Origin of the sequence: Mobiluncus curtisii subsp. curtisii ATCC 35241 (genome assembly GCF_000146285.1) — a bacterium.
Classification (GTDB): Bacteria; Actinomycetota; Actinomycetes; order Actinomycetales; family Actinomycetaceae; genus Mobiluncus; species Mobiluncus curtisii.
Genome location: NZ_GL385912.1, coordinates 958,285 through 1,015,955 on the forward strand (window position 1 = coordinate 958,285; position 57,671 = coordinate 1,015,955).

General features: G+C 57.8%; 42 protein-coding genes and 1 tRNA gene (2 of these 43 only partly in view). 14 read left to right on the forward strand and 29 right to left on the reverse strand.

Annotated elements, in window-relative coordinates; all coding sequences use genetic code 11:
- The 5 genes in view from HMPREF0574_RS04230 to HMPREF0574_RS04250 are tightly spaced (at most 50 nt apart) and all read right to left on the reverse strand, a layout consistent with a single transcriptional unit that may run on beyond the window.
- Window positions 1–686: the 5' portion of a PP2C family protein-serine/threonine phosphatase gene (locus HMPREF0574_RS04230; RefSeq protein WP_004007461.1), read on the reverse strand. Its footprint begins 250 nt before the window's first position; only the first 686 of its 936 coding nucleotides appear in the window; it begins with the start codon at window positions 684–686; its stop codon lies off the left edge, out of view.
- Window positions 687–733: 47 nt separating this feature from the next.
- On the reverse strand, window positions 734–1,801 hold the full coding sequence (locus HMPREF0574_RS04235) for an enolase C-terminal domain-like protein (protein ID WP_004007462.1): 1,068 nt from the start codon (window positions 1,799–1,801) through the stop codon (window positions 734–736).
- Window positions 1,798–2,703, reverse strand: a complete 906-nt coding sequence (locus tag HMPREF0574_RS04240; protein WP_004007463.1) for a hypothetical protein — start codon at window positions 2,701–2,703, stop codon at window positions 1,798–1,800. The genes HMPREF0574_RS04235 and HMPREF0574_RS04240 overlap by 4 nt, the downstream gene beginning before the upstream one ends.
- Before the next feature lie 50 nt (window positions 2,704–2,753).
- Complete coding sequence (locus HMPREF0574_RS04245; protein ID WP_004007464.1) at window positions 2,754–3,806, reverse strand: 1,4-dihydroxy-2-naphthoyl-CoA synthase; 1,053 nt, start codon at window positions 3,804–3,806, stop codon at window positions 2,754–2,756.
- 44 nt (window positions 3,807–3,850) lie between these two features.
- Window positions 3,851–4,972 (reverse strand): DUF3048 domain-containing protein, encoded by a 1,122-nt coding sequence (locus HMPREF0574_RS04250; protein WP_004007465.1) that lies wholly within the window; start codon window positions 4,970–4,972, stop codon window positions 3,851–3,853.
- 25 nt (window positions 4,973–4,997) lie between these two features.
- On the opposite strand from HMPREF0574_RS04250, the gene HMPREF0574_RS04255 reads away from it, so the two are divergent.
- Window positions 4,998–6,590, forward strand: a complete 1,593-nt coding sequence (locus tag HMPREF0574_RS04255; RefSeq protein WP_004007466.1) for an AMP-binding protein — start codon at window positions 4,998–5,000, stop codon at window positions 6,588–6,590.
- A gap of 31 nt (window positions 6,591–6,621) precedes the next feature.
- Here the strand turns inward: HMPREF0574_RS04255 and HMPREF0574_RS04260 are convergent, their stop codons facing one another.
- Entirely contained in the window at window positions 6,622–7,014 is a 393-nt protein-coding gene (locus tag HMPREF0574_RS04260; RefSeq protein ID WP_236585817.1) for a hypothetical protein, read from the reverse strand.
- 155 nt (window positions 7,015–7,169) lie between these two features.
- Here HMPREF0574_RS04260 and HMPREF0574_RS04265 point away from each other — a divergent pair, with 155 nt between their 5' ends.
- Window positions 7,170–7,652, forward strand: coding sequence for a PLD nuclease N-terminal domain-containing protein (locus tag HMPREF0574_RS04265; protein WP_004007469.1), 483 nt, complete (start codon window positions 7,170–7,172; stop codon window positions 7,650–7,652).
- 146 nt (window positions 7,653–7,798) lie between these two features.
- Here the strand turns inward: HMPREF0574_RS04265 and HMPREF0574_RS04270 are convergent, their stop codons facing one another.
- The 4 genes from HMPREF0574_RS04270 to HMPREF0574_RS04285 all read right to left on the reverse strand — a co-directional run bounded on the left by HMPREF0574_RS04270 (window position 7,799) and on the right by HMPREF0574_RS04285 (window position 17,979).
- Complete coding sequence (locus HMPREF0574_RS04270; protein ID WP_004007470.1) at window positions 7,799–9,208, reverse strand: AI-2E family transporter; 1,410 nt, start codon at window positions 9,206–9,208, stop codon at window positions 7,799–7,801.
- A 139-nt stretch (window positions 9,209–9,347) separates the two neighbouring features.
- Entirely contained in the window at window positions 9,348–13,241 is a 3,894-nt protein-coding gene (locus HMPREF0574_RS04275; RefSeq protein WP_004007471.1) for a DNA-directed RNA polymerase subunit beta', read from the reverse strand.
- A gap of 30 nt (window positions 13,242–13,271) precedes the next feature.
- Window positions 13,272–16,778: a DNA-directed RNA polymerase subunit beta gene (rpoB, locus tag HMPREF0574_RS04280; RefSeq protein ID WP_004007472.1), complete on the reverse strand. Its 3,507-nt coding sequence runs from the start codon at window positions 16,776–16,778 to the stop codon at window positions 13,272–13,274.
- A 415-nt stretch (window positions 16,779–17,193) separates the two neighbouring features.
- Entirely contained in the window at window positions 17,194–17,979 is a 786-nt protein-coding gene (locus tag HMPREF0574_RS04285) for a DeoR/GlpR family DNA-binding transcription regulator (protein ID WP_004007473.1), read from the reverse strand.
- A 133-nt stretch (window positions 17,980–18,112) separates the two neighbouring features.
- Between HMPREF0574_RS04285 and HMPREF0574_RS04290 the strand changes: the two genes are divergently transcribed.
- From HMPREF0574_RS04290 to HMPREF0574_RS04305, 4 genes are read left to right on the forward strand one after another with little or no spacing between them, the layout of a single operon-like run.
- Window positions 18,113–18,994 carry an SIS domain-containing protein gene (locus HMPREF0574_RS04290; RefSeq protein WP_004007474.1) on the forward strand — a complete coding sequence of 294 codons (882 nt, stop codon included), beginning with the start codon at window positions 18,113–18,115 and terminating at the stop codon, window positions 18,992–18,994.
- A gap of 39 nt (window positions 18,995–19,033) precedes the next feature.
- A complete protein-coding gene (locus HMPREF0574_RS04295) occupies window positions 19,034–20,077 on the forward strand; it encodes an ROK family protein (protein WP_236585816.1) in 1,044 nt (347 codons plus the stop codon).
- A 20-nt stretch (window positions 20,078–20,097) separates the two neighbouring features.
- Window positions 20,098–21,087, forward strand: a complete 990-nt coding sequence (locus HMPREF0574_RS04300) for a 1-phosphofructokinase family hexose kinase (protein WP_004007476.1) — start codon at window positions 20,098–20,100, stop codon at window positions 21,085–21,087.
- On the forward strand, window positions 21,088–21,924 hold the full coding sequence (locus HMPREF0574_RS04305; protein WP_004007477.1) for a class II fructose-bisphosphate aldolase: 837 nt from the start codon (window positions 21,088–21,090) through the stop codon (window positions 21,922–21,924). It abuts the gene before it with no gap.
- 54 nt (window positions 21,925–21,978) lie between these two features.
- Here the strand turns inward: HMPREF0574_RS04305 and HMPREF0574_RS04310 are convergent, their stop codons facing one another.
- The 3 genes from HMPREF0574_RS04310 to HMPREF0574_RS04320 all read right to left on the reverse strand — a co-directional run bounded on the left by HMPREF0574_RS04310 (window position 21,979) and on the right by HMPREF0574_RS04320 (window position 26,015).
- Complete coding sequence (locus HMPREF0574_RS04310; RefSeq protein WP_004007478.1) at window positions 21,979–22,938, reverse strand: aldose 1-epimerase family protein; 960 nt, start codon at window positions 22,936–22,938, stop codon at window positions 21,979–21,981.
- A gap of 315 nt (window positions 22,939–23,253) precedes the next feature.
- Entirely contained in the window at window positions 23,254–24,927 is a 1,674-nt protein-coding gene (locus HMPREF0574_RS04315) for an FAD-dependent oxidoreductase (protein ID WP_004007480.1), read from the reverse strand.
- 173 nt (window positions 24,928–25,100) lie between these two features.
- Window positions 25,101–26,015, reverse strand: coding sequence for a 1,4-dihydroxy-2-naphthoate polyprenyltransferase (locus HMPREF0574_RS04320; RefSeq protein WP_004007481.1), 915 nt, complete (start codon window positions 26,013–26,015; stop codon window positions 25,101–25,103).
- 396 nt (window positions 26,016–26,411) lie between these two features.
- Between HMPREF0574_RS04320 and HMPREF0574_RS04325 the strand changes: the two genes are divergently transcribed.
- A complete protein-coding gene (locus HMPREF0574_RS04325; RefSeq protein WP_004007482.1) occupies window positions 26,412–27,929 on the forward strand; it encodes a DNA repair protein RadA in 1,518 nt (505 codons plus the stop codon).
- Between the two features lie 34 nt (window positions 27,930–27,963).
- On the opposite strand, the gene HMPREF0574_RS04330 is transcribed toward HMPREF0574_RS04325, so the two are convergent.
- From HMPREF0574_RS04330 to HMPREF0574_RS04385, 12 genes are all read right to left on the reverse strand, one after another.
- A complete protein-coding gene (locus HMPREF0574_RS04330) occupies window positions 27,964–28,926 on the reverse strand; it encodes a DapH/DapD/GlmU-related protein (RefSeq protein WP_004007483.1) in 963 nt (320 codons plus the stop codon).
- A gap of 107 nt (window positions 28,927–29,033) precedes the next feature.
- Window positions 29,034–30,338 carry a citrate synthase gene (locus tag HMPREF0574_RS04335; protein ID WP_004007484.1) on the reverse strand — a complete coding sequence of 435 codons (1,305 nt, stop codon included), beginning with the start codon at window positions 30,336–30,338 and terminating at the stop codon, window positions 29,034–29,036.
- Window positions 30,339–30,566: 228 nt separating this feature from the next.
- Window positions 30,567–30,890, reverse strand: coding sequence for a ferredoxin (fdxA, locus tag HMPREF0574_RS04340; protein WP_004007485.1), 324 nt, complete (start codon window positions 30,888–30,890; stop codon window positions 30,567–30,569).
- Between the two features lie 24 nt (window positions 30,891–30,914).
- Window positions 30,915–32,819 carry a VanW family protein gene (locus HMPREF0574_RS04345; RefSeq protein ID WP_236585815.1) on the reverse strand — a complete coding sequence of 635 codons (1,905 nt, stop codon included), beginning with the start codon at window positions 32,817–32,819 and terminating at the stop codon, window positions 30,915–30,917.
- A gap of 46 nt (window positions 32,820–32,865) precedes the next feature.
- Window positions 32,866–34,785: a translational GTPase TypA gene (typA, locus tag HMPREF0574_RS04350; protein WP_004007487.1), complete on the reverse strand. Its 1,920-nt coding sequence runs from the start codon at window positions 34,783–34,785 to the stop codon at window positions 32,866–32,868.
- Window positions 34,786–34,842: 57 nt separating this feature from the next.
- Complete coding sequence (locus tag HMPREF0574_RS04355; protein WP_004007488.1) at window positions 34,843–36,684, reverse strand: dipeptide ABC transporter ATP-binding protein; 1,842 nt, start codon at window positions 36,682–36,684, stop codon at window positions 34,843–34,845.
- A 2-nt stretch (window positions 36,685–36,686) separates the two neighbouring features.
- Window positions 36,687–37,655, reverse strand: coding sequence for an ABC transporter permease (locus tag HMPREF0574_RS04360; RefSeq protein WP_036324892.1), 969 nt, complete (start codon window positions 37,653–37,655; stop codon window positions 36,687–36,689).
- Between the two features lie 10 nt (window positions 37,656–37,665).
- On the reverse strand, window positions 37,666–38,592 hold the full coding sequence (locus tag HMPREF0574_RS04365; RefSeq protein ID WP_004008896.1) for an ABC transporter permease: 927 nt from the start codon (window positions 38,590–38,592) through the stop codon (window positions 37,666–37,668).
- A gap of 170 nt (window positions 38,593–38,762) precedes the next feature.
- Complete coding sequence (locus HMPREF0574_RS04370) at window positions 38,763–40,478, reverse strand: peptide ABC transporter substrate-binding protein (RefSeq protein ID WP_004007491.1); 1,716 nt, start codon at window positions 40,476–40,478, stop codon at window positions 38,763–38,765.
- 350 nt (window positions 40,479–40,828) lie between these two features.
- Window positions 40,829–41,122 carry a hypothetical protein gene (locus HMPREF0574_RS04375; protein ID WP_004007492.1) on the reverse strand — a complete coding sequence of 98 codons (294 nt, stop codon included), beginning with the start codon at window positions 41,120–41,122 and terminating at the stop codon, window positions 40,829–40,831.
- Window positions 41,115–41,366 carry a toxin gene (locus HMPREF0574_RS04380; protein WP_236585814.1) on the reverse strand — a complete coding sequence of 84 codons (252 nt, stop codon included), beginning with the start codon at window positions 41,364–41,366 and terminating at the stop codon, window positions 41,115–41,117. The genes HMPREF0574_RS04375 and HMPREF0574_RS04380 overlap by 8 nt, the downstream gene beginning before the upstream one ends.
- Before the next feature lie 463 nt (window positions 41,367–41,829).
- A tRNA-Ser gene (locus HMPREF0574_RS04385) sits at window positions 41,830–41,914 on the reverse strand.
- Between the two features lie 180 nt (window positions 41,915–42,094).
- Here HMPREF0574_RS04385 and HMPREF0574_RS04390 point away from each other — a divergent pair.
- The 3 genes from HMPREF0574_RS04390 (at window position 42,095) to HMPREF0574_RS04400 (ending at window position 45,669) form a co-directional block, all read left to right on the forward strand.
- A complete protein-coding gene (locus HMPREF0574_RS04390) occupies window positions 42,095–42,715 on the forward strand; it encodes a superoxide dismutase (RefSeq protein ID WP_004007494.1) in 621 nt (206 codons plus the stop codon).
- 304 nt (window positions 42,716–43,019) lie between these two features.
- On the forward strand, window positions 43,020–44,996 hold the full coding sequence (locus HMPREF0574_RS04395; RefSeq protein WP_036324894.1) for a cell wall-binding repeat-containing protein: 1,977 nt from the start codon (window positions 43,020–43,022) through the stop codon (window positions 44,994–44,996).
- A gap of 40 nt (window positions 44,997–45,036) precedes the next feature.
- Complete coding sequence (locus HMPREF0574_RS04400) at window positions 45,037–45,669, forward strand: hypothetical protein (protein ID WP_236585813.1); 633 nt, start codon at window positions 45,037–45,039, stop codon at window positions 45,667–45,669.
- A gap of 159 nt (window positions 45,670–45,828) precedes the next feature.
- Here HMPREF0574_RS04400 and HMPREF0574_RS04405 read toward each other — a convergent pair whose 3' ends face one another.
- The 3 genes from HMPREF0574_RS04405 to HMPREF0574_RS04415 all read right to left on the reverse strand — a co-directional run bounded on the left by HMPREF0574_RS04405 (window position 45,829) and on the right by HMPREF0574_RS04415 (window position 50,117).
- Window positions 45,829–47,358 (reverse strand): NAD(P)(+) transhydrogenase (Re/Si-specific) subunit beta, encoded by a 1,530-nt coding sequence (locus tag HMPREF0574_RS04405; protein WP_004007498.1) that lies wholly within the window; start codon window positions 47,356–47,358, stop codon window positions 45,829–45,831.
- Window positions 47,359–47,361: 3 nt separating this feature from the next.
- Window positions 47,362–48,894, reverse strand: coding sequence for a Re/Si-specific NAD(P)(+) transhydrogenase subunit alpha (locus tag HMPREF0574_RS04410; protein ID WP_004007499.1), 1,533 nt, complete (start codon window positions 48,892–48,894; stop codon window positions 47,362–47,364).
- Window positions 48,895–49,013: 119 nt separating this feature from the next.
- Window positions 49,014–50,117, reverse strand: a complete 1,104-nt coding sequence (locus HMPREF0574_RS04415; protein ID WP_169761436.1) for a beta-carotene 15,15'-monooxygenase — start codon at window positions 50,115–50,117, stop codon at window positions 49,014–49,016.
- A gap of 279 nt (window positions 50,118–50,396) precedes the next feature.
- Between HMPREF0574_RS04415 and HMPREF0574_RS04425 the strand changes: the two genes are divergently transcribed.
- Window positions 50,397–51,179 carry a DUF4234 domain-containing protein gene (locus HMPREF0574_RS04425; protein ID WP_004007501.1) on the forward strand — a complete coding sequence of 261 codons (783 nt, stop codon included), beginning with the start codon at window positions 50,397–50,399 and terminating at the stop codon, window positions 51,177–51,179.
- Window positions 51,180–51,182: 3 nt separating this feature from the next.
- On the opposite strand, the gene HMPREF0574_RS04430 is transcribed toward HMPREF0574_RS04425, so the two are convergent.
- Entirely contained in the window at window positions 51,183–54,437 is a 3,255-nt protein-coding gene (locus HMPREF0574_RS04430; RefSeq protein WP_004007502.1) for an MMPL family transporter, read from the reverse strand.
- Between the two features lie 116 nt (window positions 54,438–54,553).
- On the opposite strand from HMPREF0574_RS04430, the gene HMPREF0574_RS04435 reads away from it, so the two are divergent.
- The 3 genes from HMPREF0574_RS04435 to HMPREF0574_RS04445 all read left to right on the forward strand — a co-directional run.
- A complete protein-coding gene (locus HMPREF0574_RS04435) occupies window positions 54,554–56,380 on the forward strand; it encodes a cell wall-binding repeat-containing protein (RefSeq protein WP_236585811.1) in 1,827 nt (608 codons plus the stop codon).
- 94 nt (window positions 56,381–56,474) lie between these two features.
- Complete coding sequence (locus HMPREF0574_RS04440) at window positions 56,475–57,137, forward strand: VTT domain-containing protein (protein ID WP_013189036.1); 663 nt, start codon at window positions 56,475–56,477, stop codon at window positions 57,135–57,137.
- 14 nt (window positions 57,138–57,151) lie between these two features.
- A protein-coding gene (locus tag HMPREF0574_RS04445; RefSeq protein ID WP_004007505.1) for an FAD-binding and (Fe-S)-binding domain-containing protein crosses the window boundary here: on the forward strand, window positions 57,152–57,671 show its start. It continues 2,426 nt past the right edge of the window; the window shows 520 of its 2,946 coding nt (coding positions 1–520); it begins with the start codon at window positions 57,152–57,154; its stop codon lies beyond the right edge, outside the window.

Consider the following 57,671-nt stretch of genomic DNA (forward strand, 5'->3'; position numbering starts at 1 on the left):
TCAATCATGGAATGCAGCCCGTCGGAGCACACCAGGAAACGCCGGGGCGACGCTACCGGATAAGTCCAGGTATCAATCTGGGGTAACCCGGCTTGACCAGCGCCAATAGCGCGGGTGATGACGGAGCGGGTCGGCCAGACTCGGGCTTCTTCCACGGTCAGCATTCCCGCCTCGACCATCTCGGCGACTTGGGAATGATCCCGCGTCAGCCGGGTCAACAACCCCTCTCTCAACACGTAAGTTCGCGAGTCCCCCACATTGAGAACCAGGAACTGCGCCGGTTCTGACCCGTCCGTAGCGGGGGCTGACGCTGACCCGTCAGCCGCGGACTCCCCTAGTGGACCGAGCACCACCAGACCGGTGAGCGTGGTTCCCGGCGGCGAAATCGTGTAGTTAATGTTGGCTTCAACCAGCCCCATGACTTCCTCACAGGCTGCCTCCAGAGATTCCCGCACTACCCGCAGATTAACGTCCGTGCCGGTCAGAGGCTGAATGTGCCCCAGCAGCGTGGCAGAGGCTTGTTTCCCCCCGGCATGACCGCCCATCCCGTCTGCAACTAAAAAGAACGGTGGAGCCGCCAGGAAAGAGTCCTGGTTTTCAGCCCGTTTCAAGCCGATGTCGGTGGCGGCAGCCCAGCGCAGCGTCTCCCCGTGGGCGAGTGTCCAGGTACCGGTTTCAATCTCCATCGGTTTCGTCCTTCGCTCTCTCCTGATAGCTTCATTGCCGCTGCTAACTAAAGTCTAGCGAACCTGGCGGCTACCTGTTCAACTCGATTCCGCCACCACTGCTGCACTTCCGGGCTGACAGGTGGCAGATTTCCTTTCAGTTCCAGGGTTTCCACCGGATACAGGAATCCGTTTTCGATACGGGGATCCGCGGTGAGGATACTATCTGTGCACAAGCGGAGTGTTCCAAGTCCACAGGCGGCTTTCGTTTGTAGCTGGGTCGCGAGAGCCAGTCCGGCACTCAAGCCCACCCCGGTATCTAAAGCAGAGGACACCACCAAAAGGGGCGCGCTTGTGCCACCCGGAGCAGCTGCCCGCAGCCCATCTGCCACCAGAGCCGCGGCACGCGCCGGTCCCCCCAGGGGCATTGCTTTGATGACAGCAGCGGCCAGCCCACTGGCGAGGACCTCGGTGAGCTGCCCGCCCAGGCGAATAGTTTCGTCTGCTGCCACCGGAATCCCCGTCGCCCGCTGCAGTTCGACCAGTTCAGCCAGAGTCTGACAGGGCTGTTCGGCATACTGCAGACCGCCCGGACCGGCGGCTTCACCCAACCGCGGCAGCGCGGCTGTTGCCTCAGCCAGGCTCCACGCCGCGTTCGCATCTACCCGAATTTGCCCGGTCGCCCCCAACGCCGCACGCACGGCGCGAATCCGCGCAATATCGTCCTCCAGGCTGCTGCGCGGGTCGGCGACCTTCACTTTTGCTGTGCTACAGCCGGACTCCCGGACCAGCCGCGCCGCGGTGTCCGGGTCCACCACCGGCACCGTGACATTGAGGGGAACCGGAGAGAGGGGTGCGGGAAGTCCCCGTGCCGCTACCGCAAATGCTCCCGCGAACCAGGTGGCAGCGACTGGCGGAGGATAGTTCCGGAAGGGCGCCGCCTCAGCCAGACCGGCACTGCCTTGTAAAATCAGCCCTTCTCGCACGATGATATTGCGAAACTTGACGCGCATCGGCACGGCAAACACCCATGCCCGCTCGATTCCCTGCGCCGTAAACAGCTCGGCACCGTCCGGACCGGGTTCAAAAGGGGACAGGCGGGCGGAACTGCCAGAATCTTCAACGTGGCTGGTCACGACGACACCAATGCACCGGTCGCCCTCCCGGACTCCGGTAGGGTCAGCGAGGCGGCGACTTTTGCTCCCACGTCTGCCAGCGGTCCGAAATCCGAGCCAGCTGCCTGAAAAGCCAACACCCACAGGGTGTCCCCGATAGCCGCCGCCCAGCGCTGCTGTACTCCCCGACCGTCGGGCAAGCACGAATCAGCCCAAATGGCAGGGCTTTCTGCCAACTGCGAAGTTCCAACTTCCCGCGGCTGCCAACCGGCAGGAACTGCCAGGCGGCGCAGCCAATTCACGCTATTCTCTGGATTTGCCAAGGGCGCGGACATCAGCAGAATCCGTGAATGCGGCGCAAAATCATGGGGGGTATCCAACGCAAAACGGCTTTGCAGTTTCAGTCCGGAGACGCGCGCGGGCGCGCTTGGTTCCAGGTTCAACACCCAGGTTTCGGGGTAAGCCAGGGAAACCCCGTCAATCATTTGGGTGTCGAAATAATCAAACCCACGCCGGTTGACTGCCCGTTCCCGGCGCTGCTGCGCGGAGCGGGTGCGTTCCAGTGCCCCCAAAGCTCCATAGAGACGTTCCTCTTTCATCCACCGCGGCTGCAACAGACTCGGCACCGGGGCGGGAACCAACGCCCAAAACGCCACGCCCAGACCTATCAGCGCCAGCAAAGCCGCCAGGGGGATGCCCCACACTCGCCAAAATGACAGCCCGGTTGCATAGGTCACGCAGGCCTCGAAAAATGTCACCCCCAGGCACAGGATGGTCAGACCCGGAATCATGATGGTGACGATGCGGTTACCCAAATCAGTCTTTCCGAATCCGTCCCGCAGGAATTTGGCGTAGGGCGTCGCCCAGGTCATGACTACCAGCGCGATTCCCACCAGCGTGGCAACCAGGAACGTGAAATCCACTCTGACCTTCTTTCGGGGTTACATTTCGGGTTTGGTGCTACCGCATCCTCTTAGTAATAATACGGAAACTCGTCCCAGTTCGGGGCGCGCTTTTCGAGGAAAGCGTCGCGCCCCTCGCGGGCCTCCGCGGTCCCATATGCCAGCCGGGTTGCTTCCCCGGCAAACATTTGCATCCCGACCAGGCCGTCATCCACCGCGTTGAAAGCATATTTCAACATGCGAATCGCCTGCGGGGATTTCCCGGCAATGGTCAGTGCCCAGTCCCAGCCGACGCGTTCCAGGTCCTCGTGCACCACCGCGCGGTTCACCACCCCCCAAGCCTCGGCTTGCGCGGCGGAATAGGTCTCAGCCAGGAAGAATATCTCGCGGGCTTTCTTATCTCCGACTTGCCGAGCCAGCAGCCCCGAACCGTATCCGGCGTCGAAGGACCCGACGTTGGCATCGACCTGTTTGAACTGGGCATGTTCCCGGCTGGCGAGTGCCAAATCACACACCATCACCAGCGAGTGTCCCCCACCGGCAGCCCACCCGTTGACCAGCGCAATGACCGGTTTCGGGGTGGCACGAATGAGGCGCTGCACCTCCAGGATATGCAGTCGCCCGTAGCGTCCAGCCGCGTCTCTCGGGTCGGGGAGGTCCGCAGTTTCAGGAGTTTCCGGGTGTTTCAGGTCAGCAGTCCGGTCGGCAAGGTTTTGGGGTTCACCAGGGCGTTCGGTCGGGTTTGCCGCGCCCTGTGGCGGTTGCAACGACTCGCTGCGCGGTACGGTCACGTGATACTGGTAACCGTCAGCGCCGCGCACCCGCTGATCCCCGCCACTGCAAAACGCATAGCCGCCGTCACGCGCCGGCCCGTTGCCAGTCAGCAAAATCGCTGCCACGCTGGCAGTCATGCGGGCGTGATCCAGGCAGCGATACAGCTGGTCGACAGTTTGGGGACGAAAGGCGTTGCGCACTTCGGGGCGATTGAACGCGATGCGCACCACCGGCGCCGGGCTGCCGTCTGCCAGCACGCCCCGGTGATAGGTCACATCGCTGAGCCCCTCCAGGTCGACTGCCCGCCACCGTTTTGCCTCAAAAATATCTGCCACCGCATTATCTTCCACGCTTAGATTCTAACTGTTCACCAGCGTGTTACGGTCGGCTGGGGTTATTGGAAACTGAAGTTCGGATTGGGCAGCAGCTCAATCCAGGTGGTACCCCGGTTGAGCAGGACGGGCTCGCCGGCAGAGTCCGTCAACTGCAGTGGCGAGCCTTCGGAGTCTTTGGACCAAGTCACTTTGGCGACTGACCCGCCACTGGCGACGTAGGCGGTTCCGCTGCCGGTCAGCACCGTTTCTGGGACTGTAGCCCCCGCAGCGTCTTTCGCACCAGTGTCGATGATGCTGGTCAGCACCACCACCACGTTATCGGTCTGCAACGGCGCTCCTGACCGAGCGCTCGCCGCTGTTCCCCCGTCAACCCGCTGCCAGCGAGAACCGGTCCAGTTGTAGCTTGCGACCAGGGACGGGAAATGCGCCACGAGGGTGTTCGCGGGGTTTCCGGACGAGACCGCGGTGGGCTGCTCCCCCTGGTCGGGGTTGGCGAAATCAAAAATTTGGGGAGCGTCAGGCTCCATAGTGTGTTCTTTGCCGACCTTTTCGTAAAGTTTAGGAATCGATAGATAGAGGTTGTGGGGCATGGCACGGAACTTCACCCGATACAGCGCCCCCCGCGCCTGATCTTCGTTGAAGCCGCGCAGTCCCGACGCGGAAACCTGAGATTCAAAGGCGGGGACACCCCCTGAATAGACCAGCATCCCACCGAATGGCGCGGCGATGCCCGGATCCATCGGACGCACGGAACGCACCGGACCGATTTCCTCGGGAGTATGCGCATGGAACACCGCGTTATACCGGGTCATCCCGCCTTCAACCTGTTCTTCGAACACGATGTCGGCGTCTTCCAGCCCGGATTGCGGACGCGCCGCCACGGTGTTTTCCACTTTCACCGCTACCACGGGGTGCGGAGTCGAGTCTTCACGAGGGAGACCGGTCAAGGGCCAAGTGGCGGGTTCCTCGGGCTGGGCGGTGGGGGTGGGAGTTTTTTTCCCAGGTGCCGGATTTACACATGCCGTCAGTCCCAGCATTCCCAGCATTGTCCAGAAAGCCACCAGAACCGCTAGAATCTTATTGAAACCGGCTGTATGACGGGTTCCAGGCGCGTTGCGACGCTCGGCGTAAACGACTCTGTTTGCCACATTTTCCGCGGTGTTATCCCAGGTTACAGCCATAAATGAACTTTAGCGTTAAGGCAGGGTGAAGTTGGTGAGTGACACAGCGAAGCGGGGGGTTCCCGTCCGGTTCTGTTTCCTGACGGGTGGCACGAAACCCCATGACGTAGTCAATCTGGCTGATGGTTTGGATACCGCGATTGCGCCTTTTCTGACTACCGAGGAACAACTCGCCCGCAGCGGTCGGCAGGTTACGGATGACTACGACTGGGAGGCTGCGCTCGCGGAAATTCGTGCCGAAGAAAACGCCGATGAGCCCACCTCACCCGCAGAAACAGACTCGCCGACGGAACCGGACTGGTCCGCACCAACCAGTGAGTCTCCCCAGGACACCGCCTCTCCGGAAACACCCCAAGATGACGCACCGGCGGATACCCCCTCAGATCAGGCTCCCCGCCAGGAGGTTCGGGAAATCCTGGTACCCATTGCTCCGGGAGTGGATCCGGAACGCGCCCGCAGGATTTTACGGTCGCGACTCAACGGTCCCCTCCCTGCCAAAACTGACTTGATTATGCAGACCTCCGGCTCCCAGACCGGCGACGGGCATTTGGTGGCAATTTCTGCCAGTGCCCTGGTGTCCTCTGCCCGTTCGACTCTGGCTGCCCTGGGCGGACCGGGTCGCTGGATTCTGGCACTACCGACTCACCACGTGTCCGGGCTGCAGGTGCTGACTCGTTCGCTCATTTCCGGGACAAAACCCATCATTGTGGACACTACCAACGGGTTTAAACCCGCCAGTTTGGTGCGCGCGGTTACCCGCGCTACCCAGAACTCCACCCTGCCGGTCTACCTGTCCCTGGTGCCCACTCAGGTATCCAAGATTCTGGACGAGGGCGGAGACGCGGTCGACGCATTGGCAAAAGTGGACACCATCCTGGTGGGAGGAGCCGCGTTTACCCCATTCCTGGCAGACCGGGCGAAAGCCGTAGGCTGGCATGTGGTAGAGACTTACGGGATGACGGAAACCTGCGGGGGCTGCGTCTATGACGGGATTCCCCTGCTGGGCACCCAAGTTTCTACTGTCGGCGATACCGTGTGGGTTACCGGCACCTCCCTGATGGAAGGTTACGTAGAGAAACCACCAGTCGGCATGGATCCCGCAGAGGCCTCTCCGTGGATTCAAATGGGACCACGTCGCTGGTTTAAGACTTCCGACACCGGTCGGATGGAAGGTCCGCGTTTGATTATTCAGGGGCGCACCGATGATGTCATCAACACCGGCGGGGTGAAAGTCCATGCTTCCGCGGTGGAACAGGCTTCTTTGAGTGTGACGGGGGTCGGTGAAGTGTGTGTGGTCGGGCTGCCCGATGCCCGCTGGGGTGAACTGGTCACCGCGGTGGTGGTACCCGGAGACGACCTCGATGTGGATTTGTTGGCTCCGATGCTGGGTTCTCCGGCGTCCTTGGGGGTTCTCGGAAAAGACGGAATGTCAGAGCCAGATTCTCTGGCGGCGCGGATTCGCACTGCTGTTACCGCGGAGCTTGGCGCTGCCCACGCGCCTCGTGTGGTGGTGGTAGTGCAGCATCTGCCCACCTTAGGACCGGGCAAGGTGGCTCGTCACGAAGTTGCCGAACTGGCGAAACGGGAACTTCGCACCGGTCGCGCCTGGGTGCGCTAACCGAGCACCGCGGGACCGGGCGGGGGCGGGCTTAGGACTGCGCCCGGGGGCGTTGGAGGCGGTTTCGCACCAGCCCTGCTATGAGGTTGGGGATAAACGCGAAACCGGCGTAGATGCCGGTGAACAGGAAAAATTCATCCCAGTAGATACTGAGGTTAGTGGCAGCGTGCATCGCCAGAAAGAAATGCGGAATAAACAGTACCACCGGAGCGAGGAGCCACCACAGCGACCAGCCGTTGACGATTCCGTCTGCCACCCCGCATCCCAGTCCTAAAAGCGGTAACGCCAGGTAGAAAATCAGCAAAATCCACCCCATACCGTCATCGCCTACAGACTTAAAAATAGGTTGGGTCACATAGGGCAAAGCCAGGAACAGCACGGCGTAAGCTGACCAGATAATCCAGCGCGATTGGGGGTTAGACATCTGCCACCACTCCTTTGTGAATGAAAACCATTTGATAACCATGATACCGGTCGCCCCCCACATTATTTATACTATTTTTCCGTTGGCTATCTTCCAGGCATGTCCAGAAATCGACAAAGCAGGAAAGACCACGGGTTTTACGTTAAGATGAAGCCGTGGTCAGAGTTTTGTTGTTTATCTTGTGGTTGGCGCTGGCTTTGTATGCGCTGATTGATTGCATTCGCACCCCGAAAGATAACCTGCCCGGCAAGATACCAAAAGTTTTGTGGATTATGCTGATTTTGCTGATTAGCCCCATCGGGGCAATAGCGTGGATAATCGTGTCCCGCGTCGCCGCTGCCGAAGCCAAGGGTGGGGTGATTGAACCAAATATCTGGTCCAGTGAGGAATCCGTGTCCCTCAGTTTCGGGCACAGACCTGCCACGGAACAGCCCAGCGCTCCTGACGATGATCCAGAATTCCTCGAGGAAGTCAGCCGGAAATTGCGTGAAAAACAGCGTGAAGAATACGAACGCAAGAAGCGGGAGAAAGAGGATGAGAAGCTCCAACCCCGCCCGGACAAAAATTCCGCCCCAGAGAATCCCACTGACCCACAAAATCCTCCGGACCCCGCGGACTCCCCGGACACGAAATCCTGACATCCGGTCTCGTGCGCCTGCCCGCAGTCGCGCGCATTTGCTAATTGATAGCCCGCGCCCTGACTTCCTGCGCTAGCCAGCGGACCGCCAGATTTCGCATCGGGGAATCCCCCCCCCAAGCCCGGCAGAATCTGCAAGATTTACCGCTACTCCGCGGTTTTCGCGGACGGGTCGACCTTCTTGGCTTTCTCTTTTTCAGCCTTTTCCGCGGCTTGCTCCAAAGCCTCCTGGTTCAGCTCTTCCAGGGTGGCTTGCGCCCGCGCGCGTTCTTTTTCTGCCGCGTCCTGGATTTGTTCCTCACGCAGTCGCGTATCTATGCCTCGGGGTATCCCGGTGGTGTCGTCGACACCATCACCGTCACGGTCACGGAATTCACGGCTCGTCACCAGGGAGGTGGGGGCATCGGAAGGACGGAAGAACACATCAATCCATGCCGTGCGCGGGTCAGAATCCACGAAAATCGCTTTAAAGAACAGCGTCAGGGGCACTGCCAAAATCGCACCCAGCGGACCCATCACCGTGGACCAGACCATCAAAGATAGGAACGAAACAGTGGCGTTCAAGCCCACCGCGTTCCCGGCAATGCGGGGCTGCAAAATATTCAGGAACAGCAGCGACGCAACCATGTAACCGATGAATACCCCAACGGCGGGCCACACTCCATCTAGCGCCAAAGCCAGCAGGATTGGGGGAATCATGGACAGAATGAATCCCACCGCGGGAATGTAGTTCGCGACGAAAGCGAGGATACCCCAGGTCCAGGGGGTCGGCACCCCAAACGCATAGAGAATTCCGACGTCCACCAGTGCTACTACGGCACCAAAAACGGTGGTCATCAGGAAGTAGGTCCGCACCCGCAGGGAAAAGTTGCGCAGGGCGATGGCGAAACCGGGAGCATAGGATGCCAACTCGGCGGCGCGACGTCGCACCACCACGGTGTCTCCGACCACGAAGATCGCCACCATGATGATAAAGAACAGGGTGGTTCCAGCCCCGCTAATCTGGTTAGCAAAGCCGGAGAGGTAGGAAAATACCCGGTTTATGTCCACGTTCTTCCAGGAATCTAGCACGGCAGAAGTGTCGAAGCCACGCCGATCCAGCTGGTTGATGGCATGTTCATAGAGAGCCTGGAACTTTGCGCCGTAGCGAGGCAGTTCAGTCACCATTGCGGTGATAGCAATCGCAATCAACCCCAGCATGATGAACAGGATGGCGAACAGCAGCACAATGTTAACCAAAGCCGCCAACCCCACCGGCCAGCGATGGCGAATCAGCCATTCTGACGCCGGGCGCACCGCCAACGCCAGCGAAAATGCCAGGAAAGTCGGCATGAACACCCCGGCTATCAGAGATAGCAGGAAAATTATCAGCGCGCTGGCTGCCAAAGCGAACGCGAAACGCATCCCGGTCGGCCAGGCCTCCAAACCGGATGCTTTCTGCTCGGCTGCTTTTGCCGCGTTAGCACGCTCCGCTTCCGCGCCGGCGCTGCCCCTATCACTGATTACACCAGGCTTTACCGCCTGCACCATCCCTTTTGCCTTATCAAGCATTCCCATAGGAATAACCCTACCAACCGAGCATTGAAAAACTGAAGTTCCCGGTCCGCCAGCGCAAACTGGTGAACCGGGAACTCCCAAACTATTGAATTAAACCCGCTTCAACCCTGAAATCACGGCTGGTCGGGCAGCTTCGACCCTATCCCCACGGGTGTTCCAGGTCGACATCGTCATCGAACAGTCCGAATCCGGTCGTGTCGCTGTAAGGCAACTGCGACATCAACACTTCGTGACCGCCCGCGGAAGGCTTGATTTCCACGCGACGGTAACGGCTCAGACCGGTACCAGCCGGAATCAGCTTGCCCAGGATGACGTTTTCCTTCAGACCCGACAGCGGATCGTCGATGCCTTCCATTGCCGCGTTGGTCAGAACCTTCGTGGTTTCCTGGAAAGAAGCCGCGGACAGCCAGGAATCGGTAGCCAAGGACGCCTTGGTGATACCCATCAGTTCGGAACGCGCCGAAGCCGGCTGTTTGCCCTGTGTCACGACCCGCTTGTTTTCCTCGCGGAACTTCGCCTGGTCGATGAGCTGACCGGGCAGCAGCATGGTGTCGCCGGATTCCAGCACGGTCACGCGGCGCAGCATCTGTCGCACGATGACCTCGATGTGCTTGGCGTGAATGTCTACGCCCTGGCTGTGGTAGACCTGCTGTACTTCGTTGACCAGGGAACGCTGGGTTTCAGCTTGGCCTTTCACGCGCAGCAGCTTCTTCGGGTCGATGGGACCCTGGGTCAGGCGGTCGCCCACCTCCAGGTGATCGCCGTCGGAGACCAGCAGTGCCTGGCGGCGAGACACCTCGATGACCAGGTCTTCCTTGCCGTCGTCACGAGTGATGATGACCTCACGCGGACCGGACGGGTCGTCGTTTATCTTTACCCGACCGGCTGCCTCGGTGATGGTGGCTTCACCCTTGGGGGTCCGCGCTTCAAACAGCTCCTGCACACGCGGCAGACCCTGGGTAATATCGGCAGCCGAAGCCGCACCACCGGTGTGGAAGGTACGCATCGTCAGCTGCGTACCGGGCTCACCAATGGACTGCGCGGCAATAATACCGACGGCCTCGCCAATGTCCACGCGCTTGCCGGTAGCCAGAGACCGACCGTAGCAAGCCGCGCAGGTCCCCACCGGTGCGTCACAAGTCAGCACAGAACGTACCTTAATCTGGGTGATGCCGGCCTTGAGCAGCTTCTTAATCGCCACGTCACCGACATCCTGCCCGGCTTCCAGCACGACGTTTCCAGCTTCGTCTACCGCGTCAACTGCCAAAGTCCGCGCAAAAGCGGTGGTCTCGACCAGCTCGTCGGGTTCAATCTGACCATCCTCGTTGACGAAACCGATGGTAATGTTCAAGCCCTTGCGAGTCCCGCAGTCTTCCTCACGGATGATGACATCCTGCGATACGTCCACCAGACGGCGGGTCAGGTACCCAGATTCGGCGGTACGCAAAGCCGTATCCGCCAGACCCTTACGCGCACCGTGGGTCGCGATGAAGTACTCCAACACGGACAGACCCTCGCGGTAGTTCGACTTAATCGGGCGCTCAATCAGGCGCTGCTTCGGGTCGGACACCAGACCGCGCATACCGGCAATCTGTTGAATCTGAGACCAGTTACCACGAGCCCCGGACTTCACCATGCGGTATACATTGTTGCGTTCGGGGAAGTTCTCGCGCATTTCCTCTGCCACTTCATTCGTGCAGGCTCGCCACAGGTCAATCAAGGCGCTGTAGCGTTCGTCCTCGGTGATGGCACCCAGGTCGTAGTCAGCTTGCACGTCAGAAGCGAGGTTTTCGTACTTTTCCAAAATGGCGGGCTTGGTCGCCGGCGGAACCACGTCCGTGAAGGAAATCGTGATTCCAGACCAGGTCGACCAGTGGAAACCGAAAGACTTGAGAGCATCCAGGGACACCTCAATATCGGCCTTTTTGTACAGCTCCGCCAAATCGTTGACGATTTTGCCGAGTTTCTTTTTCTCTACCACGTAGTTGACGAACGGGTAATCGCGCGGCAGCGAGTCATTAAAGATGACGCGCCCCAGGGAGGTCTTCAGCTCGAAGCGTTCTCCCGGCTGCCACCCCTCCGGCATTTCCATATCCTCCGGAGGCAAGTCGCCCGGTTCCATGCGGATTACGCAGGTTTCCTGCAAAGCCAGGTCGCCATTGTCATAAGCCAGGCGGGCTTCGGCAGGGCTGGTGTAGTACTTCAGCACCCGGTTGCCGTCGGGGTCAAACCTCGGAGCATGAACCATTTCCGGATCTTCTTCCGAGGTCAGGTGGTAAATACCGATAATCATGTCCTGGGAGGGCATGGTCACCGGACGACCATCCGAAGGCTTCAAGATGTTGTTCGACGACAGCATCAGCACGCGCGCCTCAGCCTGGGCTTCTGCCGACAGCGGGACGTGGACTGCCATTTGGTCGCCGTCAAAGTCCGCGTTGAACGCGCCACAGACCAGCGGGTGCAGCTGAATAGCCTTGCCTTCCACCAGCAGCGGCTCGAAGGCCTGGATGCCCAAACGGTGCAGGGTAGGAGCACGGTTCAACAGCACCGGGTGGTTGGTAATAACCTCGTCCAAAACGTCCCAAACCTGGGCGTTTTGCCGCTCTACCATCCGCTTGGCAGCCTTAACGTTCTTGGCTTCGCCGTTTTCCACCAAGACTTTCATCACGAAAGGCTTGAACAGTTCCAGGGCCATCGTCTTGGGCAAGCCACACTGGTGCAACTTCAACTGCGGACCAACCACGATAACGGAACGTCCGGAATAGTCCACGCGCTTACCCAGCAGGTTCTGACGGAACCGCCCCTGCTTACCCTTGAGCATATCGGACAGGGACTTCAGCGGACGGTTACCCGGCCCGGTTACCGGACGTCCACGCCGACCGTTGTCAAACAGGGCGTCCACGGCCTCTTGCAACATACGCTTCTCGTTGTTGACGATGATGTCCGGGGCCTTCAATTCCTGCAAACGACTCAAACGGTTGTTGCGGTTGATGACGCGGCGGTACAAATCATTGAGGTCAGAAGTCGCGAAGCGTCCACCGTCCAGCTGCACCATGGGGCGCAGGTCCGGGGGAATGACCGGAATTGAATCCAGCACCATCGCCGACGCCGGCTTGCCGGTCTGGAGGAACGCATTAATGACTTTCAGGCGTTTCAGGGCGCGAGTTTTCTGTTGGCCAGTCTTGCTCTCCACGACCTCTTTCAGCGCTTCGGCTTCCGCTTCCAGGTCGAAAGACTCCAAGCGATCCTTTACCGCCTGCGCGCCCATACCGCCCTTGAAATAGGTGCCGTACAGGGCATACATTTCGCGATAGACCAGCTCGTTACCCTCCAGGTCGCCGACCTTCAGGCTCTTAAACCGATCCCAAACTTCGTCATGCAGTTTCAGGTCAGACTCAGCCTGGTGGCGCAGCGCGCGCATTTCCTTTTCACCGTTGCGCTTGACCTTGTCGATTTCGGATTTCTCGGCGCCTTCCTTTTCCAACGCCGCCATATCCTGTTCCATCTTTTGAGCACGCTTTTCGATGTCCAGGTCGCGGTTCTTTTCGATTTGTCCACGAGCCAGGTCGGATTCCTTTTGCATATCTGCAAGGTCCTTGTGGCGTCGTTCCTCGTCAACGTCGGTAATCATGTACGCCGCGAAGTAAATGACCTTTTCCAGGTCTTTCGGCGCGATATTCAGCAGGTAACCGAGCCGGGAGGGCACGCCCTTGAAGTACCAAATATGCGTGACAGGAGCAGCGAGCTTAATGTGACCCATCCGCTCGCGACGCACCTTGGAACGGGTGACTTCCACCCCACAGCGTTCGCAGACAATACCCTTGTAGCGGACGCGCTTGTACTTCCCGCAGGCGCATTCCCAGTCACGGGTCGGCCCGAAGATTCGTTCGTCGAACAAGCCTTCTTTCTCAGGCTTCAGCGTCCGGTAGTTGATGGTTTCCGGCTTCTTGACTTCGCCGTGGGACCAGCTGTTAATGTCGTCCTCGGTCGCCAGACCGATGTGCAACTTGTCAAACTTGTTTGCATCCAACATGTGTTTTCTTTCCTCTTCTTCCGGTCCGTCTTAGGCGTTCATGAATTCGTCGGTCGTCAATAGACCGGGGGCGTTGGGTCGTTTGCCCAAGTCGAAGCCGAGACTGTTGGGTCCGCGGCTGGCTTCATCTTCATCATCGCGCAAGTCGATGGCGTTGCCGGCAGCATCCAGAGCCTCCACGTTCAGGCACAGCGAACGCATTTCCTGCATCAACACGCGGAAAGATTCCGGAATGCCCGGCTGGGGCAGGTCCTCGCCACGCACGATAGATTCGTAAACCCGCACGCGTCCTTGCACGTCATCGGATTTCACCGTCAGAAGTTCCTGGAGGGCATAGGCGGCGCCGTACGCTTCCATTGCCCACACCTCCATCTCACCGAAGCGCTGACCACCGAACTGGGCCTTACCACCCAAAGGCTGCTGGGTAATCATGGAGTAAGGACCGGTGGAACGGGCGTGAATCTTGTCATCGACCAAGTGGTGCAGTTTCAGCATGTACTTGTAGCCGATAGCAATCGGGTACGGGAAAGGTTCCCCGGAACGACCGTCAAACAGCTTCGCTTTGCCCATTTCGTCGATGAGCGGACGATCGAAGTCCTCACGGACGCGGGTGTTGCGCAGCAGACCGGTAATCTCGTCAGCCTCGGCACCGTCGAACACGGGGGTCGCCACGTGCTGTCCCGGCTCGCAGACCTCCAGCGGGACCCGCTGTGCCCACTCTTCACCGGCCTTGCGGGCTTCACTGACATCCCAGCCCTCGTGAGCCAACCAGCCCAAGTGGAACTCAAGTACCTGACCCAGGTTCATACGACCGGGCACACCCATCGGGTTCAAGATAATGTCTACCGGGGTACCATCCTCGAGGAACGGCATGTCCTCAACCGGCAGAATCTTGGAGACACAGCCCTTGTTGCCGTGACGACCAGCCATCTTGTCGCCGACCGTCATCTTGCGACGCTGTGCGATAAAGACGCGAACCATGTGCTTTACGCCAGGTCCGAGCGCGGCGTCGTCGTCCTCATCGGTAAATTCCTTTACCCCGATGACGATGCCGGATTCACCGTGGGGCACCCGCAGGGAAGTGTCACGCGCTTCCCGCGCCTTTTCACCCAGGATGGCACGCAGCAGGCGTTCCTCACTGGTCAGCTCGGTTTCACCCTTGGGGGTCACTTTACCGACCAGGATGTCACCCGCGTTGACCTCGGCACCGACGCGGATAATGCCGCGTTCGTCCAGGTCCTTGCGGGCAGCTTCGGAAACGTTGGGAATATCCCGCGTGATTTCTTCCTCGCCCAGTTTCGTGTCGCGCGCATCGATTTCGTGTTCCTCGATGTGAATCGAAGTCAGCAAGTCCTCAGAAACGACCCGCTGACTCAAGATAATGGCGTCCTCGTAGTTCAGCCCTTCCCAGGACATGTACGCCACCAGCAGGTTCTTGCCCAGAGCCATTTCTCCGCCGTCGGTAGCGGGACCGTCAGCCAGCACGTCTCCGGCTTCGACCCGGTCGCCTTCGTCAACGATAGCCTGCTGGTTATAGCAGTTGCCCTGGTTGGAACGCTTGAACTTTTCGAGCGTGTAGAGGCGGGTTTCGCCGTCATCTTCCTGGAGACGCACCAAATCGGCGCTGACCTCGGTGACGACACCGCCCTTCTTGGCAACGACCACATCGCCGGCGTCAATCGCGGCGCGTTTCTCGATACCGGTGCCCACCAGGGGAGCTTCAGTCTTTAGCAGCGGCACTGCCTGGCGCTGCATGTTTGCACCCATCAGAGCGCGGTTCGCGTCATCGTGTTCCAGGAACGGAATCATCGCGGTCGCGACCGACACCATCTGACGAGCCGATACGTCCATCAAGTCGACTTCTTCCGGGCTGACCAGCACCGGGTCGCCGCCGGTAGAACGGCACAGCACGGTGGACTCTACGAAGTGCCCATCTTTCGTGAGCTGCGCGGAGGCCTGGGCGATGTTTTTGCCCTCTTCATCGTCCGCAGTGATGTAGTGGATTTCGTTGGTGACCACGCCGTCCTTGACCACGCGGTAGGGAGTTTCCACAAAACCGTATGGGTTGATGCGCGCGAAAGTTGCCAGCGAACCAATCAAACCAATGTTCGGACCTTCGGGAGTCTCCACCGGGCACATCCGCCCGTAGTGGGAAGGGTGCACGTCACGAACTTCCATCCCCGCCCGGTCTCGGGACAGACCGCCCGGACCCAAAGCCGACAGACGGCGCTTGTGCGTCAGACCTGCCAACGGGTTGTTTTGATCCATGAACTGCGACAGCTGCGAAGTTCCAAAGAACTCTTTGATGGCTGCCACAACGGGACGGATGTTAATGAGGGAGTTCGGGGTAATGGCTTCTACGTCCTGGGTGGACATGCGTTCCTTTACCGTGCGCTCCATGCGGGACATGCCCGTGCGCACCTGCATCTGGATAAGCTCGCCGACCGGACGCACCCGGCGGTTGCCAAAGTGGTCGATGTCATCCGTCTTGATATGCAGTTCGGTTTCCTGACCAGCAGCGTCCTTGACCGCAACCGTGTCATCCCCAGCGCGCAGTGCCAACAAGTAGCGGAACGCAGCCACGATGTCGGTCAGGTCCAGGGTGCGTTCGCCCATTTCCCTCTCCACACCGAGCTTCTTGTTGATTTTGTAGCGTCCGACCTCGGCGAGGTCGTAGCGCTTGGGGTTGGTGTAAAAGTTGTGCAGCAGGTTACGTCCGGCCTCCGCGCTGGGCGGCTCGCCGGGACGAATCTTGCGGTAGATGTCCTCCAGGGCCTGATCCTGGGTTTCAATCGCGCCATCTTTTTCCAAGGTTTCCAGCATCAACGGGAAGTCGTGGAAAGCCTCGCGGATTTCACCAACGCTCATCCCCAGCGCCTTGAGGAAAATAGTCGCGGACTGCTTGCGCTTGCGGTCGATACGCACCCCGACTGTGTCCTTCTTGTCAATCTCGAATTCCAGCCAAGCACCGCGGGAGGGAATGACCTTACCCAGGTAAATGTCACGGTCGGAGGTCTTGTCAGCAGTCTTTTCGAAGTACACACCGGGGGAACGCACCAGCTGGGACACGACCACACGCTCGGTACCGTTAACGATGAAGGTTCCGCGCGGGGTCATCAGCGGGAATTCGCCCAAGAACACGGTTTGGGTCTTAATTTCGCCGGTTTCGTAGGTAATGAATTCCGCGGTTACGTACATCGGCGCATTGTAGGTCAGGTCCTTGTCCTTGCATTCGTCGATGGTGTAGTGCGGGCTTTCCAAGGTGTAGTCCTTAAAGGACAGGCACATGGTGCCGCCATTGTCCTCGATAGGGCTCATCTCGTTCAAAATTTCTTGCAGTCCCGAAGTGCGGGGGACGTGCTTGTCACCGGTTTTGTCGGCTTCCTTGACGCGTTCCTGCCAGGCTTCGTTCCCCAGGAACCAGTCAAAAGATTCGGTCTGCAGCGCCAACAAATTCGGCGGTGCCATCGGTTCATCAATTTGGGCAAAAGACACCCGGAAAGGGTGAGTGGAGGATTCTTTGGATTTCGTAGCCAAGATTTCCGTTTCCTTTATGTCGTATAGATGGTCGGGATTTTCAAACCGGCTCCCCCGCGCACACGGTCGCGGCAATCAGCCTGGAAAATCTCGATGCGCTGCGGCGTTTGAACATCTCATCCCTCGCTCTACCTGCCCTGATATTGCCGGCGCATACTTACGCAATATCAACGGTAACAGGTGGCCTCGGACAGAGAACACGCAAATAACAACTCTATAACTTTTGCGGCTTGTAAGCAATTTTCCGCCGTTGAATTTCGGGGACTGTTCTCAGCGAGGGCAGCTACTCAATCCTCCCTGAAGTGAGTTTCCGGCAGACGCATTTCTCGAGGCGGAAAAGTGAACGTGAAAGTGCAGCTAAACCAGACAATAATTTTTATAAGTGTTTTGGCGCTGTTTAATTTGGTTATCGGTTCTAGGCTGTCAGCACCTCGATACCGTAGCTTTCCAGCACTTCTAAGCAATGCGCTTCGACACTATCCGTGAGGATTTCGTCAATCGGAGCAAAATCGCAAATCCGGGCGGTTCCCAACGCGGAGAATTTAGAACTATCTGCCACCACGGTCACTCGTTGCGCAGAACGGAGAAAATCAGCGTTCGTTTCCGCCTCCAACAAGTCATCGTTGAACAAGCCACGGTTCACGTCAATGCTGACCACTGCCAAAAACACTCGCGACATTGCCAAATTGTCCAATACCAGTCCGGACATATTGCCCACGACTTCATAAGAACAGGGGCGTAGCGTCCCACCCACCACGATGACTTTGATTTGGGGGCGTAGCGCCAGTTCGTTAGCGATGTTAATGGCGTTCGTGACGACCGTAATCCCCTGGCGTTGAAACGCGGAATCTTTCGCGACACACAGCGCTAGTTCGCGAGAAACTTCCGTAGTGGTGGTTCCTCCGTTCAAGCCGATAACGTCTCCCGGTTTCACCATTTTGGCAGCCGCTTTCGCCAGACGTTGCTTGATTCTGCCTTGGTTGACGGGGCGATACCGCAGCGGCAAATCTCCAGACAGCGGATTCGCTACCGCTCCTCCCCGAACCCTGGTAATCATCTGTTGAGATGCCAATTTGTCCAAATCGCGGCGTGCGGTGGCGGGAGACACCCCCAGCAGGGTTTCAATCTCCTCTACCTGAATTGAGCCGTTTTCCAACACTAGATCGAGGATTTTTGTCAGTCGAAATGATTGATATGCCATACGCCTTCCCTCCTGGTTGATTTAATATGTCTCTAACATGAAATTTAAATCAGTTTTAAACAATTTACTTCTGCTTGCGTGGTATTTTTATTTCTGAAAAATGTCGCCGATTTTGTAGGGAGAACACACCACCATGAGCATCACCGCTGAGGAAATCGCCAGCCAACCCGAAACTTGGAAACGAGCCATTGACCTGCTCGCGTCCCTGGACTCTCAGTTTTTCCCGAAAAAAGGTCAGAGCGTCGCCATGATTGGCTGTGGCACCTCCTGGTTCATGGCGCAAGCCTATTGCCGAGCCAGGGAAGTCGCCGGACACGGAGTTTCTGACGCTTTCACCGCCACCGAATTCCCCCTGACTCGCCACTATGACATGGTCATCACCCTGTCTCGTTCGGGCACTACCACGGAGATTATTGATATCCTCAAAGCCTTGCACGGCAAGGTTCCCACCCGTTTAATTACTGCCGTCGGTAACGGTCCTGCCACACCCTTTACCGACCAGGAACTCGTTTTGGACTTTGCGGATGAAACGTCGGTCGTGCAGACGCGCTTTGCCACTACGGCCCTGGCTTTGCTGCGTGCCAGCCTTGGGGAGGACCTGACGAAGGCTATTGCCGATTGCACCGCGGCTGTAAATGCAGAAATTTCCTCCGCATTCATCGACGCGGAACAGTTCACTTTCCTCGGCACCGGCTGGACTTACGGGCTCGCCAATGAAGCCGCGCTAAAGATGCGCGAAGCCTCGCAATCCTGGACCGAATCCTATCCCGCAATGGAATACCGCCACGGACCGATTTCCATTGCCGAGCCAAACCGTATCACCTGGATTTTTGGCGCCATCCCACAGGGGATGGAGACGCAAATCGCGGCTACCGGCGCCACTTTGGTCCACCACGACTACGATCCGATGGCGTCCCTGGTGCTGCTGCAACGCGTCGCGGTAGCACGCGCGGAACACCGGGGGCTGAATCCTGACACCCCGCGTCACCTGACCCGTTCAGTGATTCTGTCCTAATTCCGCGCCCGTCTACACCTCATGCCCATGGAGGGACAGATGCCACCCGAGGAGCTTTCGACAACCCACCCCGATTCCGCCCCGGTCTATGCGCTAGCTTTTGACGTCGGGGGGACCGACACCAAGGTGGCTTTCGTGTCCAACCGGGGTTCACTGGTGAAGCTGCCCACCCTGCCCACTTCCACCGGTGGTGCGGTCGGGCTGATTGCACAGATTAACGACCAGTATCTGCAGATTCAACAGGCGTTGCGCCAGGGCAAAATCCGCGACGCCGACGGCACCGCACTGCCGGCGGCGCGGGTGTGCCGAGCCGTTGGTGTGGGCGTTCCCGGCGTGATGGTGGAAGACACTGGAATGACCATCACCTCAGCTAATCTGGGCTGGGGTCGCTTTCCTATGCGCGACCGCTTAGAGGAAGCCCTGGGTTGTTCCCTTGCGCTGGGACATGATGTTCGTTCCGGGGCGTTAGGCGAAGCCCTGTTCACGGGACGCAAGGAATGCTTTTTCGTAGCTATCGGGACGGGTATCTCGGCGGGAATCGTGCTCAATGGGCAGGTACTGAACCGTAGCGGCTTCTCCGGAGAAATCGGTCAGATTCTGCTCCCCAATCCGGATTTGAACTACCTGGGGAAAGCCTCAGCACCAATTCCTGCACAGGCGACCCATCTCCCCCTGGAACGAATTGCGTCCGCCGAATACACCGCCCGTCGCTATGCCCTTCTGAAAGGTCTCTCCCCGGAAACTGCCCGCCCCACGTCTCGTGACGTGTTCCAGCGCGAACGGGAAGGCGACCAGTGCGCTCACCACGTAATCGAAACCGCCACGCAGGCATTGGGAGTGGTCCTCGCCGCCAGCCTGGCGACTTTGGGAGATTTGGAAGTCATCGTGGGCGGAGGACAATCCCAGGAAGGTCCCGACTACCTAGAGAGGCTTCGCCAAGCGACCGCCACGCATCTCGTGAACCTGCCCGAACCCAAGTTTTCCTTGTCACGCTTTGGGTCTCAAGCACAACTGTTGGGGGTCGCGGCGCAGGCCTTCGCAAAAGCCCAGGTACCGATTGTTCCCCTCACCCGCCCGTCATAAGTTTCTTTGGAGAGACTCCGATGCCCCAGATAATCACGTTTACTCCCAACCCTGCCTTAGACATCACCTACACGGTGGATGCTCTCCAAGTCGGCGCCACCCACCGGGTCGAAGATTTCGTTTACCGTGCCGGAGGTAAGGGTCTCAACACCGCTTCAGTCCTGGCACAGATGGGGTATCCCGCCCGCGCAGTCGGATTTTTCTCATCCCCGGAATATCTCGCTGACCTGCAAAAACGAACCCTAGAGCGGCACGGAAACTTTAGTTTCCAGGCTTTGCCCATGCCATTTCTAAACCGCCAATCCGTCGCCATCGTTGCGGCGGGAGATGCCACAGTTTTCAATGAGGCCGGTCCAAACTATGGCACTCTGACACCTGCTGAAGTTACGCAGAGTTGGGAACAGCCGTGGCGGGAGGCTCTGCAGCTGGACTGGGCGTCTCCCCAGGCTATCGTCAGCATCAATGGTTCTTTCGCCCAGGGTAGCCCCGCGGGGATGCTAGATTGGCTAATCGCCGGTCTGCACGATCTAGGCTGCTGGGTGTTGGTGGACACGTCCGGAGAATACCTGCTCGAAGCGGCGCGGGCAGGCGCGGATTGTCTCAAACCGAATGTGGCAGAACTGCGCGGCGCCACCGGTATTACTGAGTTGCCCGCCGCGGCACGCGCTTTGCTGGACCTGGGGGCACGCGCGTTGCTGATTTCAGCAGGAAAAGATGGGCTGGCATACGTGGAGCATCCCGGCGCGTCCGCTCGCACCGCCCTTTTGCAAGTCGAGTGGGCAGCCCCCGGGATGACTTTGGCAGGCAACCCCACCGGAGCGGGAGACGCGGCAGTAGCCGGGTTCCTGTCTGCCAGGTCCGAAAACCTGCCGACGCACGAGTCTCTCGGGCGTGCGGTTTCCTGGTCAGCTGCCGCGGTTCCAGTCGCGGTCGCGGGCGCGGTACAGACCGAAATGGTGGCAACAATTGCCACTAAAATGACTTTTCGAACTGAAGAATGGAGTGCATAAATGCTGTGTGATATACGTAAACTTGCTGCTGAGGCCGCCTCGGAGGGAGTCGGACTGGGCGCTTTCAACGTGGTGCTGCTGGAGCATGGCGAAGCCCAAATCGCCGCGGCAGAAGCCGTAAACCTCCCGGTGATTCTGCAGCTGTCCCAAAACGCTGTTAAGTACCATCATGGCTGGCTCGACCCCATCGGTTGCGCCGTACTCAAACTCGCCGAACAGGCAAAAGTCCCGGTCGTAGCGCACCTCGATCACGCTGAGGACCTCGACCTGTGCCGCGCGGCGGTAGATTTGGGCTTTACCTCGATTATGTATGACGGCTCCAAACTGCCGGATGCGCAAAACCGTGACACCACCGCCCAGATTACCCAGTGGTGTCACGACCGTGGCGTGAGCGTCGAAGCCGAATTAGGTGAGGTCGGTGGGAAAAATGGAGTCCACGACCCGAGCGCACGGACAGATCCGGAGGATGCCGCCAGATTCGTGGCAGATACCGGCGTGGACTTGCTGGCGGTAGCAGTGGGGTCATCACACGCGATGACCTCGCGGGATGCCACGTTGGACACGGAACTGATTTCTGCCATTAAGCAAGCCGTGCCGGTTCCGCTGGTCCTGCACGGTTCTTCCGGGGTCTCCGATGACGGAATGCGCGCTGCCATTAAAGCGGGGATGACCAAGATTAACGTCTCTACGCACCTGAACGTGGTCTATACCGCCGAGGTCCGTAAGGATTTGGCGCAAGGTCCCCAGCTGGTCGATCCTCGCAAGTATTCCCGTAACGGTAACGCCGCCTTACAGGCAGAAGTGGAACGTTTGCTTCTCTGGTACGCGGGCAAATAGTCATCGTCTGCCCGACGTTGCAATGCCGATGCGGAATCGCTGGTCAACCGCCAGCTAGCCCGTGATGGCGCGAATTCCGAAAGCCAGGGTTTCCGGTTTCCCCGGTTCTAGCACCAGCACGTCCTGGCGACGGCACAAGGCGTTCGGCGGGCAGGTCATCGGTTCGACCGCCAGCGCACGCCCATCATCAACGCCGGGGAATGCCTGCTGACGGGCAGGGTCGGCGGTATAGATTTGGAGCCACCGACACCACGGTCCGGCACTGAGTTCAGTCCCTAGACCGTCGGCACGGCACAAGGTCGCCCGGACTCGCCCATCTGGTTCGGGTTGCGCCCGAAACGCGTGGTCAAGCCACAGTCCGCGCAGCGCTACCGGGCGCGCTGACCCCAAAACAGTGTCTGCCGGTTGCTCCCGACCGGTCGGCAGGTTGCGTGTTGAATCGAGCACCAGGTTGTTGCCTACCGAGACGCTCAGGGTGCATTCATCCGGGCTCGCATCCCCCGCACTCAAATAGGGATGCCAGCCGAAGCCAAACGGGCAAGGTGTCGTGCTGAGATTGCGCACCTGCAATTCCCCTCGCAGCCCTTGGGTCGCGTCAAGACCCCAGTTCATCGCATATTCCAGGCGCCACGGCCAGCCCGGCTGCGGTTCCATTTCCAGAGTGAGGCGTACCGCTGCGGGGTTGTCGGACATTTCGGGATTGAGTTCCCAAGGGAGTTCCCTGACGAAGCCGTGAATGGCATTGTGGCGTTCAGGCTCGTTAATTTCGAGCTGATACGTTTCGTCTTGAAAGGTGAATTGTCCGCCGTCCACCCGGTTGGGCCACGGCGCCAACAGACACCCCGCCGCGAAAGGAATCGGGGAGACTCGTGACAAGCCCTCTGGCGGCACCGGAGGGGTCACCGCCAGCGGTTCCCCCGCAAAACTCAGCGACCACAAACCCCCACCGAAGCGGGAAATCTGGGCGCGATATTGACCGGCACAAAGTTCTAGAAAGTCATCGCTCGAGGTCATACGCTGATTTTAGCAAGGGTGGGAAGGGGAAAACTATCACCTTTTCTTAACGGCTCCGCGCCCTGAGCGCTTCGCCCCTGTTTTGCCGCCTTTCGGCAAAAATGCTCAGTGAGAAAAGAAACTCGCAAATAGGGATTGCGGTTTGCGTTTGTCTTCTGGGCAGGTACACCACTGGTCCGGTGGGACGCTGGCTTGCACCGCTGCAATGTGTTGACCGCACCCGGTCCATGTAGTCTTTCCGCAGTTCGCACACTTTACTGGAGAGCACATCTCATTCCCTTTCCTCGATTCCGGACTGGTCTGTTGGAAGCCATGTCACATTTCCAGCACCGCGCCGGGGTTATCAAAATAGTAAGCGAAAACCGTATTGACCCCGCCAGATAATACTTTAGCATTAATTCCCGCGGATTCCAGAATTCTCTGTGCCATCCAGGCGTTAGCCCCGGTATCATCGCTCAAGTACACGGTTTTCCCGTCGACCCAAGTCCGCACCTCATCGAGCCGCGAACGCAGTTCCGTCAAGGGTATACACCTGGCGCCCTTTAGATGCCCGGCATTAAACTCCGGGATTGGACGCACATCGAGGACAGGCGTGCCGGGATCGAGGTGAGCCACCTCCTCGGCATACCACAGCTTCAGCCGACCACGCAGCACATTTTCTGCCACATACCCCAGGAAATTTACGGGATCCTTTGCTGCGGAATATGGGGGCGCATACGCCAAATCCAAGTCAATCAAATCAGGGGCAGTCAGCCCCGCTTTGAGAGCTGTAGCGATAACGTCAATCCGCTTGTCCACCCCGTTGCCCCCAATTCCTTGCGCACCCAGGAGTTTGCCGTCCGCGGCCGCGAAATGCAGCATCAGTTGCATCGGTTGAGCACCGGGCAGGAAAGTCCCATGGTCGGTGGGGTGAGTGTGGATAGTGCGGTAGGCGATGCCTTGTGCATCGAGCTCAGCCCGGTTTGCCCCGGTCTGCGCCACAGTCATCGGTCCCACCCGAAAAATCGAGGTAGAGATAGGTTTAGGCAACGGACGAGCGGAATTCGGGTCAGCGATGAAGTCCGCGATAAGCCGGGCAGCGCGGTTAGTCGGACCAGCCAGCGCAACCGGTCGTGCCATTCCTGTTACCCCGGTCTGCTGCGTAACGGCGTCACCACAAGCGAACACGTCAGGCAAGCTGGTGCGTCCATGCTGATCAATTTCTAGATAGCCTCGTTCGTCAGCCCGCACTCCCGCCGCTACGAATGGCTCGGTGGCGGGAATAGCACCCGCTGCCAACACAATCAACTCCGTTTCCAAGCACTGCCCGTCTGACAGTTCCGCCAGGACGTGAGCTGGGAAATCGCGAATCTGGGTGACGCGAGTGTTTGCGATGACTGTGATGTTTAGCGACTGCAGGGCTCCGGTCACCAGGTGCGCCATTTCTAGGTCCAGCGGGGGCATGACATGGGCGCCGCCTTCCACGATAGTCGTGTTGATGCCGCGGCGAGCCAGGGCTTCCGCCGCTTCGATGCCGATGAATCCCCCGCCGATGACCAGCGCTGACCGGGCAGATTCCGCCAGGTCCACAATCCGTTGGGCATCATTGACCGTGCGCAGCGTGCGCACCCGGAGGGAATCCAACCCGGCAATCGGCGGGCGGGCGGCTTTGGCGCCAGGGGAAAGAATCAGTTTGTCGTAGCCTTCGGTGAATTCTCGCCCGTCCGCGCCACACACCCGCACGGTTTTCGCCTCCGCGTCCAGACCGATGACCTCGTGATTCACGCGCACGTCCAGGTTCAGTTTCGCCTGCAGGCTCTGGGGCGTATTCAGCAGCAGGCTTTCCCGTGCAGGAATCTCTTGACCGACATAGAACGGTAATCCACAGTTGGAAAACGAAGGGTACGGTCCCTTTTCAAACACCACGATTTCAGCAGACTCGTCCAACCGGCGCATTCGCGCCGCAAAGGACAGACCGCCCGCGACTCCGCCGACCACTACCAGCTTCATTCGCTCTCCTTTTCTTCGGTTTGTTCAGAAGGTTCTCCGGGCGACTCCCCGGTGAGCTCTCGACCCCATCAACATAGCACTAGGTGGTGTGCTAGGTGAACTGGCTACTACCGCCCGTAACGAGTTGCCGCCCATCCGCACTGGGCGCCATTCTGAAAAACCGATTACCCCGGCTAGAGCAAGGCAAACAGCAGTCCGAGCAAAGCACCATACGCCAAAGTTAAGAAACCCGTGTTGCGCAAAGCGACAATCAGGGCTTTTCCAGTCTGGTGCGTACGCACCGGACGCATAGTCAGCAATGCCCCCAGCCAGAGGACCAGCTGCACTACGAAACCACTGGTCCATTGAATGAATCCGCCGGGAAAGATTTCCGGCCACGGCACGAACAGCACCGTCAGCGACAACAGCAACGCAATATAGATAAAAAGCCGGTAAATGCGCCGCGACCAGGCATCGCCCAAACGCACTGCCAGGGTAACTTTGCCGGATTTCCGGTCCGTAGGAATATCGCGCAGATTATTGACCATCAGCAGCGCACAGGACAGCAACCCCAGTCCGCTAGCCAGCGCCCAAGACTGCCACGGCAGGACTTGTGCCTGCACCCACAGCGTTCCCTGCACCGCCAGCAGTCCGAAAAAGACAAAAACCAGCAGCTCAGATAGACCTATCCCGGCATAACCATAGGGGTGTTTGCCACCGGTATAGCACCAGGCAGCCGCGACCGCTGCCACACCGGCACCGAGGAGCCACCACGACTGGGAGATGACGGCAACGCCCAGCCCCACGATGCTCGCCAACGCGAAGCAGCTCAGCGCCACTGCCAAGACTTTGCGCGGATTTTCCCCACTTCCGACCAGGCGCGGCGGACCGACGCGATATTCATCCGTGCCACGGATCCCGTCGGAATAGTCGTTGGAAAAATTCACCCCGATTTGCAGCAGCAGCGCCACTGCCAGGCACCCCAGAGCCAGCCCTGGATCCATCTTGCCCAATCCGGCGGCAATGCCGGTGCCGAGCAGGACGGGTGCCGCCGAAGCCGGGAGGGTACGCAGCCGCGCTCCTTCAATCCAGGCTTGAGCAGTGGCCATCAGGGTTCCTTTCCTTGCTTATCAGTCTTTGCAGCACCGGGTTTTCGCGAAGTTTAGCGCTTCACGAGTACCTGAGAGTGTTTGTCAGATTCCAGCAACATTTCGCCCTAAAAGTCTAGCGCGGTTTCAACGTGAAGTTAACCGGTGGAGTTGCGACCATTGCCTTTCCTCGGAGTAGTGGCATGAACGACCGATTTCAACCCGCAATCTGGGTTCTTGCAGACCCTAATTTTTCTAACACTGCTGGTAGACGCGATTCTAATTTCTCGGAGCCGGCACCACACACGGTGAAATCGGTCATTCGTGCGAGACCACCCCGGTTTAGGGATTCAGTGCGCACCGGCAGACCTCAAACTCATGATTTTTCGTGCTCGGGGCTTGTGAGACGATGGAGTTATGGCAAAGGAAAAAACGGTTTACGTGTGCTCCAGCTGTGGGGAGGAATGGCCCAAATGGACTGGTCAATGTCGCAGCTGCGGTCAGTGGGGCACCTTGGAAGAGAACGTGGTCCTGGCGAAAAGTTCCGCTCGGACGACCGGGTCGGGCACTACCCGCAGCACCGGTAGTTACGGACGCCCCGCGTCCCCGGCTAAACCTATCGGCCACTATTCCACCGAGCGGGCGGTGCGTCTACCTACCGGAGTGGGCGAATTCGACCGAGTTCTCAGCGGTGGTATCGTCCCCGGCGCGGTCATCTTGCTGGCAGGAGAACCGGGAATCGGGAAGTCCACGCTACTGTTAGAAGTCGCTGCCCGAATTGCCCAAGGCACCGCTCCGCGCTCTCCTAGGGTTAGCGAGAATAGCCCAGGGTTGCGCTTAGTCTCTGCAGATTCAGAAACGCCCGCGACTGTGGATACGGAGGGCAAAACTGTCCTGTACCTGACCGGTGAGGAAACCGCCGAGGCAGTACTGTCTCGCGCTAAGCGCATTGGCGGAGTGGCAGAAAATCTTTATCTAGCAGCTGAAACCCAAGTGTCGCAGGCACTGGCTCAAATCGAAACTACCAGCCCGGACGTAACTATTGTCGACTCCATCCAGACTCTGACCGATCCGACTATGGACACTTCTATCGGCGGCCCCGCGCAAGTCCGCGAAGTTACTGCCCGACTCATTGACGCTGCCAAAAGCCGCCACATGGCACTAATTTTGGTGGGGCATGTTACCAAGGACGGTGCGGTGGCAGGTCCGCGCACGCTGGAACATCTGGTGGATGTAGTGTGCCAGTTTGAAGGCGAACGAACCGGGGAGCTGCGGCTGTTGCGCGCGGTAAAGAACCGCTACGGACCCACGGACGCGGTCGGATTCTTTCAAATGGTGGAATCCGGCATCGAAGGCATCGAGGACCCCAGCGGTCTGTTCCTCAGCAAAACCGCCGAACCGGTGCCCGGGGCTTGCGTCACCATGTCGTTGGAAGGTCGGCGCGCTCTACCCATCGAGATAGAAGCCCTCACCACCCCGATAGCGGGCGGTTCGCCGCGACGCACAGTTTCTGGTTTGGATTATTCCCGCACCGCCATGATGCTGGCAGTCCTGCAAGCTCGACTGAAATTACCTTTTGGCACCCTAGATGCCTACGTCTCGACAGTGGGCGGAGCCCGAGCCGTCGAGCCGGCAGTGGACTTGGCGGTTGCGCTCGCGGCGGCGTCAGCAGTGACGGGTCAGGTCATCGACCCCGGTCTGGTGGCTTTTGGGGAAGTCTCTCTGACTGGGGAAATCCGTTCCTGCATCGCAGTGTCTCGCCGGGTGGCAGAAGCCGCGCGACTGGGATTCACCGGCGCTATCGTGCCCGCCGCGGCCGCGAGGGATTTGAAGGCTCCGCGAGGATTCAAGATTCAAGCTGCCGCAAACCTGCGCGAAGCAATGAGCCTGGCTCTGCGCCACGCCCCGGCCTCGCCTCCAGACTGCGAAATCTGAGTTAAAACCGGAACGCCGCCAAACTGGCGGATTCTCAATCTGAAAATTCGATGGCAGCACCGCCACGAGACACGGCCTCGACACGACCCGTCTGCGAGTTACGGCGAAACAGGGCGTGTGACACCCCGGACAGTTCCTCTGCCAACATCGTCTTTGGCTCCATAAAGAACCCAGTTTCACCAGGCATGACACCACCGGAAGGCATGTAGTAAACCTTGGTGTCACTGTTCAAATACAGACCACCTTCAATGACGCAGTCGTCACCTAGGGGAACCGCCAGACCGGAGTTCGCCCCCATGTGGCAGTTCTTGCCCAAAGACACGCGCTTGTGCATCCCCACCGCCAACGTACCCGCCGTGGAGGCACCGCCAGCCAGAGTCGTGCCTTCATCCACGGTCACGCCTTGTGATAAACGCCCCTCAATCCGGGCAGCCCCCAAGGTTCCCGCGTTGTAGTTCACAAACCCGGTGTAGCCAATCTGGGTGCCCGGATGCAGGTAAGCACCCAAACGAACGTTCTCAGTATGGGCAATGCGCACCCCGCTCGGGGTCACATAGGTGGTCATGCGGGGAATCCGGTCCACACAGCGGATGTTGGCGCCGATACCGTACTTGGTCATCAGACGCAGACGAGTTTCCTCAAAGTTTTCGTAGTCACAGGCACCGCGGCTGGTCCACGCCACCATATTCAGCTTGTCGAACAATCCTTCCAAGCTCAAAGTGTTGGGTTTCACCATCCGGCGTGACAGGGAGTGCAAACGCAAATACCCGTCGGGAGCGCTTTGGACATCGTCCTCCAAATCGGCAGTCACGGTGATGACCTTGTTAATAATCATGCGGGCATCGTCTTTGCCCTCCAGGTGCGTCAGCGTCGCAGCCAAAGCCTTCGCTTTCGCTTCATCTACGTCACCCTCGTAAATGTAAGGGAACCAGGTGTCCAGCGATTTGCCGCTCTCGGTTTCAGCCGTGAGACCGACACCCCAAACTTTCTTAACCATGTTTTCCTTCTCTCTAGTTGACAACGGCTTGACGCGACCCGCTACTCCAGCAAAACACGTTCCGTGTCGCCGGTCAACAGACCGCGGGCGGGAAGGCACAAAATCGCTTACCTGACGGAACGGGCACGCAGGTTCTGGTAGTGGCGTTCGGAGTGACCGATGTACACCTGACGCGGGCGAGCAATTTTCGTCGCCGGATCGGCAACCATCTCGCGGTACTGGGCAATCCAGCCGGGCAGACGACCCACCGCAAATAACGGGGTAAACATCTTCATCGGGAAACCCATCGCGCGGTAAATCAAGCCCGTGTAAAAGTCTACGTTCGGATACAGGTTACGGGAAACAAAATAGTCATCACTCAGCGCGATGCCCTCCAGCTCCAACGCCAAATCCAGCAGTTTGTCGGATTTGCCCATCCGGCTCAAGACTTCGTGGGCGGATTCTTTCACCAGAGCGGCACGCGGGTCATAAGCCTTGTACACGCGGTGTCCAAAGCCCATCAGTTTGATGCCGTCTTGCTTGTTCTTCACCCTTTCGACGAAGTTCTTAATCGATATATCCGTGTCACGCAGCTGCATCAACATGCGCAGCACGGCTTCGTTAGCCCCGCCGTGCAGTGGACCAGCCAGCGCCCCCACCCCGGAAGCTACCGAAGTATAAAGGTTTGCGTGCGAGGAACCGACAAAACGCACGGTTGAAGTCGAGCAGTTCTGTTCATGGTCAGCATGCAGGATAAACAAACGATCCAAAGCGCGAACCATCGCCGGATCAATGTCAAAAGACTGATAGGGCAGCCCGAAACACATCCGGATAAAATCCTCGGTCAGTTCCCGAGAGGCGTCGGGATACAGTTGAGGCAGACCGGCGGCACGTTTCGCAATAGTCGCGACCATGACGGAGAGCTTGGCCAGCAGCTGAATCGTGGCTTCTTCAAGCTGTTCGGGATCGAGGGGGTTCAAAGTGTCCTCGTAATAGGTAGCCAGACCGGCGACCCCCGCCTGGAGGATAGACATGGGGTGACCGTTCGAGGGGAAAGCTGTAAAGAATGCCTTGAAGTCTTCAGGCAACAGGCGGTTGCACTTGATTTTGTGGGTGAATGTTTCCAGGGACTTCGCGTCGGGCAGGTCTCCGTAAATCAAGAGATAGGCGACCTCTACGAAGCTGGATTCGCGAGCCAGTTCCTCAATCGGATAGCCCCGATAACGCAACACCCCGTTAGCGCCGTCAATGTAAGTTATCTTGGATTCACAGTTGGCAGTGTTGCCAAAGCCATAGTCCAGCGTCACGTTGCCGGTGGTGCTCAACAGTTTGTTAATTTCGATACCGTTGTTGCCCTGCGTGGCCTGGTGAAGGGGGGTATCCAACCGCGTCTGGTCTGATTGAATAAAGTATTCTCCGTTATTCTCACCCATGAGATTCCTCCTCAAAATTTTTTGATTTTCATATCTACGCTGGTCGGCAACATCGCCAGGCTAGGGCACTTTGGGACTTAAGTCCTTACAAATATAGTACTCCCGTCACCCGTGTTTCGTCCAATATTCCGGGCAACATTATATGAATTTCACAAGACCGATGCTGTCGGTACCGTACCGTTCTTCGAGGGGGACGTCAGCTTGGTAAAGCTGCGTTCATCGCACAGGTTATCCCTGGGGTGGCAGCGCGGCAATCATCGGGTCGTCCTTGTCGACCTTGCCCACTACCGAAGCCCCACCGGGGGTCGGGTTATCAAAATCAGCGAAAAAGTCCCGACCAGCCCGCAAGAAATCCGTCCACGGCTCGGGCAAATCATCCTCGTAATAAATCGCCTGCGGCGGACATACCGGCTCACAAGCCCCGCAATCCACGCACTCCAAGGGATTGATGTACAGGGTGCGTTCCCCCTCATAAATGCAGTCGACCGGGCACTCATCGACGCAAGCCTTATCTTTCACGTCCACGCAGGGTTGAGCAATTACGTAAGTCATACGTATATCCTACCCCGGTCCGGTCTATTGCCCCTCCGGGGAGTCCGCTCCTGCTGCCGCAGCTTGCTCCTCACGAGCCTTTTGGGCAGCCAGGTCCTTGGCACAAACCACTGCATTATCCGGCGCATAGGTGTGCGTGTAGGTCTTGGAATCGACCTTCTTGCCGTCCAGGTAGCGGGTGCGCGTGTTGCTGATAGTAAACCCGGGCTGACCCGCACCGGAAGGCACGCACTCGGACCAATTGTTGACCGTAGTCTTGGGCTGTACATAGTTAGTCCGGGGGCTTTGTGAAGATTCCACGGTGTAGTACTTGGTGCCCCAGATACGCATATGTAACTGACCTCCGCCAGTCCACCCCTGCAGCACCACGGGAGTCGGATTCGGGTTTTTCCATTTCAGATCCAAAGACCCGGTCCAGAGCGTACACTCGCGTCCGGCGGGATACCGGGTAAAGTACACCCCGTGCGGGTTGAACTCCACCAAGTCCATTCCCGCAAACCAAGCCGCGTTCAGAGTCGTGACACACATCTGAGACAACCCACCGCCGATAGCCTTGGTGTGTACGCCGTTTTGAAAGACCCCCGAAGCTCGCCAACCATTCTCGGGCGTCAACGGACCCAAGTCACGTTCCAGAGAGAAATCCTGTTTCGGCAGATAGACCTTGCCCGTCAAGATTTGCGCCGCCCTGGTCAGATTGCCAGTCCGCACGCTGTCTGACGTCAGCGGGGTGGCAAACTCACCAATGACTTCCTTAACCCCAGCTTTATTGGCGTCATCGGTGGTGAATTGGGGGGCAATCGGGGTCAAATCCACGCTCACCTCACGGTTTTCCTGCGAAATCGCGCCCATCGTCACCCGGTCGGACAGCTCTTTGGAATCAAGTTTGGCCCCATCCACAGATGCCACCACCTGCGGGGATCCCGAATCAAAGCTGAATCGGGCATTAACCGGTTCGGTTTCTAAACCTTTGGTGTTTGCCAACGTGTATTTCTTTAGTTTCTCGCCATCTAAACTGGCTTTTAGCTTTTCGCCCTGCAGGGACCATGTTGCGTCTTGACACAGTTCCGCAGTGGGAATGTCCAGGCTTTGCCCGCCTACGTTGAGTTTCACCGGGGCGCTCAGAAGGGTTTTCGCCTCACCCTGGGCGGCAGTGTCCAGTTGCGCTTGGGTCGACTTTGGCGCACTAGACTTGCCGGGAAGGTTCAGGGGGTCGCCCGGTTTCCACCACTCCCGGTGCAACAGGGCGGTGGCAGCTTTCAGGTCCAGCTCGCGTCCCGGAGCGGGCTTAACCGGCTGGAGCTGGCTATCTTGGCAAATGAAATCTGCCTCTTGCGGAGCGGACTTTAGATCCGCCGCGGCTGCCGACACCGCTTTGTCCAGTGCTTTTTCATCAATTTTCGATTTCAGGTCCAGTGGACCAGTTCCCCCGAGATGAGCCAGAATTTTGACGGGGCTCAAGGAAAAATCGGCGACCTCATGCACGGAAGAAGTGAAATCGGGCTGCAATCCGGCTGCGGCTGGGTCAATGTTTGCGGTTTTGGCTCCCAGTTTCACCGGGAAGGGTTGTTTCAGCCGGGGACCCAATTGAGAATCAAGCTTTTTGATTGCGTCCGTAGGGGACATTCCCCCGACAGCGACTCCCGCAAAAGACGATCCTCGCGGCATACTGCCCGAGACGGCGACAGCCGTCCCAGCATAAGCCAGTGCCAAAATCCCAATGGCGGCACCGATAACCACTGGAACCTTGCCATTACGCTTCTTGTCCTGCGTGAAACCGGGAAACATTTCGGTGGCGTTGGCATCCCGCGCCCCGCCCGGCACTTTTCCAGCCGGTCTGACGGGTCGAGGACTGGGTCGGAGCTTGGGGGGGCGTGGCTCCGACGGGGAACCACCCGGTTTCGCCCCTTTATTCACGTCTTGACTACCCATCGAATCCCTCCGCGGTATCTGCCCTCCGTAAGAGTGCTCCGCCGAATCACTGCTCGCGACGACGTCGCGCTGCATCTTTGTAGCGCGTTTCCGTACCTAAGATTACCTTACGAATCCGCACGGCTTCGGGTGTTACCTCGACGCATTCATCATTTCCAGCGAATTCCAGGCTTTCCTCTAAAGTGAAGTTAATCGGCGGGGTCAGACCTTCAAAAGCGTCCTGGGTCGAGGAACGCATGTTGGTCTGCTGCTTTTCCTTGGTGACGTTGACAATCATGTCTTCTCCGCGCGGGTTCTCTCCGACGACCTGACCCTCATATACCTGTGAGCCGGGCTGAATGATGAAGTTACCGCGCTCCTGCAGTTTAATCATGGCGTAGGGGCTAGCTTTCCCGGCGCGGTCGGCAACGAGTGAGCCGGTCGCGCGCCCTGCAATGTCGCCCTGCCACGGCGCCCACCCGGAACTGACCGAGGAGGCAATCCCGGTGCCGCGTGTCTCGGTCAAAAACCGTGTCCGGAAACCAATCAAGCCTCGGCTCGGAACTGTAAATTCCAGACGCACCCAGCCGGTTCCGTGGTTGGTCATCGTGTTCATCTGACCTTTACGCGCCGCCAGCAGCTGCGTCACGGTGCCCAAGTGTTCCTCCGGGACATCGACGGTCAGAGCCTCCATCGGTTCCATCACTTTGCCGTTTTCCGTTTTCGTAACGACCTGGGGTTTTCCGGCGGTCAGTTCGTAGCCTTCGCGACGCATCTGTTCCACCAAGATTGCCAAAGCCAGTTCGCCACGCCCCTGCACTTCCCAGGCGTCCGGGCGTCCAATATCCACGATCCGCAGGGACACGTTACCCACCAGTTCCCGCTCCAAACGGTCCTTGACCTGGCGGGCGGTGACTTTTGCGTCCTTTACCCGCCCGGCAAACGGCGAGGTGTTGATGCCAATCATCATCGAAATTGCCGGCTCGTCCACCCGAATCAAGGGCAGGGGACGCGGGTCGTCCACATCGACCAGAGACTCCCCGATGGTGATGTCTTCAATGCCTGCCACGGCGACAATATCGCCGTATTTAGCGGACTCGGCAGGAACCCGTTCCAAGCCGTGCGTGGCCAGCAGCTGGGTAATCTTGACCGTTTCGACCATGCCGTCCTGGCGCGCCCATCCCACCGTCTGACCTTGCCGGATGGTGCCATTGTGAATCCGCAGCAGCGCCAGGCGTCCCAGGAATTGCGACGCATCGAGATTGGTGACGTGCGCCTGCAGCGGAGCGTCCGGATCATAAGTAGGTCCCGGAATGTGCTGCAAAATAGCCTCAAACAGGCACTCCAGGTCGCCGTCGGGAACATTACCGTTGCCGGGGTTAGTCAGGGACGCCGCCCCGACCTTTGCCGAAGCGTAGATAATCGGCAGGTCCAGCAGCTGATCCAGGTCCAGGTCATCTTCGCCAAGTTCCCCACTGGCTTCCAAGTCAGTAGCCAAGGTCAGCAGCAGGTCGGTAGCCTCGGAAACGACTTCATCAATACGCGCGTCGGGGCGGTCGACCTTATTAATGACCAAGACGACCGGCAAACGCGCCGCCAAGGCTTTACGCAACACGAAACGTGTCTGGGGCAGGGGACCTTCTGAGGCGTCCACCAGCAGCACCACCCCGTCCACCATCGACAGACCGCGTTCGACTTCCCCGCCGAAATCAGCGTGTCCAGGGGTATCAATCACGTTAATGGTGACACCCTGAGGACATCCGCTATCCACCGCAGCCGGACCGCAATACTTGACTGCGGTGTTTTTAGCCAGGATGGTGATGCCTTTTTCACGCTCCAAATCGCCCGAATCCATGACTCGTTCCGGACCGTCAGCCCGGAGCCCCTCGGCATGAGCCTGTTTCAACATGGCGTCGACCAGGGTGGTCTTCCCGTGGTCGACGTGCGCGACGATGGCGACATTTCGAATATCTTGACGCTGTGCCATAAACCCTTTTCCGATAGTTAACGGTTCTCCAAAAACAACGTCCTATTGTAACGCCGCTTAGTCGCCGTTGAACAACGGAATGCTGGCGCCGGGAATCGCGTCAATCAAGTCCCTGGTGTAATCCTGGGAGGGGTGATCAAAGATTTCGTCAGCCATGCCGGTTTCCATGACCCGACCCTGCTGCATCACCACCACGTCGTCAGCCATCTGACGCACCACTGCCAAGTCATGCGTGATGAACAGGTAGCTGATGTGTTCGCGGTGTTGAATCTCAGCCAAAAGCTGCAAAATCTGCTCCTGCACCAGCACGTCCAGAGCGGAAACGGCCTCGTCCAAGACGATAATCTCAGGACGCAACGCCAAAGCTCGCGCGATAGCGACACGCTGGCGCTGCCCGCCAGAAAGCTCTCCAGGATAGCGACGCATCGCCGAACGCGGCAGGGCGACTGCATCCAGCAGCTGTGCCACGCGTTCTTCCCGAGCCTTCCGGTCACCCTTGCGATGCACCAGCAGCGGTTCCTCGATACAGCGGTAGACGCTAAACATAGGATCGAGAGAGCCGTAAGGGTTTTGGAAGACGACCTGCATTTTCGCGCGCATATCGAACAACTCGCGTTTGTTCAGGGTCGACAGGTCGGTACCTTCGTAATAGACCTTTCCCGAAGTGGGGTCGATGAGGTTCAAGATGATGTTTGCCACCGTGGATTTACCGGAGCCGGATTCGCCCACGAGTGCCAAAGTCGTACCTTTGCGCAACGCAAAGGACACATCATCCACTGCCTTGAGCTTTTTGGCAGCGCCTTTCGAGCCGCGTACCTCAAAAGTCTTGGTCAGGTTTTCGACACGGATGATTTCATCCTTGTATTCCTCCAGGCTGGCTCCATGGGTCAGCAAATCTTCGGAGACTTCGCCGCGGTCTTTCGCAGCTTGGATACGATGCGAAGCCAGGGACGGCGCGGCGCTGACCAGGCGCTTCGTATAGGGATGTTGGGGCTGCTTCAAGATGTCCAGAGCCGGACCGGATTCCACCACCCGTCCCCGGTGCATGACAACCAGGTGCGAAGCCCGTTCTGCTGCCAGACCCAAGTCGTGTGTGATGAACAGTACCGAGGTGCCGCGCTCGTGCGTCTGCTTCTGCAGGTGGTCGAGAATCCGCCGTTGCACCGTAACGTCCAGAGCGGAAGTCGGTTCGTCAGCGATCAACAGCCGCGGGTCGGCAGCCAAACCAATAGCGATGAGGGCGCGTTGGCGCATCCCGCCGGAAAATTCGTGTGGATACTGTTTCGCGCGCCGTTTCGCGTCCGGCAGTCCCGCTTCTTCCAGCAGTTCCACCACTCGGTCATTCTCACGACCTTTGGCTTTGCCGTTAGCCCGCAAGGCTTCACGCACCTGGTAACCGATTTTCCACACCGGATTCAGGTTCGACATGGGATCTTGGGGCACCATGCCGACATGCGAACCGCGCAATTCAACGTACTGGCGCCGACCCAAACTTGTGATGTCGTGTCCCTGGAACAGGATCTTGCCACCCACGACTTTGCCCGTACCGGGCAGCAACCCGATGATGGCAGAGGCAGCCGTGGACTTGCCGGAACCGGACTCACCCACAATAGCGATGGTCTGACCGGGATAGACACAGAAGTTGGCTTTACGTACAGCGGAAACCATCCCCGTAGAAGACTTGAAAGCAACTTCCAAATCGATAACTTCCAGCAAGGGCATCGTCTCGCCGGATTTCGCGGCTGCATAGGAGGTCGAACCCAGGATTAGTTCGTCTTGGGTCGCTTCCATTTCGGCAGCGGTAGCCGGATTGTCAGCGCCTTCCAGCTCTTGGTTTAATACCGGCATACCCGAGGCTTCAGCAGCGGCCTCGCCGAGGTTCTTTGCAGTGTCACTCAACGTTACTTCCTCGCTTTCGGATCGAGGGCATCGCGAACCACGTCACCCATCATGATGAAGCTCAAAACGGTCAGAGCCAGCGCGCCAGCGGGATAGAACAGCACGGACGGATTCTGGCGCAATGCCGACTGGGCGCGAGAAATATCCCCACCCCAGCTGACCACGTCAGAAGGCAAGCCCACCCCCAGGAAGGACAGCGTCGCTTCTGACACGATGAACGTCCCCAGAGCCACGGTGGCGTAAACAATCATGGGAGCGGTCGCATTGGGCACAATGTGGCGCAAGATGATACGAATCTTGCTCTCGCCCAGGGCTTTGGCGGCATTGACGAATTCTTCGTTCTTGGTCTGCATCACTGCCCCGCGCGTAATCCGCGCGATTTGCGGCCATCCAAACACCGCCAGCACCAAAACCACTGTAAAGATAGTGCGGTTTTCCCTGAACATCTGCATCACTACGATGGCTGCCAACAGGAACGGCACCGCAAAAACAATGTCCGTAATCCGGGAGAGGAACGAGTCTAGCCAGCCCCCAAAGAAGCCTGCCAGGGTTCCAAACGTACCCCCAATCAGCACCACCACCACGGTGGTTAAGATTCCCACAATCACGGAGGCGCGCGCCCCATAGACTGTACGCGCCATAATGTCGCAACCCTGCCGGTCGAAGCCGAACGGGTGCCCCATACTGGGCTTGCCGTAAGAGTTCTTTAGCTCGCAAAACTTCGGATCCACACTGGTGAACAGGCTGGGAAAAGCTGCCAGCAGAATAGCGAACAGGATGATGGCGGCAGCCACCCAAAACAGGGGTCGTTTGCGCAGGTATTTCCAGGCTTCTCCCCACATGGAGGAAGGCGCGCGGTCATCGGCTACGGCATCTACCGCTCCCAAACCGGTTTCGTCGGTTTCTGAAACGTAGTGGGACTGTCCGGGCAAATTTTTCGTTTCCACAGTGCTCTCGTTTTCGTTTGCCATTTCCCCCTCCTTACTCGTAGCGAATCCGCGGGTCCAGAAGGGCATACATCAGGTCTACTATCAGGTTCGCCAGGACGTAGACCATCACCAACACGGTGGTAAAAGATACGACAGTAGCAGGTTCGCCTTTGATAATGGCTTGGTAAATATTTCCGCCCACGCCGTTGATGGCAAAAATACCCTCGGTTACAATCGCGCCGCCCATTAACGCACCCAAGTCCGCACCGAGGAAGGTCGCGACGGGAATCAGCGAGTTACGCAGGATATGCACCCGGATGACTCGTCCGGGACGCAGACCCTTGGCATAAGCGGTACGCACGTAATCAGCCGACACAGTTTCGGAGACAGATTGGCGGGTCAGGCGCAGCACATAGGCAAAGGACACTGCCCCTAGCACGATGGCGGGCATCAGCAGCCTTTCGAAGGAAGTATCCCCGCCAACCGTAGTGGGCAACCATCTCAGCTTTACCCCTATCAAGAACTGCATCACGAAACCAATGACGAAAGTCGGCACGGCAATTACGAACAGCGAAACCACCAAAACCGTGGCGTCAAAGACGCCCCCGCGCTTCAGACCCGCAATCGTCCCAAACACAATCCCAAAGATGGCTTCAAACGCCAAAGCCATCAAAGCCAATTTAATGGTCACGGGGAAAGCCGAAGCCATCACCTCGGTAACTTCCCGCCCTGAGAACGTCAGTCCGAAGTCTAGGGTAAAGATGCCTTTCAGATAGAGCAGATATTGCACGATGAATGGCTGATCCAAGTGGTAACGCCGGCGCATGGCGGCGGCGGCAGCCTCGCTCAAACCACGATCACCGCCCAGGGCTTGAATCGGATCGCCTGGCATCAGGAACACCAGCGCGTAGATGAGCAACGTCGCACCCAACATCACTGGAATAATCTGCAGGAGCCTGCGGCCGAGATATCGTCCCACGGCGCCTCCTTGTCAAAATCGAAATAATGCAATGATTCTACCTCGATAAGGTAGTGAAAACGTAACTGCGGCCTGGGAGTGACATTTCCCACCCAGGCCGCAGTCGCTCATTTTTCAAGCTTTCCTGGCGGTCTTTCGACACGTCAAGTCAAGCCCAAATTATCGCCAAATTACTTGGTGATGTAGAAGTACAGCGGCTTGGAGTGCCAGTCGAACTGGACGCCCTGCACACCTTCAGCCCAACCGCCGTTGACGTTGGAGTACCACAGCGGAATCGCCGGCAGTTGCTTCATCAGGATTTCCTGAGCCTGATCGTAAATCTTGAAGGCTTCCTTCTGATCAGAGGTGTTCAGAGCCTGCGTGAGCAGTTTGTCGAATTCTGGGTTGGAGTACTCACCGTCGTTAGCGGAACCACCGGTGCGGTAAAGCGGACCGAGGAAGTTGTAAGGCGAGGGGTAATCTGCCTGCCAACCGGTACGGAATGCCGTCTTAATGGTGTGCTTGGTGACTTCGTCACGAATGGACTTGAAGTCGGGGTAAGGAGCGCCCTTAGCTTCGATGCCCAGAGTGTTCTTAATGGAGTTCGCCGTCGCGTCAACCCACGCTTGGTGACCACCATCAGAGTTGTAAGCCAGCTCAACGTCACCGGTCCACGGCTGAATCGCGTCAGCTTGCTTCCACAGTTCCTTTGCCTTCTTCGGGTTGAACTTCAGTACTTCGTTGCCCTTTACAGAAGGGTTGTGTCCGGGAATGACCGGGGCGATGAAGTCAACCGCCGGAGTCCGAGTGCCCTGGAAGATGGTCTTGCAAATCTCGTCACGGTCAATCGCCATCGAGATAGCCTGCATACGCAAGGCGCCAGCCTCACCCTGGAAACGGTCATCCGACTTCGGGAAAGTGAAAGACTGGAAGATGGCGGAAGGATCGTTCACAGAGCGGTCGCCCAACTCATCCTGGTAGGTTCCAAATGCGGAGTCCGGAATCGCATCCAAGACGTCCAAAGAACCAGACTGCAAGTCACTCATAGCCGCATCCTGGGTGGAGTAGAACTTGAAAGTCACCCCGCCGTTCTTCGGCTTGCGATCGCCCTTATAATCCGGGTTCGGAATCAGTTCAATCTGTTCGTTATGCTTCCAGGAGTCCTTTTTCACCAGGTAGGGACCGTTGGTGATGGGGTTTTCGCCGTAAGCCTTCACCTTTTCCGGATCGCCGATACCAGCCTCCGGCATCGGGTAGAACGCCGAGTAGCCTAAACGCAGCGGGAAGTCAGATTCCGGCTGGTTCAAAGCCACGGTAAAGGTTGTGTCATCCACCACGTTCAGACCGGTCATGTCCACAGTGCCGGTACCGTTCTTGGGGTCAGCTGCAGTGGCGTCTTCCGCTGCCTTCAAAGCTTCGTCGTAGCCCTGGATGGACTCAAAGAAGCTGGCATTGAGCATGTTGTGCTTCACTGCCTGGTTCCAGGCATCCACGAAAGACTTGGAAGTCACCGGAGTGCCATCCGAGAACTTGGTATCGCCCTTAATCTTAATAGTCCAGTTCTGGTTGTCGTCAGACTTGATAGATTCGGCAACTTCCATCTGGGGGTTGCCTTTGGCATCGTAGTATTCCAGACCGGAAAAGATGTGGTCCAGAATCAAACCGCCGCCGGTTTCATTAGTGTTAGCGGGAACCAGCGGGTTCTGGGGCTCGGAATCGTTACCGACAATTACCGCATTGGCATTTGTTTTGCCTTCAGCGCTTCCGCTGTCCGAGCCAGATCCGCAAGCAGTCATCGTCAATGCCAGAGCTGCCGCAGCAGCGATGGCAGTCAGTTGCTTCTTCACGAGGTTAGCCTCCAAAGATTTCCTCAGCTTGGCGCTGTCTATCAGCGCCGTCGCCGACATTTTCGGGTAATACCACTTTTGTGGCACTTGGCTAGTTTACATTCAAAACCTAAATTTAACTAAAAACATACCCATCATTTACCTTTTATCCGCATTTGCGGTGCCTTAGGTCCGCAATTGGTCAGCGTTTATCCGTGGCAGCATTGCGTTATTTTGGGTTTTCATGCGGCTCAGCTGATTTTCGGGGGTGCACGTGGATTATAAGGTGGGATTTGGGCAGTAGCTGCCATTATTGGCAGCTACTGCCCAAATCCCCCTGTTTATTCACAACCGAGCAATTATCTTCCGGAATTTTCCGGAGTTTATACAGCGCCGGTTGGCTAGCGCAAGACCGCTGCCTGGAGGTGTCCCTAGACTTCTGCCAGTGCTTTATCCAGCAAATCGCGCACCGCAGCACTCTGGGTCAGGTGGTGCTCGTTCATATATTTACTAAGTTTTACGTCACGTTCCTGGTCGATGCGCACCCGCAGCACCTTGACGGCTGGGCTATCTCCCACACTTAGAGGGCGACCACGCATCCGCTTCTCACCCGCTTCAAGCTGCGCCATGCTGTAACCACGTTCAGCCTCAGCTACGTCTCGCACCAGCATTTCCGCTTCCTCCGGGGAAAGCTCGTCAAATTTCCTTACCTGTATGTCACTCATTTCGTCCTCCTTCCATCAGTTTTTGATACCTCTTACGCATGGGCATCGAATGAATCAAAGCTTCGCCGAAAAGCTCCGTCTCAGCAGTCACGACTTCCAAGGCTTGCCCACTGGAAGAAAAACCCAGGTATAACACTTTCCTCGGGTCTTCCCTCATCAGAAAACTTCGTAAAGAGTGCTGCACCACATAGAGCGAATCCTCCGGGTCAATCCCATGCTTAAGAGCCGATTCGAACACTTCCACACGATTATTGTGCCACATAAATGTAGTCACCGACAAGAGGGTACCGCCGAGAATAGGTTTTCAGAATCTTTGTTGTCCATCTCCCATTCCAAACAAACTAAAAACCCGACAGAGTACGTGTCAAAAGCGAAAGGAAATACAGTCCGGAAGATGACTGATGGTGTTCTAATTGAAGTCACTGCCTAGATTGTGGTGGTGCCGTGTTTCCAGTAGGCGCGGTAGTTGCCGGATTTGAGTTTTTCGATGGTTCCGAAGCTTCTTTTACCCATTTCTGCTACCCCTTTTTCTGGTGTGGTGATTGTCTCTCGAAAATTCTCTTTTAGGTTTTTTGAGGGACGAGCGAGGGACTAGAAGACCATAATACGCCGAAAATAACCGAAAACAACCGGGAGTGGGGCGGGGGGTTAAACCCACTCATAGCAACGAAAAACCCCGGTATCTCAACGGAAACCGGGGCTAGTTGCGGAGGATGGGGGATTCGAACCCCCGAGGGCTTGCACCCAACACGCTTTCCAAGCGTGCGCCATAGGCCACTAGGCGAATCCTCCGGGTATTAAGTTAGGCTACGAAAAGCAGCGCCTACCATTGTACATATTTCCGCGCCGAGCGAGAAATTCAGCGACCGCGATTTTGCTATAGGCGATACTTCGCCAAAAGTTCGCCTGTGCTCCGATAGAATCGAGCCGTCGGGTCAACCCAGATCTGACGGTAACAGTTAGGAACAAAACATGGCGGTTTACACGCTCCCCGAACTCCCCTACGACTATGCTGCTCTGGAGCCGCATATCTCCGGCAAGATTATGCAGCTGCACCACGACAAGCACCACGCTAACTATGTAAACGGCGCGAACACGGCTTTGGAAAAACTCGAAGAAGCCCGCGCGACCGGCAACTTTGCCACGATTAACCAGCTAGAAAAGGATCTCGCCTTTAACCTGGGCGGTCACGCCAACCACTCTGCCTTTTGGAAGATGATGGGTCCCGCCAACGACACCCCGGATCGCCCCAGCGGTGAACTCGCTGCCGCGATTGATGAATACTTCGGCTCTTTTGAAGCCTTCCAAAAGCACTTCACCGCCGCCGCGACCGGGCTGCAAGGCTCGGGCTGGGCGGTGCTGGCTTGGGACAGTGTGGCAGGTCGCCCGGTCATCTTCCAACTGTTTGACCAGCAGTCGAACGTTCCGATTGCCCAGATTCCGCTGCTCATGCTGGATATGTGGGAACACGCTTTCTACTTGGATTACTTGAATGTCAAGGGTGACTATGTCAAGGCCTGGTGGAATGTGGTGAATTGGACGGAGGTCGAAAACCGTTTCCATGCCGCCTCTAAACATCACGGCGTGCTCTAAACCCAGAACAGCTATTTCGCACGGTGGCGGCGCTTCGCGTCGTCACCGTCGCGTTTTACCCCCGAAGCCCCACCTCCGGATTTCGGCTTGCCCGAACTCAGGATTCTCTGTCGGGCTTTGCCTGAGCTGCAGCTGAAAGCAAAACCTGAAACCACGCTGCCCCTGCCACCCCTGCCTGTCCATACTTCGGCACCTATTGTTCCCGTTTTCCCCGAAATTCCTAGGAATTTATCACCAATTTCAACTACAATTTGTGCTGCAACATTGCAGATTTTGTTTGGTTAGATGAGATAGGTGATGTATTTTGCCTCGCGTCACACACACGCCACGTGCGGTAATTAGCAGCTTCGCGGGCATCGCCGTCGCAGCCAGTTTGCTCGCTGCCACAGTACCAGCTCATGCCGACGAGGACCTGACCGACCCGCCCCAAACCGGAGCACCCGCAGCGGGAGAGTTTGCAAGCCCCGACCCGCAAGACCCCAGCGCCCACGCGTTACCGCGAAACACTCCCGGTAATGCGGGCGTACCCGGCTCAGATTCCCCGGTTCCGCCTGGTAGCCATATTTCACCGGACAGCCCAGTTTCTGCCGGTGCCCCCAATTTGGTTCCCACCCTCGCTGGGGCGACTCCCGCGGGACGCCCTGATTTGTCCCGAGTCGCGGGAGTCAGCAGGTTTGAGACTGCCGTCACCATCGCCCGCTATGCCTTTATTACTCCCCCAAAGACTGTCTATCTGGCAGAAGGGTGGAAACTCGCCGACGCGATGGCGGCCGGTTCGCTGCGGGATGGGCCTGTCTTGCTAACCGCCAGCCACAACTTACACGCCGCCGTCAAAGCCTATCTGCAGGAAATCAAACCTGAGAAAGTTATCGCGCTGGGCGGCACCGGGTCGATTCCGGAAAAAGTCCTGGAGCAAGCCAAAGTGTCTGAGACGACCGAGCTGGAACGGATAGCGGGAGCGGACCGCTTTGAAACCGCTAACGAAATCGCCAAATACGCTTTCCCGGACGGCTCGAACATCGTTTATGTTACCGATGGCACGGGTTCACAAGGCGTCATTGGACCAGATGCCCTCACCGGCGCGTCCCTGCGTAACGGCCCGATTCTCTTCGGTTCGCGCCAAAACGGGCTCTCTGCGGACACCCTGGATGTTATTTCTCATCTGGGAGCCAAGGAAATCGTCCAACTCGGATCCAACCAGTTGGGGTCCTATAAACCCACCAGATACCTGGCAGGTCCGCATCGTTACGCAACCGCGGTGGAAGTTTCCAAACAGGTCATGAAAGACCATCCCGAGGTACAAATTGCCTACCTGACCAATGGTTTGGTTTTAGCCGACAGCGTGGCTGCGGGAGGTCGTCTCGATGACGGCAGCGTTCTGTTGACCGAACCGGATTGGCTGCCTTATGCAGTGTGCGAGCATATCCGCACCAGCGGCATCAAGAAAGTCATCGCCCTGGGTGGTGACAGCACTGTCACCCCGGAGGTCCTCAACGCTGCAAATGAGTATGCACAAAACCCCGCTAAGCCTTGCTTGCAGACTCGACCGGTGGCGCGGGGATGGGTCGCTCCAGGCTACTATCTGCAAGCTGTGGACAAAATTACTCCTCCGCCGGGTACCGTGGTGCCCCAATCGGGGTGGAATGGAACCAAAGTGCGGGAAGTGCGCGCCCGTCTGGGGGTTGGGGTTCCGCTAAATGCCAGTATGACTTTTGATCGCGCGACCAGGAATGCAGTGGTGCGTTTCCAACGTCGCAGCGGGCTGCCCGCCTCGGGCGTAGTGGATTACGCCACTTGGGTCAGGCTGACCGGGCGCCCTTGGAATATGGATAATTTCCAGATGCAACCTCCTCCGCTCAAAGCCAATCGGGAGCAGCGGATAGATGCCATGCTTTCCTTTGCTCGCGGTCAAATCGGCACTCCCTACACGTGGGGCGGTGCGGGTCCGACCGGCGATGGTTACGACTGTTCGGGACTGGCTCTGCAAGCTCTGTATGCAGCCGGCATCGACCCGCAGCCGATTAATGTCATTTCCCACGCGGCACCCACCTATCGCACTTCCAAGCAGCTTTATGCGCACCCCGGTCTGCAGAAGCTCCCGTTCGCCTACCGAATTCCTGGTGATCTGGTATTTTGGCAGGGACGCGGGGGCATCTATCACGTCGCGATATACGTGGGATCGAACCAAGTTATTGAGTCCAGCTACGGTTACACCAGGCAGCGCCCTCTGTATAAATGGGGCAATATCGCTCCTTACATCGTTCGCCCTCTGGCGACCTAGCCGGATGCCCCCCGGATAACCGTAAGCAAGGCAGGTCTCGGTGTCGTTTCGGATGAGCCGTACTCGCGTTTTCGTGATTTTGGTTGCCGTCATCATGGCTGTGGTGCTGGCAGCAGGAGTGTGGTCGTGGCGGTCGTCGCGTCGCGCAGGGGATGACACCCCGAGTCCGGCGGGTCCGACCGTGAAATCTTCGGCAGGACCAAATGCCCAACTGCCCCCGGTGAAGGCTGGTTCGAAAGGGTGTGCTGCCATGGATACGGTCTTGAGCAACCTTCTGGAGCAGTCTCCGCAAGGCAAAACGTTTACGCAACGAGTAGCTCAGATTCAAGCCCAACAGACCAACCCGAACGCAGGAACGGTCAATGCGGCCCCCGAATGGGCACAGTTTTTGCAGATTCTGCCCAAGCACTATGCGGAATTTGCCGCTGCTGGTGGAACGGATCGCGACGCGCGAAAGGCGTTGGACAATTTGCACAAGATTGTGGAGATAGAGCCGCGGTTAATCTCCGGTGAAATTCCCGAGTACACAGATCCGGAGGCGGCGCAGCGTTTGCTGGACGAGGGCACTGCCCCGGCACAAAATCCAAAGTATGTAGAGAGCCGCACCCAGCTCGATAAATCCCTGGATCAAGTGACCTGGTGCCTGCCGACCTGGCCGGTTATTTTCGGCTAGCACCCCTGCCTGCGCCGTCGTTGCCCGGTGCGATTTTGGTGGCAGTCACGAGTCGTGCGCACGAACGAATTGTTTTGCGGTCGGTTAACGTCGGGTTGTTTTTGGGGCTTAAACACGGTTTCCCCTGCCGAAAGGCAGGGGAAACCACTGGGCAAAGCCTCACAGATTCTTAATTATTTCCTCCACGGAGGCCTTGGCATCGCCAAAGAGCATGTCCGAGTTCTCGTTAAAGAACAGCGGATTTTGCACCCCGGCATAGCCGGTCGCCATCGAACGCTTGAAGATAATCACGCGCCCCGCCTCCCAGACGTGGAGCACCGGCATCCCCGCAATCGGAGAGCCCGGCTCGTAGGCGTCAGGATTCACAGTGTCGTTTGCGCCGATGACCAGGACCACGTCAGTATCGGGGAAATCGTCGTTAATCTCATCCATCTCCAGCACGATGTCATAAGGCACTTTGGCCTCTGCCAACAGCACGTTCATATGACCGGGTAGACGCCCTGCCACCGGGTGAATCCCGAAACGAACCTCCACGCCCGCCTCGCGCAGTTTCTTGGTCAAGTCCGCGACCGCAAACTGCGCACCCGCGGTAGCCATGCCGTAACCGGGAGTGATGATGACGGACTTGGCGCCCTTCAAAATCTCCGCGGCTTCGGGAGCTTTGATTTCGGTGTGTTCACCGTAATCCTTGGCTTCCTGCTTCGGGCCCGCGCCCTCGCCGAAACCACCGAGGATAACGGAGATAAACGAGCGACCCATGCCTTTACACATGATGTAGGACAGGAACGCACCGGAGGAGCCGACCAGGGCACCGACGATAATCAACAGCGGGTTGGACAGCATAAAGCCCGCCGCCGCGGCCGCCCAGCCGGAGTACGAGTTCAGCATGGACACGACCACCGGCATATCCCCACCGCCAATGGCTGCCACCAGGTGCAAGCCGAGCACCAGGGAAATCGCGGTCAGAACGCCCAGAGCAATCCACTGCTGCTGAACCAGAGCCGCATCGGCGCTTGCCGGGTCGGTTCGCTTGGCGACAATCATCCACACAATCATGGCGACAACTGCCAAAATCATCAGGATATTGAGGAAGTTACGCGCCGGCAGCATTAACGGCTTGCCTTTAATCTTTGCCGAGAGTTTCAGGTAGGCGATGATGGAACCGGTAAATGTCACCGCGCCGATAAAGATGCCAATCCCGACTTCGCCGAGGTGGAAACCCATGTCACGGACAGTTTCCGCGTTGGCGGTGCCCGAAAGCTCCATGAAGGTGTTGAACCCGACCAGCACCGCTGCCAGACCTACAAACGAGTGCAGCAAGGCGATGAGTTCGGGCATTCCCGTCATCTTAACGTTCTTGGCTTTCCACAAGCCGATAATCGCCCCCAGCAGCATACATCCTGCCAGGATAGCGGCCGTTTGACCGACGTGAGTCACGGCGTTTGCCGGCGGGGTGGCGGTCAGGGCGACAAAGATAATCGACACCAGCGCGATGCTCATGCCGGCGATACCGAACTTGTTGCCGCGCAGGGCGCTGGCCTGGTTAGACAGACCTGCCAGTGCCATGATGAACAGCAGGGCGGCGATGAGGTAGGCGAAGTATTCGACGTGTTCACTCCAGTAAGCGAGGGTGGTCATGTCGGCATGATCAGTTGCGTTAGCCGCAAAATTCACAAGTGTGGGCAACATGGCTTAGTCCTCCTTCTGGAACATCTTGAGCATTCGGTGGGTCACGAAGAAACCGCCGAAAATGTTGATGGATGCGATTAGGATTGCCAAACCAGCCAGACCGGTCACAATCCACGAGGTCGATTGTGCCAGCGACAGAATCGCACCGACCAGGATGATGCCCGAGATAGCGTTCGTTTCGCTCATCAGCGGGGTGTGTAGCGAGTGGGTCACGTTGGTAATGACATAGAACCCTGCCACAATCGCCAGCGCCAAAATAATGTAGTAGGGCAGCATTGAGAATGGTGTCACTGCGACCAGGGCTATGCCCAGCACGGCTGCCACAAAAATCCAGAAGTTCCGCATGGCGTGGGACTTTGGCTTTTCCGGTTCCGGCGCCGCGGGCGTTGCCGCGCCGGGGGCGGGCTTGGCAGGGGCTGCCGATACTGAAATGGCTGGCGGGGGCCACAGCACGTCCTTTTCGCGGGCAATAGTGATGGACCGCACGACTTCATCGTCCAGGTTAAAGACGATGTTGCCGTCCTTTTCCGGGGTCATCAGCTTCATGAGATTCACAATGTTTTGCCCATAGAGCTGGGAGGCCTGACCGGGCAGACGGTTGGCAAGGTCGGTGAAGCCAATGATGGTTACGCCGTTATCGGTGACGACGACTTCCCCGGCCTTGGTCAGTTCACAGTTGCCGCCCGCCATGTCCACGATGACGGAACCGGGCTTCATGCCCGCCACCGCTTCTGCCGTGAGCAGCAGTGGCGCGGGACGACCCGGAATCTGGGCAGTGGTAATCACGATGTCGGATGCAGCTGCCTGTTCGGTATAGAGTTTCAGGGCTGCTTTGGCTTGATCCTCACTCATTTCCTTGGCGTAGCCGTCGGAGGATTCCTGAGCGGGGGCGGGAATCTCTACGAATTCGGCGCCCATGGATTCCACCTGTTCGGCAGCGGCGGCACGCACGTCGGTGGCTTGGACGATGGCACCCATCGAGTTCGCGGTGCCGATGGCTGCAAGCCCGGCGACACCCGCGCCGATAACGTAAACCTTGGCGGGGGGCATCTTGCCGGCAGCGGTGACCTGACCGGTGAACAAGCGCCCGAAGGCATTAGCGGCTTCGATAACTGCCCGGTAACCAGCGATATTTGCCATCGAGGACAGCACGTCCATCGCCTGAGCACGGGTAATACGCGGCACGGCATCCATTGAAATCGCGGTCACGTTTCGCTCGGCGAACACTTCGGCGATTTCGGGATGAATACGCACCCCGAGGCGTGAAATCAACACGGTGCCTTCGCGCAACTGATCGATTTTGTCTTGCGGCGGGGTGTCCAAAGTCGTGACAATGTCTGCCTGCCAAACTTCCTGTGGTCCCACCACTTCGGCACCGGCATCGCGATACAGCTGGTCCGGGTACGATGCGTCAACGCCAGCTCCGGCTTCGACGATGACCTCATAGCCCAACTTAATCAGTTTGCCAACGGTGTCAGGTGTGGCAGATACCAGTTTTTGCCCCTCAGCGGGCTCTCTCGGTATTCCTATGCGCACGTATAACTCCTGAAATACTTAACTTAGTTGACGACGTTTGAGCCGTCGCGCGGGGTTTTCCCGTGATACAACCAGCTTATCAGGAACCGTCAACGCTAAAAAGGTCGGCTGTGTGGCGTCTAGTAGGGCGTAACGTAATCAATCAGGGACGCAATCGAAGGTACATAATTATTCACCAAGCTGTTTACGATGGAGATTGCCAGCAAGATGGCAGCCACGGACGCAATCTGAATAGATATGTTCCAGCGGGTTGAATCCGGGTTCAACAGTTTCATCGCTATGGTGCAGTTAATCTCTAGCATCAAGAACGCTGCCGGTATCACTATGTACCACATAAAATTAAACAGCGTGAAAAATGGCGAAGTGAGAAAACCGTTCATGAATGCGGTGATGATAATGGTCGGAATCATTATCACAGTCGGCAGCACCAGACCTGTACCCACAATGTTTGCTGCTTGCGTGAATGTGATGGGGGTCTTGTGGAATTTGGATTCTGCCATGAGCAATACCGACCGCAGCGAAATCAATCCGAATGTGATGCCTCCACCCAATACCAGATTGAGCAAAAGATTAATTAAGGCAATAAGCAGAGCCGAAAAGGTGCCGTTTATAGCTGCAGCTCCGGCAAAAAAGGCCCCGTAAATCCCATAGACAATGCTGAATGCCCCTGCCGAGGCGAACCACCATTCTTTGATGTGGCTATTGTCGAGAATGGTTTTGACGGTTTCCCCTTTGAAGGGGTTGACTAAAGAATCAACGAAAGCCTGCGGCACCTGACTGGGAGTTTTAGGGGTCACTGGTGGCGCTGCTGGGTAACCGGGTGTAGTCCCATAGACATTAGCGCCGGGCTGTGGAACGTATCCTGGCACGGGCTGACCAGGGGGCACCTGTCCGGGAGTCGCATAAGTGGGGGTGGGCGAGACAGGTGGAACGGGCTGAGTCGGTTGCGGCGCCTGCGGGGTCTGCGGCATGGTCGGAGCCGAAGGGGAGTTCATCGGGGGTTGCGGATAGCCCGGCATTGGTTGGGGAGCTGCGCCGGGTGCCGGCGCGGAAGGTGGCGAAAATACCGCATCGGATGCTAGCGGGGGCGGTGGCAAATCTGGATCAAGCTGAGGCGGATTCGGTGTCTGCTGCTGAACCGGCTGCGTCTGACTGGAGTGAGCCGCAGCGTGGCTGGATGGACCATTGGCTTGAAAACCTGCGGGGCTGGAAGGAGTAGACACTTAGGTTTCCTTTCAATCGACTTTGCGTTAAACGTCACCTTACCACCGACCTAAAGGTTGCCGAACGGCTATAAGACTTCGTTATTGTCATAGTGCGGTCCGCGCCGTAGCTAGGCGCCTGTCGTTGACCAAGTTCGTCGACAGGAGCTTCCCTAACGCTTCTGACCAAAGGGGCGGGATGGTTGCGGAAAATACAGTCCCCAACTTCGTATTATTTCCGCCTCAGAACGTTACACTGACCGTAGCAATTTGAGTATCCGCTAGTGGAAGGAATCTCAAGTGACCAGCCCATTCCTGCCCAACACCGATGGTAGTATCGCTAAGCCAGACTATACCCCTCACGTTTCCGTTTTTACCCCAGGACTTTCACCTTTCGGACAGACTTTCCCCGGAGCATCAGAGCCCTCGGCATCGTCAGAAGCGAAGGTTGCTGCCCCGACCCCAGGCACAGACGCTCTGGGACAGGACGCAACGCAGACCCCGGCAGCTAATGCGACTGCTCCCGCAACTGTAACCGTCACCAATCAACCTGCCAGCGTCACACCGCCAAATGCGCCGCAAAACTTTTCCCCTAGCCCGCTCAAAGACCCCACGGCGTTATTACAGCAAGGACGGATGGGCAGGTTTAAAACCAATCGCAGCTTCTGGGCATATTTTTTCCTTTCTCCGCTCACCTTCGGTATTTACGGTCTGATTTTTATGTACGCCATGACCGAAGACCTCAACACTGTGGCTTGGAGAGACGGCAAGAAAACAATGAACTACCTCTTGCTGATTTTTATCGTCGGACCGCTGACCCTCGGCATTGGGTCAATTGTCTGGATAATTAAAGTATTTCTACGTATCGAGAACCAAATAAAGGTTCGCCAGATTAATTACAACTTCAGCCTGCTCAATGAACTTTTGTGGATGATTCCCGGTACGCTAATTTTGATTGGACCGTTCGTTGGCGCGATTAAGTGGGTTAAGGCCATGAACTTGCTGAATGCTGATGCCAACTTGGAAATGCAACAAATGCAGGTCACCCAGCCGGTTCAGACCGTAGTCAACGTTTACCGGTAATCCCTATTCCCAGTGACCGATTCGTTCTGAGAACCGGTTATGCAACCGACGGAGGGGTCGTGGCGCCCACCAGTTCACCCGTCCAAACAGAGCCATCACGGAAGGCACCAGTACCATCCGGACGATAGTGGCGTCAAAGGCGACCGCCAACGCCAAAATAAATCCAACCTGCTTCAACACAATCATGTGTCCGGTCACGAACGCGAGGAACACAAAGACCAAAATGGTCGCTGCGGAAGTAACAATCCGCGCTGATCTCGACAAACCTTGAATCACGGACAGACGTGCCGACCCGGTCTCGTCCCACACCTCTTTCATCCGAGACAATAGGAACAGCTCATAGTCCATCGACAGCCCGAAGCCGAAACACATCAGCATCACGACCACGTAAGACTCCAGCCCCGGCAGCTTCTGCGCCCCCAGTAGCTCCACCCCGAAACCATCCACAAAGACCAAGGTGGAGATTCCCAGGGTTGCCATCAGTGACAACGTGTTTATTACCAGGGCTTGCAGCGGTATCACTATCGAGCCAGTCATCAGGAATAACAGGATGATAGTGATTATCACCAGCACGCTAAGCACCCAGGGCAAGCCTTGCGCCAGCGAAGAGATGAAATCGATTTGGTTCGCCGCCTGACCGATGACATAGCGTTGGAAATCGTGGGGTTTATCCCGAATTTCCTGCACGACCCGCTCCGCTTCCGGGGAACCAGCATCCGTGGTTTCCAAATCCACAATCACCACGGAGTCTTTGGTATCGCTCAGTTGTGCAGCAGCGAAAACTTGGGCGATACCTTTGATGTCGTGAAGGTTTGCCGCGGTCCACGCATCGAGTTCTTCGGGCGTGGTGTCCTCCGCCACGATACGCACCGGGGGCAGTCCCGTGCGCGGCACTTGCGCTGCCAAATCTTCGTACAAAAGCCTCTGTTCGTTCTGGACTGGCAGCATGTCCAGCAGCGAGTTGCGCAGGTTCAGGGTCGCCAGCGGCAGGCACGCTGCCACCAAAACGACCGCCGAGACAATGAATGACAGCCAGGGACGGCGGGTTACCCCGACTGAGATGCGGTAAAAGAACGTGTTTTCTGTCTCCGGGTCAACTTCCGGCGCACCCTGCGGATCTAGGCTCTGTTTCACCCGGTGCTTCACATGTGCCGGCTCGACGTTGCCCATGAAACGGCTCAAGAACGGAATCCGGGACAGAAGCGAAGGCTTTTCCAGGTGGGCAGACGCCATGAACATGAGGGCGGACACTAAAGTCAGCGCGGCAATCATCGCCAGCAGCACGGTAGAAAACCCTGCGATTCCCAGTGACTTCAACAGTTCCGGGCGGAAGAAAATCATTCCGGAGGCGGCAATCGCTACGGTCAGGGCACTAAAGAACGTGGTTCGCCCCGCGGTTGCCAGGGTGATTTCCAAAGCCCGCAGATAGCGCGGGTTCAAAGCCTCCAACCGCTCACGAGTCTTGGGTTTTTTCACCCCGGAAAAGTCCGGTTCCCACTCGTCTGGAGGAAGCTCTCGTAACCGCACAAGTTCCTCGTGGTAGCGCGACACGATTAGCAAGCCATAGTCGATGGATAGACCCAATCCCAGCACTGAGATTACGTTGACCGCAAAAGACTGCTGTGCAAACAGGTAGGTCATCCCCAACATAATCGCCAAGGCGGTAGAGATCGCCACCAAAGCCCCGGACAGTGGCAGCAAAGCCGCCAAAAATCCTCCAAACACCACCGCCATAATTAAGAAAGACAGCGGGATACCAATTGATTCGGAACGCACCAAGTCTCGCTTTAGGGTCTGGATTCCCGCATCGTTTACCAAGTCTGAGTCCGTGATTCGCACCTGGAAATCCGATTGCACGGCGTCTTTGGGCAGCGCCGATTTCAGCGTGACCTCCAGCTTTTCAAAAGCCTTCTCCACGTTCCTAACGTCCGGCTCGAACTGTTCCGGCGGATCCTCTTGGGCTTTCCCATTCACCCGCAAATCCATAGTCGCTACGATGACGAACCCCTGACCGTCTTTTGCCACCAGTTCCCGCGCTTGGGGATCGAGCATGGCATTGTATGCCACGAATGGATAAGACACCTTGTCTACGTGAGGCATCTCTTTAAGGGTCTTTTCAAACTTTTTCAGCTCGGTGTGCAGGGCTTTCGAAACGGGCCAGTCGGGTTCGGACAGCGCTTTGGCTTTATCACCCAGCGCTTTTGCACCGTCACCGATGGCTTGCGCGCGGTCTGCCAGGTCTTGGGCAATGTCCCCCTTATCTTTTGCCTGATTGCCCAGTTCCCGCGCCCGGTTGCCTTTCGCTTTGGCTTGGTTGCCGAGCCGGCGGGCTTGCGCGGCGAGACTTTGCGCTTGGTTTCCGCTGGCAAGCGCCCGTTGTCCAGCTGCCTGCGCTTGGGCACCGATTTCTTGAGCACTAGCGGCCTGGGTCTGGGCTTCGGTGCCGGCAGCTTGGGCTTGGGCGCCAAGTTGTTGGGCAGCAGCGCCCTGTTCTTGGGCTTCGGCGCCTGCCTGCTGTGCCGCGGCGCCAAGTTGTTCCGCTTGCGCTTTTGCTGCCCCAGCACCCGCCATATCGCCACTGGTGGCGAGCTGTTGTGCTTTTGCTCCGGCAGCCTCGGCTTGCGCCTGCAACTCTCGCGCTTTCGCTCCCGCCGCCTGTGCTTTTGCTCCGGCAGCCTCGGCTTGCGCCTTCAAATCTTGCGCTTTCGCTCCCGCCGCCTGTGCTTTTGCTCCGGCAGCCTCGGCTTGCGCCTTCAAATCTTGCGCTTTCGCTCCCGCCGCCTGCGCTTCATGCCCCAGGGATTTAGCTTGGTTGCCCAAGCTGGTGGCACGGTTGCCCAGCTCGGTCGCTTTCACCCCGAGGGCGCGCGCCTGTTCCCCCAGCGTCTGAGCCGGATCCCCCGCCGCTTTCGCTTCATTGCCGAGTTTCTTGGCTTCGTCTCCCTGATTCTCAGCTTTAGACTTTAACTCATCCAGCTGACTCGCCAGCTTCGGAGCCTGCTCCCGCTCTGCCCGTAAATCGACTCCGGAAACGTAAGCCATCACAGAATATGCCGCGGTATGGTGACTCTCCACCAAGACTTGCCCCGAATGAGATTCCGATGGGGTCGCCTGCGGAACATCAGAAATGAGCCGATTCCACAGGGGATTTCCGAATCCAGTCATTGCACTCAGTGAGGTGGCAATGACCACCAAAATCCAAAATGCCAGCACTTTCCTCGGCCTGAGGGCCAAGAAACGCGCCAGCTTGACATACATACTTCTAATGTAGTCATCCGGCGAGAAAGTCGCACCCGAATTGGAACTCCGTTTTTATCCGCACGCAAAACTGCGAGGGTTGGATAAAACCGCGCCGATAGTCGATAATTGGCCTTATGTTCCGTGGTTTTACATTACGTCGCCCCCTGTGGGTTTCGGCACTGTTCATGTTGGCTTTCGCCCTAGTTAGTATCGTTCCGGTGGCACCAGCCCGCGCCGAGACCGCCGACACCCCGCCTCAGGACCTGTCGACCGAAGTACACCAGCTCCTCCAGCCCGCTCCTGCTGACCAACCAAACAGCACGACCCCCCTTGTGAACTCTCCCGAAATGGGATTCACCCAAGCTGGACAGATTCCTGACCCGCACCCCGCCACAGTCCAGATTATTATCGGACCGGGCCCGGACGGAATGGCATCCATGTGTTCTGGGGTTTGGGTCGGACCCAACATGGTGCTGACTGCGGCGCACTGTTTTAAGAGCCTGCCCCAAGGACCGGCGCGGATTTATTCTGCCAACTCCCACCTCCCGGGGACTCCTGCCGTCGCCACCGGGGTAACTTGGGACACGACTTCACAAGGTGACGTGGCGCTGATTGTGACCACACCGGCGAACCATCCCATTGCCCCGGTCAGCGCGGCGATTCAACCCCCCGGTACTCCCCTGTTCATTTGCGGACAGAACTACATCATTAAAGAATCCGCCACCATCGAGGCGGTCTCCCAAATGATCGGCGGCAAAGGAAACTACTGCGCCAACGTCAACACCTTGGATGCTCGGACTGCCCAGCGTTTCCAGATTCCCCCTGCCGGAAACATCCTCGCCACCGTGCCGATGGCGGTAGATCGGGGAGATTCCGGCGGTCCTCTGTACAATGCTGCTGGCGAGGTGGTCGGTATCACCAGCTCGAAATCCCACACAGCTTTCAGCGATAACAGCGAACAGCTGCTGTTTAACGCGGCCTCACCGATGTCGCGCTTCGCGCCGTGGTTGAGGAGTTTAGGGGTGTCGGTGCACGGCAGCGAGGCTAATCTGGCGTTCAAGCAACTGCCGCCAAACGTGATGCGGGTCAGCGGTGCCAACCGGATGGAGACTTCCGGGATGATTGCTGAGGCTTCTCCCAACGTGGAAACCCTGATTCTCACCACCGGTTTAATTGCCGCCGATGGTTTGGCAGCGACTCAGCTCTCCGGGGTCACCAGCTCGGCGCTAGTCTTGTCGAATTCTCGCAATCATCTGGACTCCCAAGCCGTGAAAGCCCTAGATAAATTTGGGCTGCGCCGCGTCGTGCGCGTGGGCGGAACCGTAGGTCTGAGCGCTGCCGACCGGGCGGCGATTGCAGCCAAAGGTCTGGAATTGGTGGAGCTGGTCGGCACGGATCGATTCGACACCGCCCGGAAAGTCGCGCAATATCGCGATTCTTTAGGGGGCGACCCCAGAGTGGTCTTGGTGGCTGACGGCATCAATTTCCCCGACGCCCTCGCTGCCGGCGCTGCCGCCGGAGCGCTGCGCGCCTCCCTGGTGCTATCCAGTCATGCCAGCCTGCCCGACGCTACCCAAAGCTACCTGAAACCCCTTTTGACCAGCGCTAAAATCATCACGGTGGGCGGTCCGGCACAGTCTGCCGTCGCCTCGGCGGGCATTAATCCCAGCGCCACCTACACCGGGGCAGACCGCTACGACACTGCCCTTCGTCTCGCCACCGGTCTTGACCGCGGACGCAACGTAAACGGTCTGGTGATGGTGTCGGGACAGAACTTCCCCGATGCCCTGGCAGCCGGAGCCTACACCGTGAAGCAAGGCGCGAAACTTGTGCTGATACCTCCCGCCGGGTCGAAACCCGCCTTTTTGCGGAGTTTGTGGGCATCCACCGGCTCCCACGGGGTCATCGTCGGTGGCACCAACGCACTGTCTGACCAGGACGTAGCCTGGGCGCTGCGCTAGCCGCCCTCTTGCGGTTTGGCGTTCGCCGTTTGCGGTTTGGCGTTTGCGCTGCGACCAGAATCCCTGACTCTCGACATTGATTAAGATTGGAACCATGGTTTTTACTGCGAATTTGCTGGAATGGTTAAAAGACCCCGACGCCCTGTTGGAACACCTCATTTCCGCCTATGGGGTGTGGATGGTCGCCATTGTCGCACTCATTGTGTTCATCGAGTCCGGAGTGCTGTTCCCCGTGTTGCCCGGCGACTCGATGCTGTTTGCGTTGGGGCTGCTCCAAGACCGGATGCCGGTAAACCTCGCCGTAATCCTGTTCGTGCTGATTGTGGCAGCGATAGCCGGCGCCCAAGTCGGCTACTGGTTCGGGCTGCTGTTCGGCGAGAGGTTCTTTAAACCTGACGCTCGCGTGTTGAAAACCGAATACTTAGATAGTGCCCAAGTGTTCTTTCACAAGTGGGGTGGTCCCGCGGTGGTGTTGGGACGTTTCATCCCCTTCGCGCGCACCTTCGTGCCTATCGCTGCCGGTATCGGGCGTTACGGCTGGGCGCATTTCACCCTGTGGAACGTCATCGGCAGTATTGCCTGGACCGGGGTGTTCATCGTCGCGGGGATTTCGCTGGGCGGAGTGCCCTTTATCCGCAACAATGTGGAGCTCATCGCCGTTATCATCATCGCGGCGTCAGTCATCCCCATTGCGCTGGGAATTTTGAAAAAGACCCTGAGCAAAACTCCGGAAAGCGGAGATGCTGAGGAAAAGTAACATACACTAGGGCCATGGTGAAATACCTCCAAGATCCCCTGAATCGGGCCATTTATTCGACGGATGCCTCAAACTATCGCATCGTGCCCGACCGGATTGCTCAGCCGAAAGACCTTGGCCAACTGCGTGACACGATTTTGGAGGCTCTCTCCACCGGCGTACCCCTCACGATGCGCGGTCGCGGCACCTCATGTTCCGGCAACTCTATCGGACCCGGTCTGGTCATAGATACCTCACACCACTGCAACCGGATTTTGTCCTTTGATCCTTCCGCACGTCAGATTACGGTGGAGCCAGGCGTGGTGCTCGCCGATATTCAAAAGGTCGGAGCGCCCTTTGGGCTGCGTTTCGGTCCCGATCCATCCACTTGGACGCGAGCCACCGTCGGAGGCTCGATTGGCAACAATGCTTGCGGTCCGCACGCCCAAGCCTGGGGACGCGTGGCGGACAATGTCATTTCGTTGGACGTTATCGACGGATTTGGGCGGGAATTTACCGCCGCCTCCGGCGCGGGTGCGCTGGACGCGGTACCAG

Excerpts from the sequence above, each read along its gene's own strand:
- HMPREF0574_RS04250 (WP_004007465.1), bottom strand. The coding sequence starts at position 4,972 with ATGGCTGTAACCTGGGATAACACCGCGGAAAATGTGGCAAACAGAGTC.
- HMPREF0574_RS04260 (WP_236585817.1), bottom strand. The coding sequence starts at position 7,014 with ATGTCTAACCCCCAATCGCGCTGGATTATCTGGTCAGCTTACGCCGTG.
- HMPREF0574_RS04270 (WP_004007470.1), bottom strand. The coding sequence starts at position 9,208 with ATGGGAATGCTTGATAAGGCAAAAGGGATGGTGCAGGCGGTAAAGCCT.
- HMPREF0574_RS04275 (WP_004007471.1), bottom strand. The coding sequence starts at position 13,241 with ATGTTGGATGCAAACAAGTTTGACAAGTTGCACATCGGTCTGGCGACC.
- HMPREF0574_RS04285 (WP_004007473.1), bottom strand. The coding sequence starts at position 17,979 with ATGGCATATCAATCATTTCGACTGACAAAAATCCTCGATCTAGTGTTG.
- HMPREF0574_RS04290 (WP_004007474.1), top strand. The coding sequence starts at position 18,113 with ATGAGCATCACCGCTGAGGAAATCGCCAGCCAACCCGAAACTTGGAAA.
- HMPREF0574_RS04295 (WP_236585816.1), top strand. The coding sequence starts at position 19,034 with ATGCCACCCGAGGAGCTTTCGACAACCCACCCCGATTCCGCCCCGGTC.
- HMPREF0574_RS04300 (WP_004007476.1), top strand. The coding sequence starts at position 20,098 with ATGCCCCAGATAATCACGTTTACTCCCAACCCTGCCTTAGACATCACC.
- HMPREF0574_RS04305 (WP_004007477.1), top strand. The coding sequence starts at position 21,088 with ATGCTGTGTGATATACGTAAACTTGCTGCTGAGGCCGCCTCGGAGGGA.
- HMPREF0574_RS04310 (WP_004007478.1), bottom strand. The coding sequence starts at position 22,938 with ATGACCTCGAGCGATGACTTTCTAGAACTTTGTGCCGGTCAATATCGC.
- HMPREF0574_RS04315 (WP_004007480.1), bottom strand. The coding sequence starts at position 24,927 with ATGAAGCTGGTAGTGGTCGGCGGAGTCGCGGGCGGTCTGTCCTTTGCG.
- HMPREF0574_RS04320 (WP_004007481.1), bottom strand. The coding sequence starts at position 26,015 with ATGGCCACTGCTCAAGCCTGGATTGAAGGAGCGCGGCTGCGTACCCTC.
- HMPREF0574_RS04325 (WP_004007482.1), top strand. The coding sequence starts at position 26,412 with ATGGCAAAGGAAAAAACGGTTTACGTGTGCTCCAGCTGTGGGGAGGAA.
- HMPREF0574_RS04330 (WP_004007483.1), bottom strand. The coding sequence starts at position 28,926 with ATGGTTAAGAAAGTTTGGGGTGTCGGTCTCACGGCTGAAACCGAGAGC.
- HMPREF0574_RS04335 (WP_004007484.1), bottom strand. The coding sequence starts at position 30,338 with ATGGGTGAGAATAACGGAGAATACTTTATTCAATCAGACCAGACGCGG.
- fdxA (WP_004007485.1), bottom strand. The coding sequence starts at position 30,890 with ATGACTTACGTAATTGCTCAACCCTGCGTGGACGTGAAAGATAAGGCT.
- HMPREF0574_RS04345 (WP_236585815.1), bottom strand. The coding sequence starts at position 32,819 with ATGGGTAGTCAAGACGTGAATAAAGGGGCGAAACCGGGTGGTTCCCCG.
- typA (WP_004007487.1), bottom strand. The coding sequence starts at position 34,785 with ATGGCACAGCGTCAAGATATTCGAAATGTCGCCATCGTCGCGCACGTC.
- HMPREF0574_RS04360 (WP_036324892.1), bottom strand. The coding sequence starts at position 37,655 with ATGGCAAACGAAAACGAGAGCACTGTGGAAACGAAAAATTTGCCCGGA.
- HMPREF0574_RS04370 (WP_004007491.1), bottom strand. The coding sequence starts at position 40,478 with ATGTCGGCGACGGCGCTGATAGACAGCGCCAAGCTGAGGAAATCTTTG.
- HMPREF0574_RS04375 (WP_004007492.1), bottom strand. The coding sequence starts at position 41,122 with ATGAGTGACATACAGGTAAGGAAATTTGACGAGCTTTCCCCGGAGGAA.
- HMPREF0574_RS04390 (WP_004007494.1), top strand. The coding sequence starts at position 42,095 with ATGGCGGTTTACACGCTCCCCGAACTCCCCTACGACTATGCTGCTCTG.
- HMPREF0574_RS04405 (WP_004007498.1), bottom strand. The coding sequence starts at position 47,358 with ATGTTGCCCACACTTGTGAATTTTGCGGCTAACGCAACTGATCATGCC.
- HMPREF0574_RS04430 (WP_004007502.1), bottom strand. The coding sequence starts at position 54,437 with ATGTATGTCAAGCTGGCGCGTTTCTTGGCCCTCAGGCCGAGGAAAGTG.
- HMPREF0574_RS04435 (WP_236585811.1), top strand. The coding sequence starts at position 54,554 with ATGTTCCGTGGTTTTACATTACGTCGCCCCCTGTGGGTTTCGGCACTG.
- HMPREF0574_RS04440 (WP_013189036.1), top strand. The coding sequence starts at position 56,475 with ATGGTTTTTACTGCGAATTTGCTGGAATGGTTAAAAGACCCCGACGCC.